Source organism: Flavobacterium rhizosphaerae, from assembly GCF_046000445.1.
Lineage (GTDB): Bacteria > Bacteroidota > Bacteroidia > Flavobacteriales > Flavobacteriaceae > Flavobacterium > Flavobacterium rhizosphaerae.
Genome location: NZ_JBELPZ010000017.1, coordinates 1 through 57,671 on the forward strand (window position 1 = coordinate 1; position 57,671 = coordinate 57,671).

General features: G+C 40.8%; 53 protein-coding genes, 2 tRNA genes and 1 pseudogene (1 of these 56 running past the window's edge). 35 read left to right on the forward strand and 21 right to left on the reverse strand.

Annotated elements, in window-relative coordinates; genetic code table 11:
* Positions 1-101: 101 nt before the first annotated feature.
* Positions 102-1,286, reverse strand: a complete 1,185-nt coding sequence (locus ABS766_RS13620; RefSeq protein ID WP_408085747.1) for a hypothetical protein — start codon at positions 1,284-1,286, stop codon at positions 102-104.
* Positions 1,287-1,332: 46 nt separating this feature from the next.
* Positions 1,333-4,110, reverse strand: a complete 2,778-nt coding sequence (locus ABS766_RS13625) for a TonB-dependent receptor (RefSeq protein WP_408085748.1) — start codon at positions 4,108-4,110, stop codon at positions 1,333-1,335.
* Positions 4,111-4,306: 196 nt separating this feature from the next.
* Between ABS766_RS13625 and ABS766_RS13630 the strand changes: the two genes are divergently transcribed.
* Both ABS766_RS13630 and ABS766_RS13635 read left to right on the forward strand, forming a co-directional pair.
* Entirely contained in the window at positions 4,307-4,990 is a 684-nt protein-coding gene (locus tag ABS766_RS13630; protein ID WP_408085749.1) for a response regulator transcription factor, read from the forward strand.
* The gene (locus ABS766_RS13635) at positions 4,990-6,033 is read left to right on the forward strand and encodes a sensor histidine kinase (protein WP_408085750.1); all 1,044 of its coding nucleotides are present in this window, start codon (positions 4,990-4,992) and stop codon (positions 6,031-6,033) included. The genes ABS766_RS13630 and ABS766_RS13635 overlap by 1 nt, the downstream gene beginning before the upstream one ends.
* On the opposite strand, the gene ABS766_RS13640 is transcribed toward ABS766_RS13635, so the two are convergent.
* Positions 6,007-7,068 carry a glycosyltransferase gene (locus ABS766_RS13640; protein WP_408085751.1) on the reverse strand — a complete coding sequence of 354 codons (1,062 nt, stop codon included), beginning with the start codon at positions 7,066-7,068 and terminating at the stop codon, positions 6,007-6,009. The genes ABS766_RS13635 and ABS766_RS13640 overlap by 27 nt on opposite strands.
* A gap of 93 nt (positions 7,069-7,161) precedes the next feature.
* Between ABS766_RS13640 and trmB the strand changes: the two genes are divergently transcribed.
* From trmB to ABS766_RS13680, 8 genes and pseudogenes are all read left to right on the forward strand, one after another.
* A complete protein-coding gene (gene trmB, locus ABS766_RS13645) occupies positions 7,162-7,836 on the forward strand; it encodes a tRNA (guanosine(46)-N7)-methyltransferase TrmB (RefSeq protein WP_408085809.1) in 675 nt (224 codons plus the stop codon).
* A 2-nt stretch (positions 7,837-7,838) separates the two neighbouring features.
* The gene (locus ABS766_RS13650) at positions 7,839-8,471 is read left to right on the forward strand and encodes a lysine transporter LysE (protein WP_408085752.1); all 633 of its coding nucleotides are present in this window, start codon (positions 7,839-7,841) and stop codon (positions 8,469-8,471) included.
* Positions 8,472-8,480: 9 nt separating this feature from the next.
* Positions 8,481-8,819 (forward strand): MGMT family protein, encoded by a 339-nt coding sequence (locus tag ABS766_RS13655; protein WP_408085753.1) that lies wholly within the window; start codon positions 8,481-8,483, stop codon positions 8,817-8,819.
* 199 nt (positions 8,820-9,018) lie between these two features.
* Positions 9,019-10,149 carry an Mrp/NBP35 family ATP-binding protein gene (locus ABS766_RS13660; protein WP_408085754.1) on the forward strand — a complete coding sequence of 377 codons (1,131 nt, stop codon included), beginning with the start codon at positions 9,019-9,021 and terminating at the stop codon, positions 10,147-10,149.
* A 1-nt stretch (position 10,150) separates the two neighbouring features.
* A complete protein-coding gene (locus ABS766_RS13665; protein ID WP_408085755.1) occupies positions 10,151-10,396 on the forward strand; it encodes a NifU family protein in 246 nt (81 codons plus the stop codon).
* 85 nt (positions 10,397-10,481) lie between these two features.
* The gene (locus ABS766_RS13670) at positions 10,482-11,534 is read left to right on the forward strand and encodes an NAD(P)/FAD-dependent oxidoreductase (RefSeq protein ID WP_408085756.1); all 1,053 of its coding nucleotides are present in this window, start codon (positions 10,482-10,484) and stop codon (positions 11,532-11,534) included.
* 126 nt (positions 11,535-11,660) lie between these two features.
* Positions 11,661-11,990, forward strand: a complete 330-nt coding sequence (locus ABS766_RS13675; protein WP_408085810.1) for a 2Fe-2S iron-sulfur cluster-binding family protein — start codon at positions 11,661-11,663, stop codon at positions 11,988-11,990.
* Between the two features lie 299 nt (positions 11,991-12,289).
* Positions 12,290-12,406, forward strand: a pseudogene (locus tag ABS766_RS13680) (ferredoxin); the annotation flags it as partial.
* 105 nt (positions 12,407-12,511) lie between these two features.
* On the opposite strand, the gene ABS766_RS13685 reads toward ABS766_RS13680, so the two are convergent.
* The 7 genes from ABS766_RS13685 to ABS766_RS13715 form a co-directional block, all read right to left on the reverse strand.
* Positions 12,512-13,891 (reverse strand): T9SS type A sorting domain-containing protein, encoded by a 1,380-nt coding sequence (locus ABS766_RS13685; RefSeq protein ID WP_408085757.1) that lies wholly within the window; start codon positions 13,889-13,891, stop codon positions 12,512-12,514.
* A 294-nt stretch (positions 13,892-14,185) separates the two neighbouring features.
* Positions 14,186-16,240 (reverse strand): M43 family zinc metalloprotease, encoded by a 2,055-nt coding sequence (locus tag ABS766_RS13690; protein ID WP_408085758.1) that lies wholly within the window; start codon positions 16,238-16,240, stop codon positions 14,186-14,188.
* 132 nt (positions 16,241-16,372) lie between these two features.
* A complete protein-coding gene (locus ABS766_RS13695; RefSeq protein WP_408085759.1) occupies positions 16,373-17,158 on the reverse strand; it encodes a DUF3050 domain-containing protein in 786 nt (261 codons plus the stop codon).
* Between the two features lie 193 nt (positions 17,159-17,351).
* Positions 17,352-18,530 (reverse strand): acyl-CoA dehydrogenase family protein, encoded by a 1,179-nt coding sequence (locus tag ABS766_RS13700; RefSeq protein WP_408085760.1) that lies wholly within the window; start codon positions 18,528-18,530, stop codon positions 17,352-17,354.
* A gap of 98 nt (positions 18,531-18,628) precedes the next feature.
* Positions 18,629-19,333, reverse strand: a complete 705-nt coding sequence (locus ABS766_RS13705) for a tRNA1(Val) (adenine(37)-N6)-methyltransferase (RefSeq protein ID WP_408085761.1) — start codon at positions 19,331-19,333, stop codon at positions 18,629-18,631.
* 127 nt (positions 19,334-19,460) lie between these two features.
* Positions 19,461-19,988: a ribosome maturation factor RimM gene (rimM, locus tag ABS766_RS13710; RefSeq protein ID WP_408085762.1), complete on the reverse strand. Its 528-nt coding sequence runs from the start codon at positions 19,986-19,988 to the stop codon at positions 19,461-19,463.
* Positions 19,989-20,002: 14 nt separating this feature from the next.
* Positions 20,003-20,551, reverse strand: a complete 549-nt coding sequence (locus tag ABS766_RS13715; RefSeq protein WP_408085763.1) for a 30S ribosomal protein S16 — start codon at positions 20,549-20,551, stop codon at positions 20,003-20,005.
* Between the two features lie 231 nt (positions 20,552-20,782).
* Between ABS766_RS13715 and ABS766_RS13720 the strand changes: the two genes are divergently transcribed.
* From ABS766_RS13720 to trxA, 4 genes are all read left to right on the forward strand, one after another.
* Positions 20,783-21,259 (forward strand): DUF6252 family protein, encoded by a 477-nt coding sequence (locus tag ABS766_RS13720; protein ID WP_408085764.1) that lies wholly within the window; start codon positions 20,783-20,785, stop codon positions 21,257-21,259.
* Positions 21,260-21,439: 180 nt separating this feature from the next.
* Positions 21,440-21,820 (forward strand): RNA recognition motif domain-containing protein, encoded by a 381-nt coding sequence (locus ABS766_RS13725; RefSeq protein WP_408085765.1) that lies wholly within the window; start codon positions 21,440-21,442, stop codon positions 21,818-21,820.
* 205 nt (positions 21,821-22,025) lie between these two features.
* On the forward strand, positions 22,026-26,531 hold the full coding sequence (dnaE, locus tag ABS766_RS13730) for a DNA polymerase III subunit alpha (protein WP_408085766.1): 4,506 nt from the start codon (positions 22,026-22,028) through the stop codon (positions 26,529-26,531).
* A 126-nt stretch (positions 26,532-26,657) separates the two neighbouring features.
* Positions 26,658-26,978: a thioredoxin gene (trxA, locus tag ABS766_RS13735; protein ID WP_408085767.1), complete on the forward strand. Its 321-nt coding sequence runs from the start codon at positions 26,658-26,660 to the stop codon at positions 26,976-26,978.
* 84 nt (positions 26,979-27,062) lie between these two features.
* Here trxA and ABS766_RS13740 read toward each other — a convergent pair whose 3' ends face one another.
* Positions 27,063-27,404, reverse strand: coding sequence for a winged helix-turn-helix transcriptional regulator (locus ABS766_RS13740; RefSeq protein ID WP_408085768.1), 342 nt, complete (start codon positions 27,402-27,404; stop codon positions 27,063-27,065).
* A 98-nt stretch (positions 27,405-27,502) separates the two neighbouring features.
* Here ABS766_RS13740 and ABS766_RS13745 point away from each other — a divergent pair, with 98 nt between their 5' ends.
* From ABS766_RS13745 to ABS766_RS13815, 15 genes are all read left to right on the forward strand, one after another.
* A complete protein-coding gene (locus ABS766_RS13745; protein ID WP_408085769.1) occupies positions 27,503-28,444 on the forward strand; it encodes an oxidoreductase in 942 nt (313 codons plus the stop codon).
* Positions 28,425-28,562 carry a hypothetical protein gene (locus ABS766_RS13750; RefSeq protein WP_408085770.1) on the forward strand — a complete coding sequence of 46 codons (138 nt, stop codon included), beginning with the start codon at positions 28,425-28,427 and terminating at the stop codon, positions 28,560-28,562. The genes ABS766_RS13745 and ABS766_RS13750 overlap by 20 nt, the downstream gene beginning before the upstream one ends.
* Before the next feature lie 126 nt (positions 28,563-28,688).
* Positions 28,689-29,240 (forward strand): RNA polymerase sigma factor, encoded by a 552-nt coding sequence (locus ABS766_RS13755; protein WP_408085771.1) that lies wholly within the window; start codon positions 28,689-28,691, stop codon positions 29,238-29,240.
* Positions 29,237-29,935, forward strand: a complete 699-nt coding sequence (locus ABS766_RS13760; protein WP_408085772.1) for a hypothetical protein — start codon at positions 29,237-29,239, stop codon at positions 29,933-29,935. Before ABS766_RS13755 ends, ABS766_RS13760 begins: the two co-directional genes overlap by 4 nt.
* Before the next feature lie 20 nt (positions 29,936-29,955).
* Positions 29,956-31,092 (forward strand): hypothetical protein, encoded by a 1,137-nt coding sequence (locus ABS766_RS13765; RefSeq protein WP_408085773.1) that lies wholly within the window; start codon positions 29,956-29,958, stop codon positions 31,090-31,092.
* Positions 31,093-31,121: 29 nt separating this feature from the next.
* Positions 31,122-32,048: a DUF58 domain-containing protein gene (locus tag ABS766_RS13770; RefSeq protein WP_408085774.1), complete on the forward strand. Its 927-nt coding sequence runs from the start codon at positions 31,122-31,124 to the stop codon at positions 32,046-32,048.
* Between the two features lie 86 nt (positions 32,049-32,134).
* A tRNA-Asp gene (locus ABS766_RS13775) sits at positions 32,135-32,208 on the forward strand.
* 220 nt (positions 32,209-32,428) lie between these two features.
* A complete protein-coding gene (locus tag ABS766_RS13780; RefSeq protein WP_408085775.1) occupies positions 32,429-32,905 on the forward strand; it encodes a hypothetical protein in 477 nt (158 codons plus the stop codon).
* 47 nt (positions 32,906-32,952) lie between these two features.
* Positions 32,953-33,504, forward strand: a complete 552-nt coding sequence (ruvC, locus tag ABS766_RS13785; RefSeq protein ID WP_408085811.1) for a crossover junction endodeoxyribonuclease RuvC — start codon at positions 32,953-32,955, stop codon at positions 33,502-33,504.
* A gap of 12 nt (positions 33,505-33,516) precedes the next feature.
* Positions 33,517-35,685, forward strand: a complete 2,169-nt coding sequence (locus tag ABS766_RS13790) for a heparinase II/III domain-containing protein (protein WP_408085776.1) — start codon at positions 33,517-33,519, stop codon at positions 35,683-35,685.
* A 7-nt stretch (positions 35,686-35,692) separates the two neighbouring features.
* Positions 35,693-36,025 (forward strand): cupin domain-containing protein, encoded by a 333-nt coding sequence (locus ABS766_RS13795; RefSeq protein ID WP_408085777.1) that lies wholly within the window; start codon positions 35,693-35,695, stop codon positions 36,023-36,025.
* A 31-nt stretch (positions 36,026-36,056) separates the two neighbouring features.
* Positions 36,057-37,190 carry a radical SAM family heme chaperone HemW gene (gene hemW, locus ABS766_RS13800; protein ID WP_408085778.1) on the forward strand — a complete coding sequence of 378 codons (1,134 nt, stop codon included), beginning with the start codon at positions 36,057-36,059 and terminating at the stop codon, positions 37,188-37,190.
* A gap of 15 nt (positions 37,191-37,205) precedes the next feature.
* Positions 37,206-37,970 carry a cyclase family protein gene (locus ABS766_RS13805; protein WP_408085779.1) on the forward strand — a complete coding sequence of 255 codons (765 nt, stop codon included), beginning with the start codon at positions 37,206-37,208 and terminating at the stop codon, positions 37,968-37,970.
* 105 nt (positions 37,971-38,075) lie between these two features.
* Positions 38,076-38,429, forward strand: coding sequence for a DUF4260 domain-containing protein (locus tag ABS766_RS13810; RefSeq protein WP_408085780.1), 354 nt, complete (start codon positions 38,076-38,078; stop codon positions 38,427-38,429).
* A 61-nt stretch (positions 38,430-38,490) separates the two neighbouring features.
* Positions 38,491-38,853 (forward strand): MmcQ/YjbR family DNA-binding protein, encoded by a 363-nt coding sequence (locus tag ABS766_RS13815; protein ID WP_408085781.1) that lies wholly within the window; start codon positions 38,491-38,493, stop codon positions 38,851-38,853.
* A gap of 8 nt (positions 38,854-38,861) precedes the next feature.
* Here the strand turns inward: ABS766_RS13815 and ABS766_RS13820 are convergent, their stop codons facing one another.
* The 6 genes from ABS766_RS13820 to ABS766_RS13845 all read right to left on the reverse strand — a co-directional run bounded on the left by ABS766_RS13820 (position 38,862) and on the right by ABS766_RS13845 (position 46,250).
* Positions 38,862-39,398: a hypothetical protein gene (locus tag ABS766_RS13820; protein ID WP_408085782.1), complete on the reverse strand. Its 537-nt coding sequence runs from the start codon at positions 39,396-39,398 to the stop codon at positions 38,862-38,864.
* A gap of 103 nt (positions 39,399-39,501) precedes the next feature.
* On the reverse strand, positions 39,502-40,602 hold the full coding sequence (locus ABS766_RS13825; protein ID WP_408085783.1) for a DUF4407 domain-containing protein: 1,101 nt from the start codon (positions 40,600-40,602) through the stop codon (positions 39,502-39,504).
* Positions 40,603-40,729: 127 nt separating this feature from the next.
* On the reverse strand, positions 40,730-42,451 hold the full coding sequence (locus tag ABS766_RS13830) for a M56 family metallopeptidase (RefSeq protein WP_408085784.1): 1,722 nt from the start codon (positions 42,449-42,451) through the stop codon (positions 40,730-40,732).
* A gap of 20 nt (positions 42,452-42,471) precedes the next feature.
* The gene (locus ABS766_RS13835; protein ID WP_408085785.1) at positions 42,472-44,301 is read right to left on the reverse strand and encodes a M56 family metallopeptidase; all 1,830 of its coding nucleotides are present in this window, start codon (positions 44,299-44,301) and stop codon (positions 42,472-42,474) included.
* 29 nt (positions 44,302-44,330) lie between these two features.
* Positions 44,331-44,702, reverse strand: a complete 372-nt coding sequence (locus ABS766_RS13840) for a BlaI/MecI/CopY family transcriptional regulator (RefSeq protein WP_408085786.1) — start codon at positions 44,700-44,702, stop codon at positions 44,331-44,333.
* 156 nt (positions 44,703-44,858) lie between these two features.
* Positions 44,859-46,250 (reverse strand): dipeptidase, encoded by a 1,392-nt coding sequence (locus ABS766_RS13845; RefSeq protein WP_408085787.1) that lies wholly within the window; start codon positions 46,248-46,250, stop codon positions 44,859-44,861.
* A gap of 145 nt (positions 46,251-46,395) precedes the next feature.
* Between ABS766_RS13845 and ABS766_RS13850 the strand changes: the two genes are divergently transcribed.
* Positions 46,396-46,477 (forward strand) — tRNA-Leu (locus ABS766_RS13850).
* A 163-nt stretch (positions 46,478-46,640) separates the two neighbouring features.
* Positions 46,641-48,350 carry a S41 family peptidase gene (locus ABS766_RS13855; protein ID WP_408085788.1) on the forward strand — a complete coding sequence of 570 codons (1,710 nt, stop codon included), beginning with the start codon at positions 46,641-46,643 and terminating at the stop codon, positions 48,348-48,350.
* Positions 48,351-48,374: 24 nt separating this feature from the next.
* Here the strand turns inward: ABS766_RS13855 and ABS766_RS13860 are convergent, their stop codons facing one another.
* Positions 48,375-49,388 (reverse strand): helix-turn-helix transcriptional regulator, encoded by a 1,014-nt coding sequence (locus ABS766_RS13860; RefSeq protein WP_408085789.1) that lies wholly within the window; start codon positions 49,386-49,388, stop codon positions 48,375-48,377.
* A 178-nt stretch (positions 49,389-49,566) separates the two neighbouring features.
* Here ABS766_RS13860 and ABS766_RS13865 point away from each other — a divergent pair, with 178 nt between their 5' ends.
* Together ABS766_RS13865 and ABS766_RS13870 are read left to right on the forward strand one after the other, a co-directional pair.
* Entirely contained in the window at positions 49,567-50,931 is a 1,365-nt protein-coding gene (locus ABS766_RS13865) for an RtcB family protein (RefSeq protein ID WP_408085790.1), read from the forward strand.
* A gap of 118 nt (positions 50,932-51,049) precedes the next feature.
* The gene (locus ABS766_RS13870) at positions 51,050-52,189 is read left to right on the forward strand and encodes a metallophosphoesterase family protein (protein ID WP_408085791.1); all 1,140 of its coding nucleotides are present in this window, start codon (positions 51,050-51,052) and stop codon (positions 52,187-52,189) included.
* Between the two features lie 60 nt (positions 52,190-52,249).
* On the opposite strand, the gene ABS766_RS13875 is transcribed toward ABS766_RS13870, so the two are convergent.
* Both ABS766_RS13875 and ABS766_RS13880 read right to left on the reverse strand, forming a co-directional pair.
* Entirely contained in the window at positions 52,250-53,056 is an 807-nt protein-coding gene (locus ABS766_RS13875) for a ferritin-like domain-containing protein (RefSeq protein ID WP_408085792.1), read from the reverse strand.
* Positions 53,057-53,081: 25 nt separating this feature from the next.
* Entirely contained in the window at positions 53,082-53,825 is a 744-nt protein-coding gene (locus ABS766_RS13880) for a ferritin-like domain-containing protein (protein WP_408085793.1), read from the reverse strand.
* A gap of 418 nt (positions 53,826-54,243) precedes the next feature.
* Here ABS766_RS13880 and ABS766_RS13885 point away from each other — a divergent pair, with 418 nt between their 5' ends.
* Positions 54,244-55,275: a LacI family DNA-binding transcriptional regulator gene (locus tag ABS766_RS13885; protein ID WP_408085794.1), complete on the forward strand. Its 1,032-nt coding sequence runs from the start codon at positions 54,244-54,246 to the stop codon at positions 55,273-55,275.
* 43 nt (positions 55,276-55,318) lie between these two features.
* Here ABS766_RS13885 and ABS766_RS13890 read toward each other — a convergent pair whose 3' ends face one another.
* Entirely contained in the window at positions 55,319-56,629 is a 1,311-nt protein-coding gene (locus ABS766_RS13890; protein ID WP_408085795.1) for a serine hydrolase domain-containing protein, read from the reverse strand.
* A 210-nt stretch (positions 56,630-56,839) separates the two neighbouring features.
* Here ABS766_RS13890 and ABS766_RS13895 point away from each other — a divergent pair, with 210 nt between their 5' ends.
* Positions 56,840-57,671: the 5' portion of an AraC family transcriptional regulator gene (locus ABS766_RS13895; protein WP_408085796.1), read on the forward strand. Its footprint extends 59 nt past the window's final position; the window shows 832 of its 891 coding nt (coding positions 1-832); the start codon lies at positions 56,840-56,842; its stop codon lies off the right edge, out of view.

Below are 57,671 nucleotides of genomic sequence, written 5' to 3' on the forward strand. Positions count from 1 at the left end.
TTGCAGAATAAAGGGAACCCGCGGGCTCCCTTATTTGTTTAAAAAAAATAGGGCTGACTCACTTTTGAGACAGCCCCCAAATTTATTTATGTTTCAGTAGACTAGAAGCTAAAGCCTGTCCAGCTGAATGCTGAAGTATCAGCACCACCTGTACTACCTTCTGTAACATTAATTGTAGCGTTGTTAGCACCTGCTTTGTTGTCATTAATGTCAAGGTTAGCACCTGAAGCTACAACTGTTAGAGTAGCACTTCCATTAGCATCACCAGCACTGTCAGTACAGTCTACAAAATCTTCAGGAGCAGGAGCATTGCTACCCCATTTTACTAATGCGTTTGTAAGTGTAACACTGCTACCCCTACGGATTTTGAATACATCAGAGAATACTGCGTCTGCATTGTTTACTATAGTCATACCGGTAATAGTAGGGCTAGACTGGCCAGTTTGGTCAGGGTACAGACCGTCAAGGTTACCATCAGCTTCAATACCCCTTGGGTCTGAAGAAGTATCAGTATAACCCGCTTTCCTGATAGCGTATACATTAGTTATGGTTCCTTTATAACCTTGTGTCCAGTCAACTAAATCATCTTTAGCGTTAACACAAAGGAGATTTGTAACATTTACGTTACCACCAAAAAACTCAATAGTATCATCATCACCATCATAAATAGCAATGTCGCTGATAGTAGTACCTTTACCTACGCCGTAAAGTGTAAGGCCGTTAAATTCTTTTTCACCGTTGATACGTGCACCAGAATACCTGATTTCTACGTGAGAAAGTTTACCTGAGCTATCGTTAGCATCATCACCACCGTAAAAATGGTCAACAACTTCAGTTACAGCAGAACCACCACCGCTGATAGGAGCGTAACCACAAAGGATAACACCACCCCAGTCTCCAGCTACAGGAGAAGAAGCATTTGAAGTAAACACGATAGGAGCACCAGCAGTACCCTGTGCATCAAGTTTAGCACCTTGCTCAACAATTACATATACATTTGTACCACCAGCAGCAGCTTTAATTTTAGTGCCAGGGTTAAGTGTTAGTGTGTAAGGAGGCCTTACAATTAAACCACCTGTTAGCGTATACTCTCCGGCAGGCAATTCAATATCTGCACCTATAGCACCTTTAAGATCGTTAGCATCATAATCCGGGTCATCAAGAGATGTGATAACACCATTTTTCTGGCCGTCGTTACCGCCATTGTCTTTTGAGTCATCATCATTACAGGCTGCAAATAAGCCGGCAATAACAGAAAGCATTAAAACTTTTTTGATTGTGTTCATGAATTTAAGTTTAAGAGTTAAATAATTAAGTTATATATAGTTTTTATTAAAGGGTCCAGTTTACGCCTACAGAGAAGAACATACCTTTTTTATAAGTACTTACTGTTGCTTCTTCGCGGTTGCCGCCAGGGTTAATATCCTGGGTTAACCTGAATTTAGGATCAAGTATATTGTTTACAGAAAGGCTTAACTGAAGGTTTTTGTTTAAGAATTCAAATTTGTTTATAAAGTCAAGGGTAGGTACGCTCTTTTCTACTATATTTTCGTTACCCCCTGTTCCTACAGAGTAAACTTTATCGTAGAAATAGTTAAATACTAATGTAGAGGTAAGCTCTGTTGTATCATTTTTGGCCGTGTAGCTTAAATCTGAGTTTACCAGCCATGGCGCGGCACCCTGCATTTTACCTTTATCGTGTGTAAACAGTACGGTAAGATTATCTTTATCGGTATCATTTTGTACCTGCTCTGTATAGAGGTATGAGGCATTAAGCCCAAAAGTAAACTCATTGGTCCTGTTATCGCTTTCTACGCTGTAAATGTTTTTGCGTAGTTCGGCTTCTATACCCGCAACAAAAGCGTGGTCTGTATTTACATAAGAATAATCGTTAGCAGCAGAGTTTACACGTATACGGCTTATTGGGTCCTGTATGTATTTATACAGAGCGCCTATAGATACAATTTCTTTGCTTGTAAAATACCAGTCGTACTTCAGGTCAATATTATAATCGGTTGAAGGCACAAGGTATGGGTTACCAAACTCAGAATAGTTTACTGATTCATATAAGAAAGGCGCTGTTTCTTTAAACTGAGGCATGGTATAGGTTTCGCTTGCTGCAAAACGAATGGTGTGGGCTTCGTTTAAAGAGTATTTTAATGTTGCACTTGGCAATACATACGTCTTCTTTATGTTTGAAGGGTCTATAGTAAGGTTGTTCACACTGCTCGATAGGTTGGTATCCCAATCAATAGTCTGTTCAAAATCTTCAAAGCGTACCCCAAGCTGGGCAGTAATTTTTTCGTTAAAAGGATATATTATAAGTCCGTATGCAGCATAGATATCACGCGATGCTTCATAATAGAACGGGTCAAAAGCATCGGCAAGCCTTCCTCTGTGTGTTACAAAATCAAATCCGTCATTTGCTTTACCAAGAGTTAGGTTTGCCTGGTTAAAGAAAGAGTCGGGGTTGTTAATATCAATAGGTATAGGTTTTCTTACATCATAGTTTATTTGCGAGAAGTTAAATGTCCTCTCGGTATGGCGCACATTTACACCTACTTTTACTATTTTTAAAAGGTTTTCTTCCGGATTCAGGGTATAATTACCTTCAAGCCTACCAGTGATATCATCTTCGTCAAGCGTAGAGAAAAAACGGTTGTTAAGCCCTGCGGAGTTACTGGCTACCAGGTGGCCTTCATTGCCGTTATAATCATAATCGTAAGAGTTTGTCCTCCTGTCCGGCTCAGAGCCACGCATCATGTTATACGAAACACCTCCGTTAGCGCTTATTTTATCGGTAAATTTATAATCAGCAACCAGCTGGTTTACAAAAAGGTTGTTGTTATTTAACTGCTGGCGGCGTATTATTGAGTTTGTTGCCTCGTTATTGTCGTTAACATTTGTAGAGTAACCATTATAATCTCCTACCGACTGGTTGTTGTCATGTATGTAAAGGGTGTTGTAACCAATACTACCTTTGTCAAACTTATACTTTACGTTACCTAACAATGCCTGTGACGCTTTGTACTCAGAGCTTTTAAAATCCAGGTCCTGGCGGAAACCACCTGAATTACTTATCTGGCGTACATGGCCTTCTTTATACTGAAAGTAGTTGTTGTTTAGCACCACCCCAAATAGTGATAGTGTATTGCCGTTGGCCAGCTCAAGCTTTTTACCGCCCAGTATATTAAAGTTAGAGTTTATAGGTGTACTTTTTTCAACCGGCTTAAAGCTGGTTTTAAAGCTATAGTCTGTAAGGTTATTTACAGGTACATCTTTACCGTTTTCAAGAAAACCGAAGTAATTATAAGCACCGTCTGCCACTAAAAAGGTAGCATCCATAACGTTTGTGTTTATACCCGCCCCGGCAGCTACCGAAAAATAGCTGTTTTTTTCAAGCTCTTTAGACGATATATCAATATTAGCCCCGGCAACATCACCATACAGGTCTGCTGAAAAGGTTTTATTGATGTTAATGTTTTTTATAATTTTAGTAGAAAAGAAGTCTAACGAAATGTTTTTATACACAGGATCTTCAGAGGGTAAAGGCAACCCGTTTAAGGTAGTAGAGTTGTAACGGTCTCCAAGTCCGCGCACAAATACGTTGTTAACGCCTTCCTGTTTTGTTACACCGCTAGTTTTAACTACTGCGGCAGCGGCATCACCTACACCTTTACGGCTAAGTTCTTGTGCACCAATGGCCTGTTTCATTTCAACAGCATTTTTCTGCTCCAGTAATAACGCCGATTCTTTCTCCCTGTTTACAACAGTTTCAATAATTACATCTTCTAACAGTACGCTGCTGGAAGACATAACCTTGTTTATTGTTTTTGTTTCGCCGGCTTTAACGCTTACCGGTACCTCTATGGTTTCATATCCTAAAAAGGCAAAAACAAGGGTGTGGTTACCTGCCGGTACTTTAAGGGAGTACTTTCCGTTGTCATCCGTATTAGTGCCAATGCTTGTGCCTTTTATGGCAACGCTGGCAAACGGTAAGGTTTCATTGTTCATGTCTTTATCTGTAACGGTACCGGTTATTACCCCCGTGTCCTGGGAATAACCTAACGCTATGAAAAAGAACGTGATAGCTAAAAATTTAAGTTTCATTCTCGTGTTGTTGTAATTTTCAGCAAAGAAACCCATGGTAGACAAATCTAATGTTACTTAAACGTTAGGTTTGTCTTTGCGGTTTATTATTAAATTGTTAACATATTAAATAACAGTTAACAGGCTAAAGTGTTTTTGTATTATCTTTACCTTTGGTGCCGAATTAACAACAACGTACTTGTAAATGTCCTCACAGATGAAAAAAAAAGACATCAAAATATTATTGGTTGATGATGAACAGGATATTTTAGAAATTGTAGGATACAATCTCTCTCAGGAAGGCTACCAGGTGATTACGGCCACCAATGGAAAAGAGGCGATAACCAAAGCCAAAAAAGAACTGCCACACCTTATTATAATGGATGTGATGATGCCCGAAATGGACGGCATGGAGGCAGTAGAAAACATTAGGAAATTACCGGAGCTTAGTAATGTAATTATTACCTTTTTAACCGCAAGAAGCGAAGATTACTCTCAGGTAGCAGGTTTTGATGCAGGCGCTGATGATTATATAGCCAAGCCTATAAAGCCTAAATTACTGGTAAGCAAAGTAAAAGCCCTGCTAAGAAGGCTTAAGGATGATGACAGTAAAGAGGATGTATTAAGAGTAGGTAATATAGAGATTAACCGCGAGGAGTATAAAATAATAATGGATGAGCGTGAAATTATTTTACCCCGCAAAGAGTTTGAATTGTTTTATCTACTGGCTTCTAAACCCGGAAAAGTATTTAAAAGGGAAGAAATTCTTGATAAAGTATGGGGTAATGAGGTAGTAGTAGGGGGCAGGACCATAGATGTACACATTAGGAAACTGCGCGAAAAAATAGGAGACGAATTATTTAAAACGATAAAAGGGGTAGGCTACAAGCTGGAGGTTTAGTGACGTTAAAATTAAAGAAATCTTACAAGTTTGCCGTAAAATCGGCAACTATAATTACAGTATTTTCTACGTTGCTCCTTGCGGGGCTACTGCTTGCTATATCTGATTTTTCGGTTGCTATTGTATTTTGTTTTGGCTTTATACATTTTGTGTTTGCCTTTTTTTTATTGCAATACCGTGTAGAGCGGTTTATATACCGGCGGGTAAAAAAAATATACGATGACATATCGTTGCTGGAATCCAGCAGCCTTCGCAATAAGGCCATTACTACAGATATGGCTACCCTTACCCGCGAGCTTGAAAAGTTTGCCCGAGACAAAAAAATTGAAATTGAAACCCTGAAGGTGCGTGAAGAATACCGCAGGGAATTTCTTGGCAATGTATCCCACGAATTAAAAACCCCGCTGTTTACCGTACAGGGCTACCTGCTTACCCTGCTTGATGGTGCCATGAACGATAAAACACTGCGCAAAAAATACCTGCAGCGTGCTGAAAAAGGCGTGGAGCGGCTTATATATATAGTGCAGGACCTTGACATGATAACCAAACTGGAATCAGGCGACCAAAACCTGAATTTTGTGCGGTTTAATATTGTAGAACTGGTGCAGAATGTTTTTGACATGGTAGAGATGAAGGCCGATAAAAAAGGTATTATACTTATGTTTGACATGAAGTATATAAAACCGATAATGGTATATGCCGACCAGGAAAAAATTCAGCAGGTGGTTACCAACCTTGTGGTAAATTCTATTAAATACGGTAAAGAAAACGGTACTACAGAGGTAGCTATTGAAGACCTTGTAAATAATAAAGTTATTGTGCGGGTAAAAGATAATGGTGAGGGTATAGACCAAAAACACATACCCCGCCTGTTTGAGCGCTTTTACCGGGTAAATAAAAGTGGTTCCCGCTCCGAAGGCGGCTCAGGGCTCGGCCTTTCTATAGTAAAACATATTATAGAAGCCCATGAAGAAAAAATTTATGTGGTGAGCGAAGTTGGGCAGGGTTCAGAGTTTTCATTTACCCTCGAAAAGACAAAATAAATCTTTCCAACGCAGGGGGGTGCCTATATGTTTTAGCCCCTTATACAGGTCTATTTTATTTAAATCTTCTATCTTAAAACTGTTTTGTTTAGAAAAGGGCACCATGCCCGATTTTTTGAGCTTTTGCGCTAAATATTCCTGCTCATACTGCCCCGGGGTAGGTATAAAAAAAGCTTTTTTGCCCAGTTGTGCCAAATCCATAATAGTAGTATAGCCAGAGCGGCAAAGCACCCGGTCGCTTTCGTTAAAAGCCTGCTCCAAGGTGGCGGTACTCATAAAGTTATAGATGGTAACATTATTATTTACGGTTATTTTTTCTTCCGGCTCAACTTTACCTTTTATAAACAACACATTGCCGTTATAATTTGGCAATTCGCGGTCCAGCTTTTCTTCCAGCATGGTACGTTGCGGTTCCGGCCCGCTAAGTATGGCCATAAGGTCATATTTCTTTTCGGCAGGTTTTTTATGCAGGCGGCTAAGTGGGCCTATGTATTTTACTTTAAGCTTTTCGTTTTCAATATGTCCCAGCTTACCCGAAAGGTTAAAACTGGAGGCTACATCAGGCACCCAGCATTCGCAGTATTTTTTTATAAACATCTGGTGCACCTTGCTGGTAAACCAGGTGGTATTTCCTGTTAATACATTAAGCTGGTGGGTAATAAAAACCGAGGGTACTTTTTTGCTGTAAGCACCCAGGCGGTTGTCAGATATAATTCCGGCTATATTATGTTCTGCAACAATTTTTTCTACCAGTTCCCTTTCCTTCATTACCGCCTTAAACATATTGGGCATTTGCGATAGCAGCTTCATTTTAAAAAATGAGCCGTTTTTGGCATACTCAATGTTATAGGAGGGTAACTCTATTGCAGTAAGGTTAGGAAATTCTTTCCTGAGTAATGCCAGGGCTGTTCCATCTGAAGCCAGCACGGGTTCAAAGCCGTGATTTTCTAATGCCTCAATAATAGGTATGCAGCGTGTAGCATGTCCTAATCCCCAGTTTAACGGGGCAATCAGAATTTTTTTAGTTGATTGCAAAACAATAGTTTGTTTAAAAGATTAATTATGCAATCTAAAGTTATTTCCCATAAAGTATATTTCCCTAATTTTACCAAAAATTTAAATTTAAGCGTGGGAAGCAAGAATAAACTTAAAAGATTTAAAGAAAACGAGACATTTAATAATGTTATACAACCTGAAAGGGAAGAAGCCCTGGCAGGCAATTTTGAACTGAAAGGTAAATGGAACAGCGATTTTTTTAAAAACAGCAAACCGATTGTGCTGGAGCTGGGCTGCGGAAAAGGCGAGTATACAGTTGGGCTTGCTACCCACTACCCAGAAGTAAATTTTATAGGTATAGATATAAAAGGCGCACGGCTGTGGCGTGGCGCAAAAACTGCTACCGAACAGGGGCTGCCCAATGTGGCTTTTTTGCGCACACAGATAGAGCTGCTTGAACAGTATTTTGCCGAAGGCGAGGTGAGCGAAATATGGATTACTTTTCCAGACCCCCAGATAAAATACAAGCGCACAAAACACCGCTTAACCAATGCTGAATTTTTGCAGCGTTATAAAAAAATATTAACACAGGATGGTGTGGTGAACCTTAAAACGGACAGTGAGTTTATGCATGGCTATACCCTTGGGCTGTTGCACGGTGCAGGCCATGATGTACTGTATGCCAACCATGATGTATACCGCAATGAAGGCGCCCCGAAAGAGGTAACCGGCATACAAACATTTTATGAACAGCAGTATTTGGATAAGGGAAAGCCCATTACGTATATCAGGTTCAAAATAAAATAAATATGTATATAATCCTACCTGTTGTATTCGGCTTTTTGTCTTCTTTTCTTACTACTTTAATGCCTGGCCTGCTTAATATTACAGCTGCAAAAATATGTTTAAAAGAGGGTAGGAGCAATGCGGTCATATTTTCTGTAGGCGCTGCCTGTACTGTGTTTGTACAGGCTTTTATAGCAGTATCATTTGCAAAATTTATTTTTAGCAGGCCGGATATTATTTACATATTGCAGGAAGCCGGAATCGTTATTTTTGCCTTACTTTCAGTATTCTTTTTTTTTATTGCTAAAAAACCAAAGCAAAACCCTGATTCAGAAATTGTTAATACCAGGTCAGGTACTGGTAATTTCTTCCTTGGTGTTATGCTCTCAGCATTAAATTTGTTTCCCATACCATTTTATGTGGCCATAAGCATCTGGCTTTCGCAGGCAGATTATTTTAATTTTGATACCCTGTATATCTTTTTATATGTATCCGGGGCTATGATTGGGGCATTTGCAAGTTTTTATGTTTATGTATTGTTTTTCAGGAGGTTTGAAGATAAGGCAGCTTTCTTTTTGCGGAATTCTAATTACTTTATAGGTAGTATTACGGCATTAATAGTGGTGCTCACAATTCTTCGCATATGGGGGAACTAAACCTGTGTTATGAGTGATAGCCAAAGCTTTTTTGAAAAAGTATATGCGGTGGTACGGCAGGTGCCTTATGGCCGTGTAACCAGCTATGGAGCTGTAGCCCAATATCTTGGTGCGGCACGTTCGGCGCGTATGGTAGGCTGGGCCATGAATGCCAGCCACGGGCAGGAAGATGTACCCGCACACCGGGTAGTAAACCGCCAGGGGTTGCTTACCGGAAAACATCATTTTGAGGGTACCAACCTTATGCAACAGCTTTTAGAAAGCGAAGGTATTGAAGTAAAAAACAACAAAATCGTTCACTTTTCTGCACATTTCTGGGATCCGGCTGTGGAATTACTGAAAAGATAAGATATTGATTATCAATCGTATTTATTTTTTTCTTTCACACCTGCCGCCAGGGTCTTTCACACCTTTGTAATGCCCCATTAAAACATTAGGCATTTCCTAAGAAAACCTCTCGGTGTAAAACTTCGGTAAATAAACTTTTCACCCTATCTTTGCAATTTGAAACCAGTCTTAATAAGAGGCTGTTAGCATTTTTTATATTATGAAGTTAGACAGAAAAGAAATATTAAAAGCGCTTGAAACCATAACCCTTGCCGGAGAAGGCCAGAATATGGTAGAAAGCGGCGCAGTACGCAATGTACTTACTTTTGGAGACGAAGCTGTGGTAGAACTTGTACTTGCCACCCCTGCCATGCACATACGCAAAAGGGCAGAGGCAGATATAGTAAAAACCATCCACGAGAAAGTATCGGCACAAGCCAAAGTAAAAGTAAATGTAAGGGTTGAAGCCCCCGAAAAACCGGAGATAAAAGGCAAGCAAATGCCCGGCGTAAGTAATATTATTGCAGTAGCCTCTGGCAAAGGTGGCGTGGGTAAATCTACCATTACGGCAAACCTCGCGGTAACACTGGCCAAAATGGGCTTTAAAGTAGGCGTACTGGATGCCGATATATACGGGCCATCTATGCCTATAATGTTTGATGTAGAGCGCGAAAGGCCAATATCGGTTATGGTTGATGGCAAAAGCAAAATGAAACCGATAACCAGTTATGGTGTTGAAATATTATCTATCGGGTTTTTTACCTCACCGGAGCAAGCCGTAATATGGCGTGGGCCAATGGCAGGTAAGGCATTAAACCAGATGATATGGGATGCCGACTGGGGTGAGCTTGACTTTTTATTGCTGGACCTACCTCCGGGAACCGGAGATATCCACCTGAGCATTATGCAGTCATTACCTATAACCGGGGCGGTAGTAGTAAGTACACCGCAGGCTGTAGCATTGGCCGATGCCAAAAAGGGTGTGGCCATGTTCCGCCAGGAGTCTATAAACGTACCCGTACTGGGAATTATAGAAAATATGGCGTATTTTACACCGGAAGAATTACCGGATAATAAATATTACATCTTTGGCAAAGAGGGCGCTAAAAACCTGGCCGAAGACCTTGATGTACCTTTTCTTGGCGAGGTGCCTATAGTGCAAAGCATACGCGAAGCCGGAGACTACGGCCGCCCGGCAGCATTGCAGACAGCTACGCCATTAGAGGCTTCGTTTGAAGAGTTGGCGCGCAACGTAGTGCAGGAAACGGTAAACCGTAATGATAACCTGCCACCTACTGAAGCTATAAAAATAACTACCATGGCTGGATGTTCAGCTGTTAAAAAGAAATAACATGGTTACAACAGACGAACTTAAATTAAATGTGGAGAAGGCCCTTGATGAAATACGCCCGTTTCTGGAGTCAGACGGTGGTAACATCACGCTTATTGATATAGAAGATGATAAACATGTAAAGGTACGCCTGGAGGGTGCCTGCGTGGGTTGCAGCGTAAACCAGATGACACTGCGCGCCGGGGTAGAAACCACCATTAAAAAATATGCACCGCAAATAGAAACGGTAACTAACGTTGCCGTGTAATTGCTAGCATGATATAAATCATAATTTAATAAAGCATTACGTTGCAACTTGCGGTACCGTATTGCTTTAACTTTATCCTTTTTGCATGATTACTACAGATATTTTAATTATAGGAGCAGGGCCCACAGGGCTCTTTGCCGTATTTGAAGCCGGCCTTTTAAAACTTAAATGCCATATTATTGATGCACTGCCGCAACCGGGCGGACAGCTTACAGAGCTATACCCTAAAAAACCCATTTTTGATATTCCCGGGTTTCCATCGGTGCTGGCGGGCGACCTGGTAACAAACCTTATGGATCAGATCAAGCAGTTTCAGCCGGGCTTTACGCTTAATGAAAAGGCAGAAACTATTGATAAGCTGGATGATGGCACCTTTATAGTTACTACCAATAAAGGTACAAAACACCATGCCAAAGCCGTAGCCATAGCCGGAGGGTTAGGTAGTTTTGAACCCCGTAAACCACAGTTGCCCAATATTGAAGCCTACGAAGAAAATGGTGTGGAATATTTTGTAAAAAATCCGGAGCAGTTTAGAGACAAGCGTATTGTAATTGCCGGTGGTGGCGACTCTGCGCTGGACTGGAGCATTTTCCTTGCTGATGTGGCCAAAGAGGTAACACTGGTACACAGGCGTAATGAGTTCCGTGGGGCGCTGGATAGTGTAGAGAAAGTGCAGGAGCTAAAACACCAGGGCAAAATAAACCTTATTACCCCTGCCGAGGTAACCAATGTATTGGGTAATGGTAAGGTAGAAGCGCTTGAAATTGACAGGGAAGGTGAAAAATCAGTTTTTGAAACCGATTATTTCATCCCGCTTTTCGGGCTTACACCAAAACTTGGGCCAATTGCCAATTGGGGCCTTGAAATTGAAAAGAATGCTATTAAAGTAAACAATGCGCTGGATTACCAGACTAATATAGAGGGTATTTATGCCATTGGCGATATCAATACCTATCCCGGTAAATTAAAGCTGATATTGTGTGGTTTCCATGAGGCTACGCTTATGTGCCAGAGCGTATACAGCAGGCTAAACCCCGGAAAAAAATATGTGCTGAAATACACTACCGTGAGTGGTGTAGACGGTTTTGACGGTACCCGTAAAGAAGCCGAAAAACAAGTGGTAAAGGCGATTGAATAGAATCTTAAATAGTCTCATAAAGCTGAAGGTCATAAAGTCGAAAGGGAATAATAACTAAATGGTTAGATGTTTTGACATGAGTGAAGCTGCTTTATGACTTTTGACGTTATGACTTTTGACAAGAAAATGAGTGAGATAACATTACATATAACGGATAGGGAGGGAGTAGCCCATACCGTGCAGGCGCCAACCGATATGGCGATGAACATAATGGAGGTGGTACGCGCTTATGAGTTGGTGCCCGAAGGTACCATTGGTATCTGCGGGGGTATGGCCATGTGTGCCTCGTGCCAGTGCTACATTTTAAATGAGGTACCACTGCCTGAAATGGGCCCGGATGAAGATGCCATGCTGGCTGAGGCATTTAACGTAAAGCCCAACAGCCGCCTGGGCTGCCAGATACCCATTACCGAAGAACTGAACGAGCTGAAATTAGAATTAGCCCCGGAAGAATAAAATAAATCCCGCAGTCAGCGGGATTTATTTTTAGTAGGGTTAAGAAATACTGCTTTATCACCGCTGGCGCGAGCGTCACGCTCGTGCTAAAAGATTAATATTCTGCTGGGGAGACTCTCGCAAATTCTAAAAAAAGTAATACATTTTATATATTAAGATTTAAACTCGGCACGAGCGTCACGCTCGTGCTAAAAGATTAATATTCTGCTGGGGAGACTCTCGCAAATTCTAAAAAAGTAATACATTTTATATATTAAGATTTAAACTAGGCACGAGCGTGACGCTCGCGCTAGCTTGGGGAAGATGCTATGATGGCTGAAGCGTTTAACGTAAAACCCAACAGCCGTCTGTTTTGCCAGATACCTGTTACAGATGAACTAAATGGGCTTGAAATAGAATTAGCTCCTGAAGAATAAAAATAATGTAGTAGCCGGCAACGGTAAAGCAGGAGCTATATATCTATATAAAACAAAAGCGCGGGAAATAGTTCCCGCGCTTTTGTTTATGAGTAAAAACTATACTTAGTTTTTGATAAACTTAATAGTTTTTGTCTGGCTGCCTTTGCTTATTTTGATAAAGTAAAGCCCATTGCTGTATGAGGCAGTATTTACACCAAGGTTAGAGGTAGTTTCTACCTTAACATTAGCCATTACCTGCCCAAGGCTGTTATAAATAACATAACTATCAGGTAGTTCGCCGTTACTTACAGAAATATTTAATAAATCCTGTGCAGGGTTAGGGTATACATTTATACCGTTAAGTAGTTCAAAATCTTCCCTTCCGGCTACTGGCTGGCATACATTTGAATTTAGTAACGAAGCCCTTCTCTGAGCATACTGTAATACCGTTAGTATCCTTTCTTTCTGATCCTGTGTAAAAATATTCATACAGGCATCATTCGTGTAATCCATATAGTTCTGAATCATATCACTACCCAGGGATAACGGGCAGGAGTCATTAGGGCTACACCCGTAATTTGCCTCAGCCGATACCGGTGTGTCTGGGCAGTAATCTTTAAAAGAATCTGCAGCATTTACATTACAGTTACTAGTATTACTGTTACCCCAAGTGTGGTAAAGCCCAAAACAGTGGCCAATTTCGTGAGTAGCAGTTCTTCCTTTGTCAAAAGGGGCTGCATAATTACCTCCTGCTAAGCTTGAAGAACCAAAATATTTATAGCCTATAACAACACCATCGGTACTGGCAGGGCCCATATAATTAGGTAAATCATTCAGGTTAGAAGAGTTAGGAAATTGCGCATAACCCAGTAATTGAGAATTGTTTCCAAAGTTAACTACCCATATATTAAAATACTGGTTAGGGTTCCACTGTGTATCGGGCTTAACCTGAGAGTCAATAATTTCCTCGTTTGGCCATATGGCTTCTTCAAGGTTTACCCTGTCAATTCCATTGGTAGGGTCGCCATAAGGGTCTACCTGTGCCAGGCAAAATTCAATACCAATATCAGCGCCTACAACATTATTATTGTATCCGGGAGTACCAAAGGCACGCCTGTAGTCCTGGTTAAGCACTTCAATTTGCGCCATTACCTGTGCATCAGAAATGTTTTCATTTACCCCAACAGGGTCACCGTCATGTATTACGTGCACCACTACCGGTATTACATATACACCATCGTCAGACTGCCCGTTAAGCTTTTGCCCTCTGCGCTTTTGTATTTTATCCTGTAGCCAAACTTCAAACTCCTCCCTTGTTTCACGTTTAGGATATTTTTCCTGAAGGTATTCTTCGTATTGGTTAGTGGCACAACGAATTATTCCGTTTTCAGGGTTCACATCGGCAACGCGGCCAAAAACCCGTGCCTGCTGCGCATACGTATTAGCTGCGCCTAATAACAGTAAAACTGCCAGGGTAATAGATTTAAATATAATTCTTTTCATTTGTAGTGTTAAAAAATCTTTAAAAAGTTACGCAAGATATTCAAATACAACATAAGACAAAAACTTATTACGTTAAATATTTCGCATTAAAATTAATTAGCAGCTATATATTACAAATAAAAAACAGGCAGAATGCTTAAAAATATAGATAAACAGCCAGTAATTTACCTATGGCATTTTTCATTTACACTGATTTTTTACGCATGTCAGTTAATGCTTCAGTAAAAAAATATAGTTACAGGGTAAAAATAAAGCCCGGTTTAGCCGGGCTTTATTTATAAAACTATTTGAATTTTAATATTTTATAAACTGTAAAGTTTTAGTTCCTGTAGCGGTTGCAAAGTTTATAAAGTAAACGCCATTGCTGTATGAAGATATGTCTATCTGCTGGTTGTATGCTGTTACACCACCTTTATCCATTACCTGGCCAAGGTTGTTATATATAGTATAACCTTGTGGAAGCGCCACGTTTTTAGATATATCAACCGTAATAAGGTTGCTGGCAGGGTTAGGGTATAGTTTTATACCGGTAGCAGTAACGGCAGGGGTATTGGTACCCATAGTAATATCAACCCCAAAAGTTGCGGTTTCATACTGGCCAAATTCACCACCGCTTATAAATACATTGCCATTTGCATCAGAAACAGTATAATATCCTTCGCCATATTCGCAGCACATACCGTCAGAAAGTATGTCATATATAAAGAAGGTATAACACTGGCCGCTTTCAAGAGGCACTATCTGAGTAACCAGCTCACCTGTTTCGCCTTCAATCTCGCTATCATTATATGGGCCGCCGGTAGTAATAATTTGCTGGTCACTGTCCATAATGCCCCATATAGTTTCAGAACCATAAGAGTCGGTTTGTATGGTTACGGTTACCTCTTCGGTTTGTGAATTAGCTATTATTTTAAAGCCGGCTGTTTTAAGGTCGTTTTCGGCATAGGCATCTTCTCCACCATTAACGGTAATAATATCAGCTGTAAAAGTATAGGCACCGCTTGGTAGTGCCATTAGCGGTAATGTAATAACATCGCTATCATCCTGGCCCAGGTTGCCGGTCCAGTTAATTTCGGTTGGTTCGCCGTTATTTAAAGTATAGGTTATTGTTGCTGATGTAAGTATATTATTACCGCTGTTGGTAATTTTTAGTTCCGGGGTAAAAGTGTTAGAACAATTTACCATGTTTAACCCGTTAATATAAAGAGAACCGTCATTATCAAAAACCTGGGCCGGGCTGCACGCGTTAGAAGTAGCCAGGCTTACCCTGCGGGGCGAGTTGGCAAGTACTGCCGCCATACGCGCTTTTTGGTCCTGTGTAAAAATGTTCATACAGGCATCCGGGGTATAATCCATATAATTTTCAATCATGTCGGCACCTTCACTGTCCGGGCAGGAATCTACCGGGGTACAATTTTGGTTTGCCCCGGCTGCAACAGGTGTATCTTCGCAATAATCATCTACATCACAGCCACCATCGCCCCATATATGGCGTAAGCCTAAATAATGGCCAATTTCATGCGAGGCAGACCTTCCCTTGTCCCTGCCGCCTATTTCGTCATAAGTACCTTCGGGAAAAATTGCCCGCGACCCAAAGTAGCGGTGCCCTAACACCACGCCATCCTGGTTAGGCACGGTTTGGGTATCAGGTAAGTTAGGGTCATCAAGCCCGCCAAGGCCAGATTCCATCGGGAATGTTGAAAAACCGGCCAGTTCAGTCTTAAAGCCAAATACCTCAACATAAACCCAGTCTACTACCCATATATTAAGGTACTGTTCAGGATCCCATTGTGTTTGGGGTTTAAGTATTTCATTCGCATCCGTCATGCTCCAACCGTCTGCAACATCCATCTGGTGGCGTATAATACCTGTGGTATTTTGCCCGTCTGGTGCTCTTTTGGCAAGGCAAAACTGTATTTCCATATCAGCGCCAACGGGGTTATCATTAAAACCCGGTGTGTTGGCCATGCGCCTGTAATCCTGGTTAAGCACTTCAATTTGTGATAGTATCTGCGCTTCAGAAATATTTTCATTCATCCCAACAGCGTCGCCATTATGTACCACGTGTACCACAATGGGTATGGTAATAATAGGGTTGGGGTCATCCATATTAGATTTTTGTAAATTTTTTGCGGCTATTTTACCAGCAATCCAGTTTTCAAAGCTGGGGGTGCTGCTAATGCCAGGATATTTTTGTTCCAGCATTTGCTGGTTAATAGTAGTGCCGCATGGTATTAATTCTGTACCCCTGCCAAATTTTTTAGCGGGTTTTTCCTGAGCATGCATACCCAGGGCAAAAAGGCCTGTAAAAAACAGCGCAGACGATTTTGAGAGTTTGTTGTGTTTCATGTGTTAAAATTTAAAAGAATGTGTTAGTCCAAACCATATGTCGAACATTTTCAGATTTTGTAACATGTAACAGCAAAAAAAATTGCCTCAGGAAAGGCAATTTTTACTAATTGTTTCAAAACTATATTGTTATTAAATCGAAGCCATATCGTGGTGCATAATTTTTTCTTCAATGGCATCCCAAAGCCCAATCCGTTTTTCAAGGGCCAGTTTAGATACAGCTTCAGCCTCCTGCCATTTCACAGTATCATCACCGCACAGTTCCTGTATCATTTTCATGGCCATTGGCCCGTGCTCATCAGCATCAAGCTCTATATGCCTTTCAAAATAATACACCAGCTTATCTAAATCCGTATCAGGAAAGTTTTCCTGAAAATTTCTCAATATCTCGGTAAACATGCCCGGTATAAGATCTTCGCGCCCAAAGGTAAAGGCAGCGGCAATTTCATGCGGTGCACCCTGCTCTATTACCCTAAAGGTAAAGTCCAGAAACGCTTTTATGTTTTCGTGCAGGGTGCTGTTTTTTATTGAAACAAAAATGTTTTGCGTGGTTATCACATCCTGCATAAACGTCTTCACATCTGTAGTATCTGCACCGCAGGCCTCCATGGCCTCAAGGTACATTTCATAATGGCTCTGCCTTTTGCCATTTATATTAATATCGGTTTCCTCGCCCAGTACAATTTCGTTAATAAGGTAACGCATTTCCGGGTTGCCAACAGGCATCCACGGTGTGGCAGTGCATGTAAGTTTGGTTTGCAGCGCTTTTAGCAGCGACATAAAATCCCAAACAGCATACACGTGGCACTCTAAAAAACACTTTAGGTCATCTACTGATTTAACTTTATTGTACACAGGGTGATCCAGCAATTGCGCTTTTAAAGGCGCTATGTTCTGGTTAATTATAACAGTGTCCATAACAATTGTTCTATTTTATGCAAAGTTAGTAAAGGGTAATAGCAATATAAAAACTATAGCATTGTTTTTATCAATACTACAATTATGCCATATTATTATAACAGCATTACATTTTTAACAATAAAAATTTTAAGTTATTAGCGGCTCCCCTTTTTATGCATATACGTATTTAAGGTTATGAGGGTTTTGAATTTTACTTAAAAGCACTTAAACCTGTTACATCCATACCGGTAATAAGCAGGTGTATATCATGCGTACCCTCATAGGTAATAACGCTTTCCAGGTTCATCATGTGGCGCATAATAGGGTACTCTCCGGTTATGCCCATACCGCCAAGCATTTGCCGTGCCTCGCGCGCAATGTTAATAGCCATATCCACATTATTGCGTTTTGCCATAGATATTTGTGCCGATGTGGCTTTGCCCTCATTACGCAGGGTGCCCAGCCTCCAGGCGAGTAGTTGTGCCTTAGTGATTTCGGTAATCATTTCCGCCAGCTTTTTCTGCTGAAGTTGTGTTGCGCCGATAGGCTTATCAAACTGCATACGCTCTTTACTGTAGCGCAGTGCCGTATCATAACAATCCATAGCGGCACCTATAGCGCCCCAGGCAATGCCATAGCGTGCAGAATCTAAACAGCCAAGCGGTGCGCCAAGGCCGGATTTATTAGGGAGTAAATTTTCTTTAGGTACTTTTACATTATCAAAAATAAGCTCGCCTGTAGCCGATGCCCGTAACGACCATTTGTTGTGCGTTTCCGGCGTAGTAAAGCCTTTCATGCCACGCTCTACTATCAGCCCATGTATACGGCCCTCTTCATTTTTAGCCCACACCACCGCAACATCGGCAAAAGGTGCATTGCTTATCCACATTTTGGCGCCGTTAAGCAGGTAATGGTCGCCTTTATCTTTAAAGTTGGTAACCATGCCACCGGGGTTGCTGCCGTGGTCTGGCTCGGTAAGGCCAAAACAGCCCATATATTCGCCACTGGCCAGTTTGGGGAGGTATTTTTTACGTTGCTCCTCGGTACCATATTTATATATAGGATACATAACGAGCGAAGATTGTACCGATGCCGTACTGCGTACCCCGCTGTCGCCACGCTCAATTTCCTGCATAATAAGCCCGTAGCTAATTTGGTCTAAGCCTGCGCCGCCATACTCTTCGGGTATATAGGGGCCAAAAGCGCCAATATCGGCAAGGCCTTTTATTAATTGTTTTGGGAACTCCGCTTTTTGAGCGGCATCTTCTATAATAGGCGATACCTCACGCTTTACCCACTCACGGGCAGCGTCGCGTACCATTTTATGCTCATCGGTAAGTAAGTCATCAACCTGATAGTAGTCAGGTGCCTGAAAAAGGTCGGGTCTCATAAAAAATTTGTTTGTGTTACTTACAAAGATATGCAGATTTGTAACAAAACAAGAGTTGAGTGTTATAATATTTAAATATGGTCTGTGGGGGCGTGCAATTACATCTTTAAATAAAAATCCCGGGTAAGTTGTATGTATTCTGGGGTGTGCTGGTGGCGTGCAGTTTCTATAACCAGTTCATCTGTAGCAATATCATTGGTTTCATGGCGGCTAAAGGCCATAAGGCTGCGCTTTATTTCGGTTTCGGGGGTGCCTTTTACATGGGTGATTTTAAAAGGGAACAGCCCTTCTTCGCGGCACAGCATCCTGAAGCGGGTTTCCTCCTTATAGGGCAGTATAACGGCAAGCACACCATTTTCGCTAAGCAGTATGCCGCAGGCTTCGGCCAGGTCTTCAAAAGGTAATGATGTGGCAAACCTTGCCAGGTCGCGCTCTGTTTTGCCACTGGTATAATCTTCAGTATAAAAGGGTGGGTTGCTCACTATAAGGTCAAACTCTTCTTCCCACTCTTCCATATAATCGTCTAACGAGGCGTGGTAGCAAAACAGGCGGTCGCCCCATGGGGAGGCTTCAAAATTTTCCACACATTGCTCATAGGCATTGCCATCAATTTCAATAGCTTCTATTTCTGCATTGCTCCGCTGCGCCACCATAAGGGCTACCAGCCCGGTGCCCGCGCCAATATCCAGCACATTATAAGGGTTGTGTGCCACAGGTGCCCATGCGCCAAGCAAAACGCCATCAGTACCCACCTTCATAGCGGTTTTATCCTGCTGTACGGTAAATTGCTTAAAACGGAACACCTTAATTATTTTAGATTTTGAATTTTATATTTAAATTGAAGAAGTAAGATGATAAGTAATAGATGAAAAATGTTTTAGCTGTCAGCAATAAGCTATCAGGCAAGGGGCTTCTAACTTTAAACCTGAACTAACTAAGGTAAAGGTCCACCAACCCTTCGGGAGTATTTAAAAGTACCTGTTTGTTTGGGCGGTCAATCTTTACAATAAAATCATCTATCATGGGTACTAATATCTCTGTTTCCCCTTTTTTAATTTCAAAAAGCGGCTGTGCAGAGTTATCGTTTATGCCGGTAATAATACCAATGTCGCCAAGGCGCTCATCTACGGCAGTAAACCCTATAATTTCATGAAAGTAAAATTTATCGCCCTCCAGCTTTGGCAGCATGGTAAGGGGTAGGTATAATTCGCAGCCCAAAATGCGGTCGGCAGCTTCTTCGCTGTCTACATCTTCAAACTGTATGCGCAGGAAGTCATTTTTGTGCAGGCGGCTTTTTTCAATAAAAAATGGAACCAGGTGTTTGTTTATTTCAACAAACACCGATTCCATGTCTTCATAATACCCGGGGTCATCGGTATCCAGCCAGGCCAGTACCTCGCCCTTGTAGCTAAATTTTTTGGCGATTTTACCTAAGTAGAAACAATCTTCTTTATGCATGCGCCAATATAAAATTAAGCCTGGGTTTCTTCTGTGTTTTCTTCAGAAGCAGTTTCTTCAGTACCTTCAGCTGTAGCTTCTTCGGCGGCTGATTCAGCAGCAGCATCGGCTTCAGCCTGTTTTGCAGCAGCAATACGGTCTTCGTTAACTTTTTTCTCAGCCTCAAGCGCTTTTGCTTTCGCTTCGGCTTGTGCAGAAGAAAGGTTTTCTTTCTTTCCGTTAATTTTTGCGTCTTTCTCCTCGTTCCATTTAGCAAACTTTTCGTCAGCTTGTTCCTGGGTTAAAGCCCCTTTGCGCACACCGCCGTCAAGGTGGTGTTTAAGCAATACGCCTTTGTAAGAAAGTATAGCCCTTGCAGTATCAGTAGGCTGTGCACCATTGTGTAACCACTGTACAGCGCTGTCTACATTAAGGTCTATAGTTGCAGGATTGGTGTTTGGATTGTACGTTCCTATTTTTTCAAGGAATTTACCATCTCTTTTAGAACGGCTGTCTGCCGCTACTACCCAGTAAAAAGGTTTGCCTTTTTTACCGTGTCTTTGTAGTCTGATTTTTACAGGCATAATCTTATGATTAAATTGTGGGGTACCCGACCCCTGTTAATTAAGGGTGCAAATATATAAATCTTTATTGTATAATAATTTAAAATGTTTAATTTTAAGATTTTTAATGGGATAGTTTACTTCGTTTATTATTTTTTATTGTGATTTATTTTATTTTAATTAGGATATATTCTATAAAAAACTATTTTTGTCGTTGTAAAAAATTGAATTACCCCTTCTAACTATAGAATAATGAGAAAATTTTTGTTACTTTTTGTGTTGTTGGCTGCTTTTACCTCGTGTGAAGAAGATGTGAAATTTAATACCCCTGCCGTGCAGGGTCTTAAAGATGATGTGTTATGGAAAGCTACTGATTTTACAGCTACAAAAGGGGGAGACAATTCACTCACCATTCAGGCATCTAACGGCTTTGAAACCCTGGTGCTAAAAACCGCCAGTATAACCGCAGGAACATATCAGTTAGGGGTTGATAACAGCAGCAAAGCATCATACACCTTATTTATAGACTCATTTAATTCAGAATACGAAACAGGGGCAGGTATAGGCAGCGGACAGATTACTATTAGCGATAACCCCTTGGAAACTAACCTAGCCGAAGGCTATGTAACCGGTACTTTTCGTTTTAGCGCAGTTGATACTGAAGGAAATTATGTGTATTTTCAGCAGGGTGTATTTTATAAAGTGCCGATTTTAGGTATTACAGAATAAAAAATTATAAATGGTTTATAGCCTGAAACCTGCTGAAAAGCAGGTTTTTTGTTATAGTGAAATTTTTTTTGTATTAAAATTTTATTAAATATTTTTAAATCACCATTTTATAACTAAATAAGTTTACATTTGTATTGAGTATAAAACACCTATTTAACAGGAACAATTAACTTTTATTTTATGAATATTTTTGTGGGAAGCCTACCATTCAGTATGGATGAGGCAGATTTAAGAGCTTCTTTTGAGGCTTACGGGCCGGTTGATTCTGTAAAAATCATTACAGATCGTGAAACTGGACGTAGTAAAGGTTTTGGCTTTATTGAAATGCCAAACGATGATGAAGCCGAAAAGGCTATTGAAGAACTGAATGGATCTACATTAGGCGGAAGGGCAATAGTGGTTAACAAATCTGAGCCAAGGCCACAGACTGACAAAAGGAGCTTTAGCGGTAACCGCGGCGGCTTTAACAGAGACAGCCGTGGAGGTAGTAGTAATGGTGGCGGACGCGGCGGTTTTAACCGTGGTGGAGGCAGTGGCTACAACCGTGGTGGTTCATACTAATTGATAACTATCAGGTATTTACATAAACCGGCCAACAGGCCGGTTTTTTTATGCCCTTTCCTGTAGGTGCGCAGTAATTGCCGCATTGGTAAATTAACACCCTGTTTATAACTTTTAAACACCATGCCGCTAAAAAATGTATTTTTGTATAAAGCACTTTTTTAGCCTCATTGGCGTTTAACTTCTTAAAGATCCATTAGTTGCTATGTACCTGATTTTTGACACGGAGACAACCGGATTACCCAAACGCTGGGATGCACCCATAACCGATACCGATAACTGGCCACGCTGCATACAAATAGCCTGGCAGTTGCATGATGATATGGGGCGCCTTATAGAACACCAGGATTACCTGGTAAAGCCCGATGGCTTTAATATACCGTATGATTCTGAACGTATACACGGTATTTGTACCGAGCTGGCCGATGAGCAGGGCGTTGCCCTGGCAGAGGCGCTGGAAAAATTTAACATTGCGCTTTCTAAGGCAAAATTTATAGTAGGGCAAAATGTAGGCTTTGATGTCAACATTATGGGTAGCGAGTTTTACCGTATGGGGGTAGCGTCTACACTCGCAAACATGAAAGTACTGGATACCTGTACCGAAATTACAGCCGAACTTTTAAAACTCCCCGGCGGGCGTGGCGGTAAATTTAAGTTGCCTACCCTTACAGAACTGCACCAGTACCTGTTTAATGAGCCTTTTGCCGAAGCGCACAATGCTACAGCCGACGTTGAAGCCACTACACGCTGTTTTCTGGAACTGCTTAAGCGCGATATTTTTACGCCGGAAGAACTGGATGTGCCTGCATCGTATTTTAGAGATTTCAGGGAGCACAACCTGCAGCCCATACAGCTTATAGGTTTAAAGCACATCAATCTTAAAAAAGCAAGTGATGAAGTGCGCAGCCGCCTGGCAAAACTAAAAGGCGCCGGTGCTGCAGAAACTATTGCGCCTGCGGTTAAGGTAGATATTACCGATGTAGATTTTGTGCACCTGCACAACCATACACAGTTTTCGGTATTGCAGTCAACCATTAGCGTGCCGGAACTGGTAAAGGCTGCGGCTAAGCTTAAAATGCCTGCTGTAGCCATGACCGATCATGGTAACATGATGGGGGCATTCCATTTTGTAAGCAATGTGCTTAACCACAATAAAGCCGCCGAGGCTAAAAATAAAGAGCTTGTTGAAAACGGCGAACAGCCCACCGAGGTTATTATGAAACCTATTGTAGGCTGCGAGTTTTTTGTATGCGAAGACCATACCGATAAGTCGCGCAAAGATAACGGCTACCAGGTGGTATTACTTGCCAAGAATAAGAATGGTTACCACAACCTGGCAAAAATGTCGTCTATAGCCTACACGGCAGGCTTTTATTATGTGCCACGTATAGATAAGGCTGTTATAGAAAAATATAAAGAAGATATTATAGTGCTTTCGGGTAACCTGTATGGTGAGGTGCCCGGTAAAATTTTAAATATAGGGGAAAACCAGGCCGAAGAAGCCCTGCTGTGGTGGAAAGGCGTTTTTGGCGATGATTTTTATATAGAACTGATGCGCCATGGGCAGGAAGATGAAGACCGCGTAAACACCACCCTTATAAAACTGGCACGCAGGCATAATGTAAAAATGGTAGCCACCAATAATACCTATTATGTAAGCAAAGGCGATAGCCACGCCCACGATATTTTACTTTGTGTAAAAGACGGCGAAAAACTGGCTACCCCAAAAGGCCGTGGGCGTGGTTTCCGGTACGGGTTGCCTAATACCGAATATTATTTTAAGGATGGCAGCGAAATGAAGGCCTTGTTTAAAGACCTCCCCGAAGCCATTGCCAACATACAGGAGGTAGTAGATAAAATAGAAACCTACTCGCTGTACCGCAACGTGCTCCTGCCAAAATTCCACATCCCGGCAGAATACCAGGTTGCCGAAGATGAAGCAGACGGTGGTAAGCGCGGAGAAAACAACTACTTACGCTATCTTACCTATAATGGGGCTAAAAAGCGTTATAAAGAAATAACCGATGAAATAAGGGAAAGGCTTGATTTTGAGCTTAAAACCATAGAAAACAGCGGTTACCCGGGGTATTTCCTTATTGTACAGGATTTTATTGCCGAGGCAAGAAATATGGGCGTATCGGTAGGGCCGGGCAGGGGTTCGGCGGCAGGTAGCGCTGTAGCCTATTGTTTAGGTATTACCAATATAGACCCCATTGCATATGATTTGCTTTTTGAGCGTTTCCTGAATCCGGACAGGATATCCATGCCCGATATTGATATTGATTTTGATGATGAAGGCCGCAGCCGTGTTATGGATTATGTTATCAATAAATACGGCGCCAGCCAGGTAGCACAAATTATTACCTACGGTACCATGGCGGCAAAATCATCCATTCGGGATACAGCGCGTGTGCTTGACCTGCCACTTTTTGAAGCCGATAAAATTGCCAAGCTCATACCGAATATGAAACTGGCAAAAATATTTAATTTAGATGCCCCGGCGCTGCGCAGCGCCCTGCGGTCTGAAGAATATGAACGTGTGCAGGAGCTCATAAGCCTTGCGCAGGGGGGGGATTTAAGCGGCGAAACTATACAGCAGGCCAAAGTGCTGGAAGGTTCTTTAAGAAATACCGGTATACATGCCTGTGGTGTAATTATTACCCCTGATGATATTACCAACTTTGTTCCGGTTGCAGTAGCTAAGGACTCAGACCTGTATGTTACCCAGTTTGATAACTCGGTGGTAGAAAGTGCCGGGTTGCTTAAAATGGACTTCCTTGGGTTAAAAACCCTTACACTTATAAAAGATACGGTTAAGCTTGTAAAATACAAGCACAATATAGACCTGGACCCCGAAGAATTTCCTATAGATGATGTAAAAACCTATGAACTCTTTCAGAGGGGGGAAACCGTTGGGGTATTCCAGTATGAGTCGCCCGGTATGCAAAAATACATGAAGGAGCTGAAGCCTACCGTATTTGCCGACCTTATTGCCATGAATGCCTTGTACCGCCCGGGGCCTTTGGAATATATACCGAGTTTCATCCGCCGTAAAAATGGCGAAGAAGAAATTAAGTATGACCTTGATGCCTGTGAGGAATACCTGAAAGAAACCTATGGTATTACCGTATACCAGGAGCAGGTAATGCTCCTCTCCCAAAAACTGGCAGGCTTTACCAAGGGCGAGGCCGACGTGCTGCGTAAGGCTATGGGTAAAAAGCAAAAGGATGTACTGGATAAAATGAAGCCCAAGTTTGTGGCCCAGGCTGCCGAAAAAGGGCATGACCCAACGGTGCTTGAAAAAATATGGAAAGACTGGGAGGCTTTTGCAAGTTATGCCTTTAACAAAAGCCACTCTACCTGCTATGCATGGGTAGCCTACCAAACGGCCTACCTAAAAGCGCATTACCCGGCAGAATATATGGCGGCGGTACTCAGTAACAACATGAACGATATTAAACAGGTTACCTTTTTTATGGAAGAATGCAAGCGTATGGGCTTGCAGGTGTTAGGGCCCGATGTAAATGAGTCATTCTATAAATTTACGGTAAATGATACAGGTGCGGTACGTTTTGGTATGGGTGCTGTAAAAGGCGTTGGGGCAGGGGCAGTGCAAACCATTGTAGATACCCGTAAAGAAGGTCGCTACCGCTCTATTTTTGACCTTGCCAAGCGGGTAGACCTGCGCGCCGCTAATAAAAAAGCGTTTGAAAACCTTGCCCTGGCCGGTGGTTTTGATTGTTTTATGGATACCCACAGGGCACAGTATTTTCACATGGACCAAAGCGATAATATCTCCTTCCTTGAAAAAGCCATACGCTACGGGGCAAAAACACAGGAAAGCGCCAACTCCAGCCAGGTAAGCCTGTTTGGCGAGGCAAGCGAAGTACAGATTCCCGAACCGGTAGTGCCCCCCTGCGAAGAATGGGGTACTATGGAAAAACTCGCCCGAGAAAAAGAAGTGGTAGGTATTTATATATCGGGCCACCCACTGGACGATTACCGTTTTGAGATGCGCTACTTTTGCAACTCCCGCCTGGAAACGCTTAAAAACCTGGAAGCCCATGTAAACAAAAACCTGAGCTTTGGCGGCATAATATCAAATGTGCAGCACCGTACCACTAAAAACAATAAAGGCTGGGCAACCTTCGTGTTGGAAGGGTATGACGAGAGCCATGAATTCCGCATATTTGGCGAAGAGTACTTAAAATTCCGCCATTTCCTCATCGCCAATAACTACACTTTTATTAAAATAATGGTGCGTGAAGGCTGGGTTAATGCCGAAGGTAAAAAAGGAGAGCCAAGGCTGCAGTTTTTGGCCGTGCAGTACCTGCAGGATGTGCTTACCACCTTTGCTAAAAAACTGGTAATACAATTTAATGTAGCAGAACTGAAAGAACAGATATTGCTCAGCCTGCACGAGTTGTTAAAAGGCAGCAGGGGAGACCACCCGGTTACTTTTGAGGTTATGGAACTGGAAAAAGTTACCCGTCAGGTGGCTATTGCCACTGCTGTGCCGGATAAAGAAAGCCCGGAAGATTTTGCGGGAGACGGGTTTGAAGAAGAGTCTGTTGAAAGCATTGTTACCGATGTGGAAGATGTACATGTGGTTACCAGGTTAACTATGCCCAGCCGCAAAATGAAAGTAAATATATCTAATGAGTTACTGCAGGAGCTGGACAGGCTTCAGGTTAATTTTAAACTGAATTGATAATAAGGTAAATAAGCAAAATCTATACGCGTATAACTAAAACAAATGCGTTTAACTTAAGTTTTAGATTATATTGTTTATTTTTGCAGTAGCATTTTACTATTAACATTAAATATATTTATATATATGGCACAAGCAATAACAGATGCTACTTTTGAAGAAGTAGTATTAAAATCAGATAAACCCGTATTAGTAGATTTTTGGGCAGCATGGTGCGGACCCTGCCGTATGGTAGGTCCTATCATCGAAGAAATAGGCAAGGAGTATGACGGCAAAGCCGTAGTAGGTAAAGTAGATGTAGATGCCAATCAGGAATTTGCCGCTAAATACGGTATCCGTAACATACCTACAGTTTTGGTATTTCAAAATGGAGAGGTAGTGGGCCGTCAGGTAGGTGTTGCGCCTAAACAAACGTATACAGATGCTATAGACGCTTTATTATCATAAGCAGCCTATAAGCTTTATATAAAAAATCCCGTTTATAACAAACGGGATTTTTTATTTCACTACACCGGAAAACCTTTTACCATGTTAAGAAACAGTAGTGGTAAGGCTTTCATAGTGCATATTATCCCACCTGGCAAGCTGCACAATAATAGGTACCAGCGTGCTGCCTTTTTCTGTTAAGCTATACTCTACCCGGGGTGGCAGTTCTTTAAACTCCTCACGCAATAAAACGCCATCAGTTTCCAGCTCTTTCAACATATCGGTAAGTACTTTCTTGCTTATGGTGCCTATAGCAGCGTGCAGCTGCCCAAAGCGGGCCTTCCTTTCACGCAGCATATAAATTATTATAGGTTTCCATTTGCTGCCAAGTATAGCCATAGACCGGTATGCCGGGCAGCTGTTATATCTAAAAACATCTTTCTTCATTTGGTTACTTTTTGGTTACCACTTTAAACTGATATTGGTTACAAATATAAACCAACGGTTGTATATTTGTATACATTTAAATATATAAATACATTAAAATGAGTTTAGCTTCGTTATTTAACCCGTTTCAATACAAAAACCTAACCCTTGATAACCGCTTTGTGATGGCGCCCATGACGCGCGCCTTTGCAACAGACGGTATACCTAATCAGGATATCGCCAATTATTACAGCCGCCGGGCGGCTGCCGGTGTAGGGCTTATACTTACAGAGGGTACCGTAATAGACCGCCCGTCATCAAAAAACCTTAAAGATATACCCAACTTTTATGGCGATGAAGCCCTTGCCAACTGGAAAAAAGTAGCCGATGCAGTACACGCAGGCGGTGGTAAAATAGCGCCACAGCTATGGCATGTGGGCAACACACCGCAGGGCTGGGAGCCGCCTGCACCTTTTGAAAGTCCCGACAGTATGAGCACAGATGATATAGAGGCCACCATAAAAGCATTTGCCAAAGCTGCCAAAGCGGCTAAAGACCTGGGTTTTGATGCGTTGGAGCTGCACGGTGCCCATGGGTATCTTATAGATCAGTTTTTTTGGGAAGGTACCAATACGCGTACCGATGATTTTGGAGGCAAAACCATAAAAGAACGCAGCCGTTTTGCGGTTGAGGTAGTAAAAGCAGTACGCGAAGCTGTAGGGCCTGATTTTGTTATTATATTACGTATTTCGCAGTGGAAACAGCAAGACTTTACCGTAAAGCTGGCCTATACCCCACAGGAACTTGAACAATGGTTAATGCCACTTGCAGAGGCAGGTGTAGATATCTTCCATGGGTCGCAGCGCCGCTACTGGGAGCCGGAATTTGAAGGCAGCGACCTTAACTTTGCCGGATGGATTAAAAAAGTTACCGGGCAGCCAACCATTACGGTGGGCTCAGTAGGGCTGTCAGGCGATTTTATGGGGGCGTTCCAGGGGCAGGGCGCCCAGGCTTCGGACATAGAAGAATTGTTACGCAGGTATGAGGCGTGGCGATTTTGACCTTGTTGCAGTGGGCCGCTCAATACTGCATGACCCTGAGTGGGTGCAAAAGGTTAAAGCAGGGCATTTTGATCAATTAAAGCCTTTTGATGCTGAAAGCCTTAAAACATTGTACTAATCTTATTTCATAATACTGTATATTACCCGGAAACTCGTGTTTCCGGGTATTTTTTTATAAAAATATTACATGCCGGGCAACTTGGTCAAACCATATTCCGTCTATAGGGTATAGTCAACAACTAATTTGAAGATAATAAAGCTACATACTACAGATGAAGCACTTGTAAAAAAAGCGCTGCGTAAGGATGCTAAGGCAGAAAAGATGCTTTATGATCGTTATGCTGCAAAAATGCTGGGGGTATGCAGGCTTTATATAAAAGATATGCATTATGCAGAAGATGTAATGGTTCAGGGCTTTACTAAAGCGTTAGACAGCTTGGGTAAATTTAGGTTTGAAGGTAGTTTTGAGGGCTGGCTCAGGCGTATAATGGTGCGTGAGGCTATAGATTTTTTAAGAGGCAGGCGGCAAATACAGTTTTCTGAAGCTGAGTTTACAGAAACTGCCCCGGTAATGGTAAACGAACCTGATTTAGATGTTGATTTACTACAGCTTTTAATAGATAAACTGCCCGAAGGTTACCGCACAGTATTGGTTATGTATGCTATTGAAGGGTATAACCATAAAGAAATTGCCAACACATTAAATATAACTGAAAACACATCAAAATCACAGCTTTTTAAAGCCAGGAAACGATTACAGGAACAGTTAGCAGTACTACAGAATAAAAGGGTATGAAAAAATATAATTTAGATGAACAGCTACGCCAAAAGCTCGGCAAAAATACAATTACTCCCTCAGCACATGCGTGGGAAAGGGTAATGCATAACCGGGAAGGTAATAAAAGCAAAAAAGATAAAAAATATATATGGTTTAGCGTGGCAGCCTGTATGCTGTTGCTTTCGGCAATTGCCTATACTATGTTTGTAAATAATACTCAGCAAATAGCTATTCCGGCGAATATTAAAGTGGTAGAAGCGGAAAAGCCCATTCAAAATAATCAGTCAGATAGTAAAAACAATATGCCTCTGCCAGTAAAAAACACACCTGCTGATACAATTAATCTGCCCGTTGTACAAACAGAACCTCGTACTATTAAAAAGGCAGTGCAGCCTGAGGAGCTAACCATAAAGCAGCGTGCTTTTATCTCTGCAATTCAGGCAGAATCACAAAATGTATCGTCACATTTAAAATTAAATTTAAACCCTGTGAATTATTTAGGTACTGTTTCTTCTGAAACCGAAGCAAACCGTTTACTCACACAGGCCACAGGCAGGCTGGCAGCAAATAAGCAGGAAAAAGAGGCTACTAATGATTCTTTATTATTAAGTGAAGTAGAAAATGAAATGAATCAATATTACCGCAATAAGGCTATGAATATTTTTTCACTCAAATACAAAAAAATCCGTATTGCAGTTAGAGACGGGCAATAAAAAATCCTAAATACTTAATTATGAAAACTAAATTATTTTTGGTCGCCATTATGGCGATAGGGCTTGCTGTGCCAAAAAGTAACGCACAGGTTAGTAAAGATACTACCAAAACAAAATGGGAGCAAAGGCAGGAGCAACGCAACAGGGAGTATTATGAGCGTAATAAAAAATATAAGCTGGAAAGCCTGCAGGATGAAAAACAGGAGATTACAGAAAGTGAAAAGTTTAATCTGAAAAAGCAGATTGAAACTATTGATGACCAGTTTGAAAACGGCGAAATTACAGCTGAAAAATCAAAAGCGCTTAAAGAAGAAGCGGCTAAAAATGCAGCGCTTAATATTGATAACAAAACAGCTATTATAGATAACCAGATAGCACTTATACAACGCGATGTAAATTATCAGTTTGACCTTAATACAGGCTCTTATATTGCTTTGGGGGTTGGTAATGCGTATGACAGGAACGGGAGTGCTTTGTTTGGTATAGAATATAAAGCAGGCAAAAAAAAACAGAAATATGATAAACGCACCTATTCAGATGTAGTGATATCCTCAGGGTTTGGTAATGCGGTAGGCAACGGGCAAAATCTGGGCAAACCTTTTAAAGTATGGGGCAGCAGATTTATAGAGTTAGGCTACACATTTAAAACAAGGCTTAAAAAAGATAGTAATTTTTTAAGGCTCTCCTATGGTATTTCATATCAGTTTGGTATGTACAAACTTACAGATAACCGTTATTTTGTGAATGATGGCGGCACTACCATTTTTGAAAAATATCCTAATACCTTAACAAGCAAAACCAACCTGAGGACAGAAAACCTTATTATCCCGTTTTACCTTGAGTTTGGCCCTTCTGAAAAAAAAGAATATAAAGATCATTTCCGTTATGATACCAGTTCGAGTTTTAAAGTAGGCATTGGAGGTTTTGCAGGTATTAATACCGGTACGGTGCAAAAGCTGCAATACAAACAAAATGGTGACAAGATTACCGATAAGTACCGCGCCGACTATAATGTGAATCCGTTTATTTATGGGCTAAATGCTTATGTAGGGATAGGCTCATTAAGCCTGTTTGTCAAATATCAGCTCAACCCGTTGTTTGAGCATTCCGAAATCAAAGGGCGCCCAATATCGTTTGGGGTTAGGTTTGATTTGTAATGGCATACTTTTTTCGCTACATTTGAGATATGAACTTAGAATTGCAAAGAGAAAAAATATCAGCATTCTCAAACCTGGAGTTACTGGCAAACCAGGTAGTGGAAGGGTTTATATCCGGCATGCATAAAAGTCCGTTTCATGGCTTCTCAGCCGAGTTTGCCGAGCATAAGGTATACAGTGCCGGAGATAACACCAAAGCCATAGACTGGAAGCTGTATGCGCGTACCGACAGGTTATATACCAAACGCTATGAAGAAGAAACCAATTTGCGGTGCCACCTTATTATTGATAATTCTTCCAGCATGCATTATCCTGAGCTTGCATCGGGGCAGCCGTTTTATAAAAACAAAATAGGCTTTTCGGTACTGGCCTCTGCTGTGTTGATGGATTTGCTTAAACGCCAGCGCGATGCCGTAGGGTTGAGCATTTATAGTGATACATACGAATATTATGCGCCCGAAAAAGGCAGCGGCAGGCACCACCGCATGCTCTTAGATAAGCTTGAAGGCGTGTTGGCAACACCCAAAACACCCCATAAAACAGATACTACTACATTTTTGCACCAGATAGCGCAAAAAATGCATCGGCGTAGCATGATTATTTTATTTACCGATATGTTTCAGCCCGGTGATGATGATGCCCTTTTTAATGCCCTGCAGCATTTAAAACACAATAAGCATAAGGTAGTGTTGTTTCATGTTATTGATAAAAAAACCGAGTTAAGTTTTGATTTTGATAACGCCCCTCGCAAATTTATTGATGTGGAAAGTGGCGAAGAAGTAAACCTTTTTGCCGAAAATGTAAAGGAGGTATATGAAAAGGCTGTAGATAGCTATTTTAAAAAAGTGGCCGAAACCTGCCTTCAGTATAAAATTAAGTATGTGCCTGTATCTGTAGATGAAAATTTTGAAAAAATTTTAATGACATACCTTGCTGAAAAACAAAAGTTTGGATAAAAGGGTCAAAAAAAACAGCGCAATAGGCGAAAAAAGATTTGGAGAAATGAAAATGTGTTGTATATTTGCAACCGCAATAAAGCACTGGTTTGGTAGTTCAGTTGGTTAGAATACATGCCTGTCACGCATGGGGTCGCGGGTTCGAGTCCCGTCCAGACCGCTTAAAGCAAGGAAGCCTCTCGGTAACGAGGGGCTTTTTTCGCCAAAAATATTTTAAAAATATTTACAATAGTTGTGTTGTTTATACCGCGCAAGCGGTAGGTTTAGTAGTTAGACCAATGAAAAGCTTTCCATTTAGTTGGAGGGCTTTTTTGATTTATGCTGCTCCCTGATAATAATTTCATTATTTTTGAATTATAAAAACAAGCAACGTTTTATTAATGAGGATAATCCCTTTTTTACTGCTGATACTTTTTAGTTCCTGTAAATTTTCAGATAAACAGGTGCCCGATAAAGATGAATTGCTAAAGCAGCGCCTAGAGCAGTTAGACCTTAGTAAAGTCAGCGATTACCCTTCGTTGCCAGAGTGTGACTCTATTTCTGATAAAAAACGAAAAAAAGAGTGCTTTTTTACCACAATGGCACAACTTATACAGCAAAAGCTGGATACCGATACCTTAGCCATACTCTATCCTGAAATTGACACTATTGCCGTAGAGGTTACTATTTATCCGGATGCCACACTCAGCTTTTCGCCAAAGTTCAGTAATGACAGCCTCAAATACAACACCTCAAAAATTGATAGTTTACTCAAGTCACGCCTTGTAAATTTTCCACCCATAGAGCCGGCCCAAAAAGAGGGCGTACCCGTTAAAACACAGTTTATACTTCCGGTTATCCTTGATGTAGAACAATAATTGTGTAGCTTTGTGAGGCAGGTATGCTGCATTTCAATTTCTATACTTTGGCACAGGAACGTATTATATTAGGCATAGACCCCGGTACTACCATTATGGGCTTCGGGCTTATTAGGGTAGTGAATAAAAACATGCAGTTTATCCAGTTAAACGAATTGCAGTTAAGCAAGTATGATGATCACTACCTGAAGCTGAAACTTATTTTTGAGCGTACCATAGAGCTTATAGATACCCACCATCCGGGTGAAATAGCTATTGAGGCTCCTTTTTTTGGAAAGAATGTGCAGAGCATGCTCAAACTGGGGCGGGCACAGGGTGTTGCTATGGCGGCAGGCCTCTCACGCCAGATACCTGTTACAGAGTATGAACCCAAAAAAATCAAAATGGCCATAACCGGTAATGGTAATGCCAGTAAAGAGCAGGTAGCCAAAATGCTGCAACAGCTATTAGGCCTTAAAGAGCTGCCAAAAAACCTGGATAGTACCGATGGGCTTGCGGCTGCCGTATGCCACTTTTTTAATTCCGGTAAAACCCTGGCGGGCAAAAGCTATTCCGGCTGGGATGCTTTTGTAAAGCAAAACCAAAACCGCATAAAATAGTAGCTCCCCGTAATGAAAATTAAAAGCTTATTTTTTTTCCTTATCCTTACCACCGTTTTCTATGCACAGCAACAACCTGTACTGCTGCTTTCTGATAGTGATATTGAAAACATAAAACGTCACCTTGATGATGTTACCTTACTTGATAACTCTTTTCAAGAGCTGAAACAAACTGCAGATTACGCCCTTACCAACCCTATAGACGTGCCGCTCCCGGTAGATAATGGCGGTGGATATACCCATGCAAAGCACAAGCAAAACTACCGCGATATGTATGCTGCAGCAGTACTATGGCGGCTTACAGACAATGTAGCTTATAGCAAATTTGTAGAAGAAATGCTGCTAAAGTATGCTGCCATGTACCCAAAGCTGCCCATACACCCGTATGCGCCAAAAAACCAGTTTGCCGGTAAACTGTTCTGGCAAAGCCTTAACGATTATGTTTGGGTAGTGCACAGCATTCAGGCATATGATTTGGTTAAAGAAAACATAGCCCCAAAAAACAGGAAGGCTATAGAGCGTGATGTGTTCCGCAGCATGGCAAAATTTATCAGCGAGAGTGAAGGTGGGCTAAAAATGTTTAATATGATACACAATCACGGCACCTGGGCGCTTGCTGCTGTAGGTATGACGGGTTATGTGCTGCACGATAACGATATGGTAGAGCGTGCCCTGTACGGCTCTGCAAAAGATAAAAAGACCGGGTTTTTAAAACAGCTTGATGCGCTTTTCTCCCCCGATGGTTATTATAGCGAGGGTGCCTATTATGAGCGTTATGCCCTGCAGCCTTTTATGCTTTTTGCACAGGCCATAGAAAACAACCAGCCGGAACTGCGTATTTTTCAGTACCGCAACGGGCTTTTGGGCAAAGCCGTAACTACCATGTTCCAGATGACGGATGATGTAGGGCGCATTATTCCGTTTAATGATGCCCTCAAAGAAAAAGACATTACCAGTGAAGAGCTTATAGCTGCGGCTGATATTGCCTATAAAAATTATAAAGACAATACCCTCCTCCCCATTATAAAAAAACAGGGCGTAGTAACCCTTACCAGTGCAGGGTTTGCCGCTGCTATGGCAGCCGAAAATTACAATAAGCCCTATGACCGGGTGTCAAAAATTATTAGTGATGGCCCAAACGGTACAAGTGGCGGGCTTGCCCTGATGCGTGATTCGGTTAACAAGGTATCGCTTATTTTTAAATATTCCTCACAGGGTATGAACCACGGGCATTTCGACCGGCTTGGAATTCAGCTCTACCACAAAGGGCATGAAATCCTGCCTGATTACGGTGCAGTGCGCTTCATCAACATAGAGGCCAAAGGGGGTGGCAAATACATTAAGGAAAATGAAACCTATGCCCACCAAAGCATTGCCCATAGTACGCTGATAATAGATGAAACATCACACTACAATGGCGACTGGCATAAAGGGGAGGAGCACAGCCCGGAACAAATTTTTGCGGATATTGACAAGGATAATATTGAAATTATAAGTGCTCGGGACACTGCTGCTTATACTGGCGTTAGAATGCAGCGTACTGTAGCGCTTATTAAAGGTGAAAATCCCTTTATAATAGATATTTTTGATGTAAAAGCCGATACCCCACACCAGTATGACCTGAATTATAGGTACAATGGTCAGGTAATGGAAACCAATTTTAAATATAATTACCAAACAGATCTAAAACCGCTTGGCAGCACATTTGGGTATGAATACCTCTGGAAGGTAGCCGAAGGTAAAGTCGCTGATAGTTTCTCGCAGCTTACCTGGCTAAACAACGAAACATTTTATACCATCAACACGCTTACCGATAGCAATTCTGAACTTATTTTTACAAAAGTGGGCGCTAACGATACAGAGTTTAACCTTCGGAATGAAGACGGCTTTTTACTTCGGGAGAAAAATGCAACTGATAAAACATTTGTGAGTATTATAGAACCGCACGGCAGTTTTGATGCAGTACCGGAACTGGTAGAAAATTCGCATTCGGCTGTTAAAACACTCAAATTGTTGTATCACGATAAAGATTATACTATAGTTTCTGTTTCTTTTAGTTATGGTAAAACATATACACTTGCCTTTGCCAATAGCAAACAGGCAGGTAGTAGTCAGCACAGAGTAAATATAGCAGGAGATACCATTACATGGAAGGGCAATTACACATTCATAGAAAAGTAATCAATCAATGGAAAACAATGCTTTTTTTATAGAAAAAAATAACGGCTGGCAAATGGTAGGTGAGGGTGTTAAACGCCAGATTACAGGTTATAATAATGGATTGATGATGGTAAAAGTAGCTTTTGAAACCGGTGCAGTGGGTGCGCTGCACAGCCATCCGCACACACAGGCAAGCTATGTGGCATCGGGATCATTTGAAGCGGAGATTGACGGCAAAAAGCAGGTGCTTAACGCAGGCGATTGCTTTTTTGTTCAACCTAACCTTATTCATGGTGTGGTATGCCTTACAGCAGGTGTACTTATAGATGTTTTTAATCCGCACCGCGAAGACTTTATCTAGGCAAACACAAAAGATTGTACCTTTGCCCCCTATGGCGGGCATTTACATACACATACCATTTTGCAGGCAGGCGTGCCATTACTGCGATTTCCACTTTTCTACTTCGATGAAAAAGAAAGATGAAATGATGGAAATGCTTGCGCGGGAAATAGCCCTGCGTAAAAATGAGCTAAACGGTGAGGTTGTAGAAACCATTTACTTTGGCGGGGGTACACCATCGGTACTGAGTAACGAACAGGTAAACCTGCTGGTAGATGCCGTGTATCAAAACCATACGGTTATTGAAAACCCGGAAATAACGCTTGAAGCCAACCCAGACGACCTTTCCGCCAATCGGATAGCCCAGTTATCCCATAGTCCGGTAAACAGGTTAAGCATTGGCGTACAGTCTTTTTTTGAGGAAGATTTAAAACTCATGAACCGTGCCCACAATGCCCAACAGGCAGAAGCCTGCCTTACCGAAGCGGTAAAATATTTTGATAACATCACGCTCGACCTTATTTACGGCATACCCGGTATGAGTAACAATAGATGGCTGCAAAATGTAGAAAAAGCACTGGCTTTCGGCATCCCGCACATATCCAGTTACGCCCTTACGGTTGAACCGAAAACAGCGCTTAATACTATGGTGCAAAAGGGCATTATTGCAGCGCCAAGTGATGCCGTAGCCCATGAACAGTTTTTGCTCTTGGCCGACAGGCTGGGGCAGGAGGGTTTTGTACATTATGAACTTTCCAACTTTGGCAAGCTGGGGTATTTCAGTAAAAATAATACGGCCTATTGGCTCGGTAAAAAATACATTGGCATTGGCCCCTCGGCACACAGTTATAACGGTACCCACCGCAGCTGGAATGTGGCAAATAATGCATTGTACCTAAAAGCCCTTGCAGAAGATAAGTTACCCAGGGAAACAGAAGAGCTCAGCATAGCCAACCGTTACAACGAGTATGTAATGACAGGCCTGCGCACCATTTGGGGTGTAGATGCCAAACGGGTAAAAGATGATTTTGGAGTTAAATATTCAGACTATTTGTTGAAAGAAGCTACCCCGTTTGTTGCACAGGGGCTGCTCAACTTTGAGAATAATATCCTCACCACCACACGGGCAGGAAAGTTCCTGGCAGATGGTATCGCCAGCGATTTGTTTTTTGTAACTTTGGATTGAATCCACGTAGTAAACATGATTGCAGTTATAGAAGCCAACAACGCATCGTATAAAATAAATTTAGCCGAACCGTTTGATGTTTCGTTGCCCCTTACAGGCGATGGGCATAACCCCATAGCATGGTACCTGGGGCAGCCGAAAATAAGTCCGGTAACGGCAGGCGATTGGGTAGGGCAGGTTTCCGAAGGCAGTTCGACCAACTTTAATAATATAGCGTTTAACCCCCATGCGCACGGTACCCATACCGAATGCCTGGGGCACATCACTAAAGATTTCTATAGCGTTAACCGCCTGCTGAAAAAGTTCTTTTTTACGGCTGAGGTAGTTTCTATTATTCCCGAAGCGCAAAACGGCGATTTTATTATTACACAGCAACAGGTTAAAGCTGCGCTTAACGGCAAGAAGCCGGAAGCATTACTTATTCGTACCCTGCCCAATACGGGTGATAAAAAACATAAAAATTACAGCAATACCAACCCTCCTTACATTGAAGAAGCTGCGGCAACTTTTATAAGGGAATGTGGTATAGAACACCTGTTGGTAGATCTGCCCAGTGTAGACAGGGAGGAAGACGGCGGGAAGCTATTAGCCCATAAAGCCTTCTGGAATGTAACTGATGTGCAGAATGTAAACGCTGATGCCCGTTTTACTGCTACAATAACCGAAATGGTATTTGTACCGGATACTATTGCAGATGGCAGTTATATACTTAATTTACAAATTGCCCCGTTTGATAATGATGCTGCACCAAGTAAGCCGGTGCTCTATAATTTATTTTAAATGATGAATTATAAATTTTAAATTATTGTTGAGACAGAGAGATGATAGATAATTGATAATAGACTTTGTTGCTTTGTTACCCTGCTACTTTGAAATTTAAAAAAAATGAAAACACTCCTACAGCTTGAAGAAGCTGCTATGCTTATTTTAGGTATTTACCTGTTTAGCTTGTTGCCGTTTGCCTGGTGCTGGTTTTTGGTACTCATCCTGGCACCGGATTTGTCTATGGTGGGTTACCTGGCAGGTAACAAAACAGGTGCCTGGGCGTATAATTTTGCGCACCATAAAGGTGTAGCTGTTGCCGTGTACCTTGCCGGGATTTACCTTGCGTTACCGTGGGTACAACTTGCAGGCGTAATGCTGTTTTCGCACTCCTGTATGGACAGGCTGTTTGGCTACGGACTTAAATATGAAAAAGGCTTTAAATTTACCCACCTTGGCGAAATTGGTGTTAAGTAGTTTATTTTAAATTTCCTAACAACCAAAACTGTAAACTTTTAACCGTAAACTGTAAACTAAAATGACAATACAGGATTATTATGACTTCTGTCTCTCTTTAAAAGGCATTACAGAGCATTTTCCGTTTGATGAGGATACACTTGTGTTTAAAGTAGGCAACAAAATGTTTGCCCTTTCCTCATTGGCAGGGTGGGAGCAGGGTACACCTTCAGCAAACTTAAAGTGTGACCCGGACAGGGCGTTAGAATTACGTGGTGAGTATGAGGGCATCAAACCCGGTTACCACATGAACAAGCAACACTGGAACACCGTTAAAGTAAACGAAGATGTACCCGATAAAGTAATCAGGGAACTAATTAAACACTCGTATGATTTAATATTCGCCAGCCTTACCAAAAAACTTCAGGCTGAAATAACTGCATAAAATAATTTTTACCAGAATTTCCACCAGGGTTTTGTTTCCATTCTTCCAGCTACTTTGCCCGGAATAATGTCAATTATATGATGAAAACTGTTTATATCGATAGGTATTAGCTTGTATGATTCTTCAATAACATTCAGTTTTTTAATTTTTCCGCCGAAATCAAATAGATAAGTTTTATTCTCACAATTAACAATATTTACATTATCATACTCTTTATCATTTTTTGAAACATAAACCATAAGCCACTCTCCAACATTAAAATCATATTGCTTTCTAACATCAGAAACCTTAAAAAAGCCTCTTACAGAATGAGATAAGTTTTCATACCCTTCCGGATATTTAATGTAATTAGTGAAATAATTGAATCTTTCAAAGTCCGGTTGATTAGTGAATAGTATTAAAAATGAATCATATTTTTGCTTTTCTCTATAAAGTTGAATACCATCTACATATTCTGTATCTGAATATAAATTAGCTATATTCATTAAAATATTTTGTAAATCATCCTCGTTAATGTTTTTAACGACTATATGGTTTGAATTCATTTTTTATTATAGTGTTTTATAATTTTAACTACTTATAGATGTGGTAATTAAAGTTTTTCAACCGAACCTGAAACTATAATGAGAATAGCGTCATGCATTTAAACTACATCACGCTTTTTTGCTTTTCGGCAAATTTATCGGCCTGCATCTGTAGCATTTCAATGGCTTTTTGCTTCTTGTAATTATGCAATTCGCGGTCCGTACGTATTTCAGCATATACATCGTCATATATACCGGCATCGGTAGTACGCATTAATTCGCGCTGGTAGTTGTTTTGTGCCAGGTTTACCCGTACGGCTGCTTCGGCATCTTCAAGTTTAAAGTCGTATTCTCCCTTAGGCGAAAGCAGTTTGGCTATTATGGGCGAAGTTTCGATAGCTAAAAACAACAGCATGATAAACAGCGATGGCAAAAATGGCAGCTTATCCAGCGCATTGATGCGTGCCATCAAACCGTCAAAACCATCAATAACCGGCTGAGTGTCGGCCACTTTTTTATTTAAGCCCGCCTGCAATGTTTTGGCAACAGAATCATTTGCAGCTATTTTAGCCTCATTCTGTTTACGTAAAGCCTGTAACTCTTGCAACGCGGCATCGTGCTTTATGCGCTTTTCTGCATATACCGGGCCTTTTCCCATTTTTTTGGTTCCGGCAGTACCTTCGGCTTCGGTAATGTAGGTTTTATACAGTTCATTTACTTCTTTTTCTTTTTGGGCAATTTCAGATTTCAGGCTGTCGGTCTGCGTTTTATTCTTTTGCATATCGCCACTGTAAAAATCAGCTACCTGCTTCTTGTTGGCAATGGCCATTTCGTTTTTCTCTTTCAGCAATACTGCATTAATTTCCTTTTGAAAAATTTTAATTTCCAACGGTTTTGATATTACTATCGCAATAATAACAGCCAGTATTATACGCGGTGTAGCCTGCAAAAGCTCACGGCCAAACACATCGCGCTTGCGTATGGTAGAAACAATAAAACGGTCCAGGTTAAAAATAAGCAGCCCCCATATAAAGCCAAAAAAACCAGCTATATATACATTGTCAAAAACCGTGTACAGGGCATATCCGGCGGCAATCCACGCCAGTAGGGCGGTAAAAAATACAGTAGCGCCAATGCCGGCATATTTGTTTTGTTCTCCGTTAGAGCAGGAATAAATTATGGTTTTGTCTGCACCGGAGCAGGTAATAAAAAAACGCTTTAGCATAATGATTTGTTTTTTGATGATGATTTGATGTAAACAAATATAACGCGTTTTTTGTTTAGATTGTTATAAGCGGCTGATATGTTAGTTTTTAAAATAAAAAAAATCCGCCACAGTGGGCGGATTGTACTTATTGTTTATTTTCTTTTTCTGCCGGCTCTTTTTCTGCGGTTCCGGTTATATTAATAACTATTGGTAGTTTATAATCAGCCCGTACTTTTTCACCTTTTATTTCGCCGGGTATCCATTTTACATCTAAAGATTTTAAAACTCTTACGGCTTCGTCCCCCAAACCATATCCGGGGTCTTTTACAGCTCTGATATCCGACATACTTCCATCTTTTTCTATAATAAAAGAGATAAATATGCGTGCTTTTAAATCCTGCTCAATCTGCGGTATGTTGAAATTTTTATTTACATACTTATAAAATTCGGCCATGCCACCCGGAAATTCCGGTTGCTTGTCCATACCCGCCGGGCTGTATGTATTGGTTTCCTGCACACTTAAATCTTTTGCCGTGAATGAGGCAGGCTTAGGGGCAACCTTCGCTGTTCTTTTTACAAAATCTTTTGCTATATGTACTGTGCCGTCTTTATCAGTATAAGTAACCGTCATTTTAGCATAACTGCCGTTTGCGTCAAAGCCGGCCAGAGTTTTATGGTTGGCTTTTAGTGAATCCATTTCACGCGCTGTAGCTGGGTCTACGGTTATAGATTCTATGCTTTCGGGCGGTATATTTTGCAAAGCATTTGCAAATCCGGGTGAAAATTCGGCTTGTTCTTTCGCGCCATTATCTATAAAATAATATGCAGTTACTTCTTTTCCGTTATCGTTTTCATATTTTACTTTGGTGTGAGAATAATGGCTTACCGGTTCTGTATATTTGCCGGGGTATGCCCTGCGTAACGAATCTATTTGTGCTTGTGTTGCCGGTTCTGTAGCAATGGCAATTACTTTGTCTGCCGGTATAGCGTTAATATCAGGTTGCTGTGCAGCAACTTCTTCAGTGCATAAAAGGCCTGTAAGTACTGCAAAAACAGGTACAAGCATTGTTTTTAAAGCAATAGCTTTAGTACGCGAGGTGGTTTTATTCATCATAATGAATCTTTTTTTGGTTAAACTGAAATTAATACTACTGGCCAAAGCATATTGGTTAGTTGGCAGTGCTTTATCCAGCAGCAGTTTTTGGTACGTTAGTATGTTTTGAAATTGGTTAATGGTGTTTTCGTCAGCTAAAAATTCATGGTTAAGGCGTACAGCCTTTTTATAGATATACAACAGCGGGTTAAACCAGAAAATGGTCTTTAAAGTTTCTATAAATAGTATGTCAAGTGTATGGAGTTGCTTTACATGGACCATTTCATGTGTAAAAAGCTCTGGCTCTATCAGGCGGCTTTCATACTCTTGCTTATTTATGTAAATGCAGCCTAAAAAAGTATAGGGCATTACAGGCTTATCCATAAGTACAAGTGTTGCACCCTTATGTTTAGTAGTAGGGTTTTGTTTTTTAATCTTGCTAAATTGCACTATATTAAATACAAAGCGCACTGCCAGTAAAAAGGTAACTACTCCATACAGCCCCCATAAAAAGTAAGCAACATAATTTGTTTCTGCTTGTGGTGCCGGCTGTGGCTGGATTGTGATTTCCTGCTGTATAAACATTTCCGCAGGTTGAATAATTGCCTCGGTATATATGGGTATGCTGATAAAAGGCAGTATAAAAGAGAAAACCAGGGTACCCAACAGATAAAACCTGTTAAAGCGGTGCATTTTTTCCCGTTCAAGCATTAGGTAATAGATACCTATAAATATAGCCAATGCGGCAGTAGATTTTAATAGGAATGGAATCATGATGCTGGATTTAGGTTACTTTATTGAGCTTTGTTTAACCACATAGTTATAGTATCTCCCCCGTAATGCCTTTTTACTTCGCCCATTTTGTGGGCATCAAAATATTTATGGGTATAAAACCAGTACTGAAAGGGCTGAGGATGCTTTTTGGTACGGGCATGTTTTAGTATTACAGAGCCTGTAAAATAAGCTATATTGGTACGGCTGTAGTTTTTAAGTTCACTGTTTGGCACATTTTTTCCGTCAATCCATATCGCATACTTTTCAGCATTAAGAAAGTCTTTTATCTCTGTAGCGGTGGGCGATTGTTTTACCGGGGGTTTTGGTATAAACATCATGGGCATAAAACGCTTTTTATCTTCCGGTGTCAATTCTTCATAAAGCTTATCCAGGATAATTTTTCCGCCTTCTTTATCATATTCAATAAACCTTACGCCTTTAAAATACTCTCCTTCTGTAACCGGGGTTTTATCCGGGGCAGGCGCTATAACTTTACCGTCTTTATATATTTTGGTTATGTTTAATTCAAAAATACTGCCTGGGTAATGGCCCCATGTTTCTTTAGGATGCTTGTTTTTAAAATATGGAGCAGTTTCCAAATAATATTCAAACTTTTGCGGGCGTTCTTCGGTCAGCATTTCTTCGGCTTTTATATATACCGTATAGTTTACAAAGTCACTCCGGGTATATTTTGCTAAGGTAGCATTATCTGCAGGGTTGCCGTCTATAGTAATGTAATACAGTTGTTTATCGGTAAACTTTTCAAATTCTGTAGCAGGTACCATTTTGGGTTGATATTTTTTATCTGGCAAGCTGAATGAATAACGCCATTTTTCATTTTCGGTAAGTTTTTCAAAAGGCTTGTTTATATAAATGCCGTTTGCTTTGTCATTTATAAGTATCTGTACATTACTGTAATATAAATCTCTTTGGTATTTAAATTCGGTTGAGTCTTTTAAAGCCGTGCCGTTTTGCACTTGTTGCCACTCCGGTTGCTTGGCAACAGTTTCAGCACTTATGGTATATATAAGCAGTGCCAGCGCAGGCAATATGGCTACTTTTAATACAACACTTTTACTTTTAGAGGTGGTTTTGGTCATCATGGTAAATCTTTTTTTAGTTAAACTAAAGTTGATGCTGCTGGCCAGTGCAAATGAGTTTGCCGGTATGGCTTTGCTTAGCAATAACTGTTGATAGGCAGGTATGTTAAGGTCAAGCTTTTGTATGGTGTTTTCATCGGCTAAAAATTCATGGTTCAGCTGTATGGCCCTTTTATATAAGTAAAGCAACGGGTTAAACCAGAACAGGACTTTAAGCGTTTCTATAAATAAAATATCCAGTGTATGCCCCTGTTGCACATGTGCCAATTCATGGGTAAAAAGTTCAGGCTCTATAAGGCGGTTTTTATAGTCCTTTTTATTAATGTATATGTTTGCCAAAAAAGTATAAGGCCTTATGTCAGCATTTACAAGAACAAGCGTTGCATTGCTATAAGCTATGTTTTTATTATTACTTTTTAAAAGCAGCAGTTTCCTTATATTCGCTATAAAGCGCACAGCCAGCAACGCGGTAATGATAGCATATACAGTCCAAATTGCATACGCAATGTAGTTTGTTGGCTGTGCAACTACAGGCTGTGGGCTTTCCTGCAGTTGTACCTGATTTATTTCCTGTAAGGGCTCCTGTATAATTGCCTGTACCTGACCGGGTGCGGCGGCTACGTACACCGGGATAGCAATAAACGGTAAAACTAAAGAAGTTACCAGGGCTGCTAACAAATAAAACCTGTTAAAACGGTGCATTTTTTCCCGCTCTAAAACAGTATAATAAAGGCCCAGGAGCAGTGCCATACTTATAACGGACTTTAATAAAAAGGCTATCATTGCTGTTTCTTTTTAATTTCTGTCTCGATCACTTTTTTTAATTCTTCCAACTCTTTCTCACTCAGGTTGGTCTCCTGGGTAAAGAATGAGGCAAACTGGGCAGCCGAGTTATTAAAGAAACTTTTTATAATGCCGTTTACCTGTTTTGAAAAGTAGTCTGACTTTTTAACCAGTGGATAATATTCGCGGGAGTTACCATATTCGGTATAGCTTACAAAACCTTTGTCTGCCATGCGCTTTAAAAGCGTAGCCACGGTTGAAGGTGCCGGCTTTGGGTTGTCAAACATCTCCAGCAGGTCTTTCATAAATGCTTTTTCCTGTTTCCATAAAAATTGCATTAGCTGTTCTTCTGTTTTGGTCAATTGCATTGTTCTACAACTTTAGATTTATTTCTACAAATGTAGAATAAAAATTAATCACTTCTACGTTTGTAGAATGCTTTTTTTGAATTTTAACATTTGGGTAATTGCTGGCTATAAAAAAACCGCCAATTGGCGGTTAATGTACTATACTTATTTTATATTCTATTTATTAGATAACTCTGTAAAATATTTATAAAACAGAGGTATGGTTTCTATTCCTTTAAGATAGTTGAAAATACCATAATGCTCATTAGGGGAGTGTATGGCATCGCTGTCTAAGCCAAAGCCCATCATTATGGTTTTGCTTTTCAGCTCCTTTTCAAAAAGGGCTACAATAGGTATGCTGCCCCCGCTGCGTACGGGTATGGGCTTTATGCCAAAGCTTTCTTCATAGGCCGCTGCTGCTGCCTGGTAGCCTACGCTATCTATAGGGGTTACATAAGCCTGCCCGCCGTGGTGCGGTGTAACTTTTACGGTAACGCCTTTAGGTGCAATGCTGGTAAAATGTTTGCTAAACAATTCGGTAATTTCATGCCAGTCCTGTGCGGGCACTAAACGCATAGATATTTTTGCATATGCTTTGCTGGGTATTACCGTTTTGGCGCCCTGTCCGGTATAACCGCCCCAAATGCCGTTGACATCAAGCGTTGGGCGTATGGAGTTACGCTCATTGGTGGTGTAGCCGTTTTCGCCATATACATCTTCTATATTCAGTGCACGTTTATACTCTTCAAGAGAAAAAGGCGCTTTTGCCATTTCATCACGCTCTTCACGGCTCAGTTCTTCAACCTTATCATAAAAGCCCGGTATGGTAATGTGGTTGTTTTCGTCATGCAGGCTGGCTATCATTTTGGTTAAAACATTTATAGGGTTGGCTACAGCTCCACCATATAAGCCAGAATGCAGGTCGCGATTTGGCCCTGTTACTTCTACCTCTACATAACTAAGGCCGCGTAGCCCTGTAGTTATGCTGGGCTGCTCATTGCTTATCATCCCGGTATCAGAAATAAGTATTACATCATTAGCCAGTTTTTCCTGGTTACGCTCTACAAACCAGGCCAGGCTGGGTGAACCTACCTCTTCTTCGCCCTCTATCATAAATTTTACGTTGCAGGGCAGGTTATTGTTGCGCACCATATACTCCAGCGCTTTTACATGCATATACATTTGCCCTTTATCATCGCAGGCACCGCGTGCAAATATGGCGCCTTCGGGGTGTAGTTCGGTTTTTTTAATTACCGGCTCAAAGGGTGGGGAGTCCCACAAATCTACCGGGTCGGCAGGTTGTACATCATAGTGTCCATATACCAGTACGGTCGGCAGGTTTTTGTCAATTATTTTTTCTCCGTATACAATAGGGTAGCCGGGGGTATCACAAAGTTCCACATTGTCGCAACCAGCTGCTTTAAGGCTTTCCAAAACAGCATCAGCCGTATCCATCACGTCTTGCGAGTAAGCACTGTCAGCGCTAACCGACGGGGTTTTAAGTAGTTCTATAAGCTCATTTATAAACCGGTCTTTATGCTGCCCGACATAGCTTTTTATATTGTCCATTTATCTGTGTTAACTATAAGTTTGTAAACCAAAAATACATAAAAATAATTTAGAAAATTTTTTGATATAATTTCTTGCTAAGTTCAAAAACAGTTGTATATTTGCACCCACAATAATGAAACACACATCATTTTTGTTATACCCTGCGGGTGTGGTGAAATTGGTAGACACGCCAGACTTAGGATCTGGTGCCTCACGGTGTGTAGGTTCGAGTCCTATCACCCGCACAATAAAAAGCCTCTGATTTTCAGGGGCTTTTTTTATTAATCTATCTGTCTTAATTAAAAATATCTTCATATTACGTAATAATCTGCTGTATTTTAAGTTAAAGCTATGCTTTCTTCTTTGTAAAAAGGAGTATAATAGTATGTTTAATGCAACCAGCCACTCATGAAGCAAACGATTATTTTTTTACTTGTAATTTTTTTATCATGTTCTAAAAGTAAGCCTGTTGACCCTGAATCTGACCGGGTTTTTATTAATAAAAAGTACATAAATACCGTGTCTTTTAACGATTTTAATGATTTAGGCAAGGCGTATTATTTTATTAAATTATGGGGATTTTTAAAATATAATGCTGATTTTGATGGGGCAGATGTAGATTGGGATGATTACTTTTTAAACAATATTGACAGGCTGCCCAAAATGAATAAAGCAGATTATGTTTCTTTTATAGAAGCTACCCTTGCTGTTTTTCCGATACCGGAGGAAAAAGAAGAGAAAAATAAAACAGAACATTACTGCCTTTTAGATAATAATTGGTTTTCATCGGCCTATTTTAATAAAACCATTTCAGATAAACTTACCTATATATTTGAAAACAGGACGGAGGAAAACACCATGTTTATTAGTAATAACAGCATGGGTAATCTTACATTTTTAAATGAGGAAGAGTATGATGATAGTAATTATCCTGAAACGAATATAAGGTTGCTTGGGTTAGCACGGTACTGGAATATCATCAATTATTTTTATATCTATAAAAATGATGTGGATGAAAACTGGGATGAGGTACTGCTAAGTCATATTAACGATTTTAAAGAGGCAAAAGATGTAAAATCATATCAGATTTCGGTACAGAAGTTATCAAGCAAGTTGTATGATTGCCATTCTATGGTGTACTCTCAATATCTTGACAGTAAATTTTTTGGTCGTTTTGTGCCTAATTTCAGGATGAAACGTATTGAAGATACTTTTATAGTAACAGAAATCAGGACCACTATGTATGATGACTCTCAAATAAAGGTGGGCGATGTACTTTTAAAAATTGATGGCGAACCGGTACTCAAAAGGTATAATTATTTTCGTACCATGATGAGGGGCGCCAACCCGCCCTCAGAGCAAAGGATAATATGTCCCTATGTTTTAAGTAGTACTAATGACAATATGAAACTGTTACTTTTACGGGAGGGCAAAAAACTGCAAGTAAACGTATCGCTTAATGATTACTCAAAATTAAGTAAGGCAGAAAAAAAGCATAAGAATGCTGAAATGGAAAAAGTAGTTGAAAGAAAACTACCCCAAGGTACATCGTACTTAGACCTCACTTATATTTCACGCAGTAATTTTGATGAGAATATGGAAGCGGTTAAAAATGCAGACAACCTGATTCTTGATTTAAGAAACCAGTTTGATGCCCGGATACTTACAGACCTGGCGGCCTTTATATTGCCGGAAACGTCTGCTTTTTTTTCCAGTAGCTATGCTGATGCCAACCGCCCCGGGCTGCTGCATATAGTAGATGGCTATACGGTTGGGAATGATAATGCAGGTTATTTTAAAGGCAATGTATATCTATTGGTTGATGAGCATATCCAAAGCGCTTCAGAGTTTTTAGTAATGGCGTTACAGGCATCGCCTAAAACCAAAGTAATAGGGAGCCAGACAGCCGGATCTGACGGCAATGTGGTTGAGTTTCGGTTCCCCGGTAATATAAAAACGGTGTTTACGGGTATTGGTATTTATTATCCGGATCTTACGGCAACACAAAGGCACGGTATAAAAATTGATTATCAAGTTGACCAGACTATTAAGGGTATACGGAACGGAAAAGATGAAGCACTTGAAAAATGCCTTTCAATAATAAACACCAACAAGTAAACATCTGCCATGTATAGCTCATTTTTATTTAGCGTATAGCTTAACAGCATTTTCAAGTTTTTTCCTGATATTTCTTCGTAATGACCGGGGCTTAATAACTTCTATGCATTCGCCAAAACCTAAAATTAACCGTTCCAGTTCATAATTCAGGTGTACATATAGCCGCACCACAATTTTCCCGTCGCGTAGCTGCTCTATAATTTCCTGGGTATGGTGCAGGGGTTTGGTAATTACATAAGGCGCATTGCTTTTATCTATTTTTAAGTGAATTTCCTGCAAGTGTTCTTGCCCTAATACGGTTACGCCTACGGTATTTTTATAATATTCGTCACCGTTAAATTTAATGTCCAGGTAAGGTATCCGTAAATCATAATCAACTTTCTCTATCCTGTCTAACGCAAAGGTGGCTATCGGTTTTTTCTCAGAAATTTTCCCTACCAAAAACCAGCGGTTATTAAACTCTTTTAAGATATACGGGTGAAAAACTGCCTCCGAGGCATTTCTTGCTTTAAAAGATTTGTAAGTAACACGCAAAACTATCTTTTTGAGTATCGCCTGGTAAAGCGTATCAAGGTGTTCCAGACCTTTCAGGTTTTCATTTTTGTCAAGATGTATAATGGCAGACTGCTTGGTTTTTTCGGTATATATCTTATCCTCCAGCCTCTGAATAATACCTCCTAACTCAGAAAACAGCGAAAAATCTTTAAACTGCCTCAGCATTTCAACTGTTTCTGTAAGTATGTGCATGTCATTTTCATTCAGCGGTATATCGGTTATAGAATAGTCCGGGTCTTCATAACGGTAAAATTTTTTGTTATATACCTCAATAGGGGCATTGTACCCCAGTTTATCACTGCGCATCATCTGTATGTCAAGCTGTATTGTACGCCTGCTCACATTAATTTCCCGGCCCTCATATTCATACAAAGCTTCAGAACAGGCATCAATCAAATCATCCAGAGTCCATTCCCTATAGCTGTTTTGCAGGCATTTATCTATGGTTTTATATCGTATCAGCGCATTTTTATTAACAGCCATGATAATTTTTTTGAGAAAAGTAGCAAATAAATTTTACTGCGCAAAAACATTGCGCAGTCAGGTTAAAATATTTGTACCGGAATCAAACAATTATTAGATTAAACTGTAGTGCTCCGCCGGACGAGGGGCCGGCGGAGCTCCCACTAACGGATTAGAAAAAATGGAAAACAAAATTAACATGACAGGAAACGAACTCATAGAAATGGGATACAGGCCCGGAAAATGGATGAAGGATGCCTTAGAACATATCAACACAAACCAATTGGAAGGCGAAGCCTTAATGGCTTACCTTGAGCAGTATAAAGCGCCACCTGTAATAAACCTGCATAGTGAAGCCATACCTTTTTCGGTGAATATAAAAGCTGAAAACGAGTTGGAGGAAGTTAATGTTACTGGCGTGGTAGCATCGATGAACGAGTTGATGAGGACGCCTACTATAGTAAAAGGCGCTATAATGCCCGATGCCTGCCCTACGGGTAGTATTGGCACTATTCCGGTAGGTGGGGTGGCAGTAGCTAAAAATGCCATACACCCGGGTATGCATAGTGCGGATATCTGCTGCTCTGTAATGCTGACTGATTTTGGTAAAGCAGACCCTAAAGCTGTTTTAGATGCCGCACATAGCATCACACATTTTGGACCCGGCGGGCGTTCACGCGAAAGCCAGTTCAGGTTCCCTATGGATTTGCTTGCAGAGATTGAGGCCAATTACTTTTTAAGAGACCAGAAATGTATTTCGGCTGCAAGGTCGCATTTAGGTACGCAGGGCGATGGCAACCACTTTTTATTTGTGGGTATCTCCAAAAATACCGGCAATACCATGATGGTTACACACCATGGCAGCAGGGGCTTCGGGGCAAATTTATTTGATAAGGGTATGAAAGTGGCAGAGCGTTTCAGGAGGGAATTATCACCTGAAACCTTAAAACAGAATGCCTGGATTCCTTTTGATACCGAAGAGGGACAGCAATATTGGGAAGCTTTGCAGATTGTGCGTAAATGGACAAAAAAGAACCATGAGTGCCTTCATGACGCTACGCTTGAAAAATTAGGGATAGATAAACAAAACAGGTATTGGAACGAGCATAACTTTGTGTTTAAAGACGGCGATTTGTTTTACCATGCCAAAGGCGCCACGCCATTAGACAAAAAATTTATGCCGGATATTACGGGTCCGAGGCTCATCCCTTTAAACATGTCTGAACCGGTGTTGATTGTAGAAGGAGAAACCACAGAAGACAACCTTGGTTTTGCCCCGCACGGCGCGGGCAGGAACATGAGCCGTACTCAGCACAGGAAAAGTAAAACCGGAACGTTTGAGGAAATTTTTGAATTGGAAACGCAGGGGCTTGATGTGCGTTTTTTTTCTAACGAGATTGATATTACCGAGTTACCGAGCGCCTATAAAAGTGCTGAAACGGTAAGGAAGCAGATGGAAGAATATGGTTTGGGAAAAGTAATTGATGAGGTATTGCCTTATGGCTGTATTATGGCGGGCGACTGGCAAAAAAATGCCCCCTGGAAGAACAAAAGGAGGAAATAGTAAAATAATATTATAACTGGGCAGAGAGTGTCACACTTTGCAGGGTAATATTAATTATTAGTTATTTAGTAAAAGATATTGTAATAATTCACCCTACAGTTTTTATCTTGCAGCTTAGATGAAATTGCTTGTTATTACTACCCCTTTTATGAGTATACCTACAGATAAAAAATACAACCAGCCCATAGTAAAACTTAATCAGCCTGACGATAGTTATAAAATACAACCGCTTCCGTTACCCTCAGGAGAATATCCATATCATTTGGAGGCAGAAAAAATTGTGGATTTGCCCCGGCATAAATTCAGCTTCCACATGGTGGGCGATACCGGGGGTATGCGTTATCCTCACGGGCAGCAAAAAGTAGCGGAACAAATGTGCCGACAGGTTTCCGGAACGGATGCCGGTGAGCAACCCGCTTTTTTATATCATTTAGGCGATGTAGTGTATCACTTTGGTGAAGCCCAGCATTATAACAGGCAGTTTTTTAAGCCTTATGCGGGATATACTAACCCTGTTTTTGCCATTGCGGGTAACCATGATACTGATGTTAACCCTGCCGTGCCACCCTATAACAGCCTGGATGCCTTTACCACTGTGTTTTGCAATGCAGAACGCTGCACTATACCCTTTAACAACGCCAGCGAAAGAAAAAGCATGGTGCAGCCCAATATTTACTGGACATTAAAAACACCCCTCGCTAATATTATAGGGCTACACAGCAATGTGCCCAAATATGGTTATATAGGTGCGGAGCAGCGTAACTGGTTTATAGAAGAATTAAAAAGGGCCAATAAAGAGCGTCCCGGAAAATGTATTATTGTAACCATCCACCATGCGCCGTATTCGGCAGATGAAAACCATGGTTCGAGCCTGGAGATGATAACTTTTTTAGAAGAAGCTTTTACCGAAAGCGGTGTGCGCCCTGATATTATTTTTAGCGGGCATGTGCATAATTACCAGCGTTTTAATAAAGCCTATGATGATGGAAAAATTCTGCCTTTTGTGGTGAGCGGGGCCGGCGGGTTTGATGAGTTGCACGACCTGGTAACGGTAGGCGACCCACAATACAGCCCTGATAATGCATTGCTACATAATGTAAATTTGGAAAGCTATCTCGTAATGAAGCATGGCTTCCTTAAAATTACACTGGAGCGTACGGCAACGGGCGTTGCCCTTACAGGCGAGTATTATATTGTACCGGGTGATGGCGAAAGCAACGCCATTAAAATGGATAGCTTTAAATATGTATTCAAATAAAAAACAGTCCGCAGGATTAAATCCTGCGGACTGTAACTTAACTAATCCAACCTTAAATTTTTATACAATAAAAATGCTGGCAATACTGGTTGCCTGGTCTCCGGTTAAAATCTCATCAAAGGCTTGTGTACCTGCTGCCGATCCAAATTCAGTAGCGGCATTATATCCTGCCTGGATGGTGTTTTCTTCGCCGTTATAAACATCCTGTGTAGCCGCAGGCATACCTGTGCCACGGTTGTTTTCGGTAATCCAGCCTTTAAGGCCGCGCATCCTGCGTATTTCAGAAGCGTGCCTTGCCTCAACACTGTGTATCTGCAGGGCAGCTTTAAGCAACCCACTTTCAGACATCAGGTTTCCTGCCTGGCCTTTATAAGCACGTACACCGGTATCTTCAAAAGCCTGGGCAAGTGCTAAAAATGTTTCATAATTGTCAAATGTGTCAAAAGTACCACCAACCGTAAAATCAAAAGTTGGTTTTGCAGGGGTATTAGCTTCGCCAAGCGCCGATTTTAAAAACTCAACGTGGGCATTTTCATGCTGGCTTATCAGGGCAATTACCGTTTGGTCAGATGCCGGTATAAGTCCGTTAGTATCAAGAGCTTTCTGGTAAAACTCATCTTCCAGGTACTCCAGTGTTAATGCAAGTTGCAGTGCCTCTGTAGGAGTGTTGTCAACAGATGAAAAAGCTGCTGTGGTGCGTGCATTTGCTTTTTGTGTAAACAAGGTGCTAAACGGTACGGCAGCCAGGGCAGCGCCTGCACCTATTTTGCCAAACTGGCTAAAGCTTTCCCTTCTTGATGTTTTACCGTCCAGGTTTTTTATAATACCTTCATTGGTAAACTGTTCTATAAATTTTATGATATTCATAATTATTCGATTTAAGTGTTAAAGATTAAGGTAAGTACATTGCAGTAAAATCAGTCTGTATAAAGTCCAGGCTTTTTACTGCCGGTATTATTACTGATGGATCCTGTGCAGGGTCCAGTCCATTACCGTCTGCCGTATTGGCAAAATCAGCAGATCCGGGGTTAAGTAAATCCCTTATTGCAGAAGCATGCCTTGCCTCAACCGAAACAATTTTACCTGCAATTACCAGATAATCGGGAGTTTGTATATACTGCCCTGCACCGTTATAGGCACTAACACCTGTGTCTTCTAACGCCATAGCGGTTTCAAGCACATTTTGCCTGCTGCTAAAGTTTACATTGCTGTAGTTAAATTCAAGGTCTGGCAATATCATACCTTCGGTACCTGCAAGGGCACCTGTTAGCGCCGTACGGAAAAACTCCCTGTGTATCACTTCATGCTTGTACAGGTCTTCCAGTACGGTTTGTTCTTCGCTGTTAAATGTAGAACCAAATGTGGCAGAGTTTACAACGCGTGTGTAAAAGTCGGCCTCAAGCTGTTCAAGGGCATAAGCATAGGTCAATATGCCTAAGTCGCCACCACCTAAATCGTAAGTGCCGTTTTTTATGCCTGGCAATTGGTTTTCAACAGGCATAGGGTTGCTGTCATCATCATTGTTACAGCCTGCAAGCAACAGGCCTGTGCCGGCAAGTGTAAGCCCGCTGATTTTTAAAAAACGCCTCCTGTCGGTCAGGCCAACAGGGCTTACATTTACTTTAGTCTTTTTCATAATGTAAAATTTAAGGTTATTAATTTGTAGGTGTGGCATCCCTTTTTTGCGAGATGCTCAAAATTATCATTATATACGGCGCTTTTTTGTTAAAGGTTTTTAACCATTACATAAAAAAAATTACTATTAACATTTTTTTAGTAAATTCATTCAAAACATTTCAAAGTGCAATACGTTTATATTCAGGTGTTAAAAGATAGATTAAGGATTACAGGTATGCTTTGCTTGATAACGGGTTATTAATGTAAACTTTACAATAAGTTTAACTAATTACGGAAACGTTTTTTAGTGCATTACAGCCATTTTTTTAGTTTATAGCAGTTTAAATTGGTTTTGGTTGAAATAATTTTATTTTTATTAACAGTTTTTGATTTTTTCGAAGATTTTCGTGTATTTTTACCTTATAATTTTAAGAAATATGAGACAAAAAGCCACACTGAAGCAGATAGCAAAGGAACTTAATGTTTCCGTTTCTACGGTATCTAAAGCATTAAGCAACAGCCCGGAAATTAGTGAACCTACTAAGATAAAGGTGCAGGAGTTTGCGAGGCTTAAAAATTATAAGCCCAATAATATTGCAGTAAACCTTAAAAGCAAACGCAGTAAAACCATTGGGGTAATTATACCTAATATACTCAACCCTTTTTTTGCTAAAGTATTCAGCGGAATAGAAAAGGCAGCCAATGAGCGTGGGTATAATGTAATTACCTGCATAAGTAACGAGTCATTAAAAAAAGAAATTCATACTATGGAAATGCTTAGCAACGGCACCATAGATGGCTTTATACTTTCTATAAGTGATGAAACCCAGAAAGAAGGTGAGTTTAAACATTTTAAGGAAGCCATGGCAGATGACCTGCCCATAGTAATGTTTGACAGGATAAGCGAAGAGGTAAACTGTGATAAAGTTATTGTAGATGATTTTGACTCTGCCGTGCATGCCGTAAACCACCTGATAAAAACCGGCTGTAAAAATATTGCACTGCTTAGCAATATTGATAACCTGAGTGTAGGCCAGTTGCGTGCCGATGGCTATCTGCATGCCCTTAAGCAAAACGGTATAAAAGTTAAAGACGATCTTATACTACGCACTGAAAGCACAGAAGAATTTAATGAAAAATTTCCCGGGTTTTTTGATGTAAAGCGTAAAAAAATAGACGGCGTTTTTGCCCTGGAAGAAACAGCTTCTGTAATGGCACATAAGGCGGCAATGAAAGCGGGTATTAAAATACCCGGCGATTTACAAATTATAGGCTTTGCAGATGGTGTATGGTCTCGCAGGCTTACCCCAAGCCTGAGCACAGTAAGCCAGCACGGTCCTGAAATTGGCGAGGCTGCTGCCCAGATGCTTATAGACAGGCTGGAATCTAAAGACCATGAAAAACAGGAGTATGAAACCCGCATTATTAAAACCGAACTGCGCCAGCGGGATTCCACTAAAAAATTATAAGTATATATTTATATAAAACAATAAAGAGACTCAAAAAGCCTCTTTATTGTTTTATAAACAGGGTAGAGGTGCCGTTTTGAAGCAATGTAAACCCTGTTTTGGTAAATTTTATTTTTATGCCTGATGGGTTGTGTATAAATTCGGTTTCGCTTACCGGTTGTGCATAAAAAGTCCCCTGTTCATCGGCATGTATGCGCAATTTTCCGTCAACAGCTTTTACATTAATGGTAAAAGGCAGGCCATCATTTTTATAATCTCCCTCATACACTTTTAATGATTCATCGCCTATAGTAATCGTTGTAAAATCAGGAAAACGATAGGGTATTTTATAATAACAGCTCAATACCCCTATCATTATATTATTAAAATTATAATCAAGCCCATTGCTTATCAGTGATATAGCCATTTTGTCGGGAGGGTAAAAGGCCACTACAGACTCAAAGCCCTCTATACTGCCATTATGCCCAAAAAATCTGCGTTCGCCAAACGGAAAAGCCATTATGCCCTTACCCATACCCATAGTAAGGTTTGTCATTTCTTCTAACGATTCTTTTTTTATAATTTTTTCATTAAACAAAGCTGTAATAAATTGTGTAAGGTCTTCGGGTGTGCTTTGCAGTGCACCGGCAGCACCTGCCACACTTTCGTCCCACTCATTTACGGTTGCCCAGTCACCACTTTCTAACTCATAAGAATACGCCTCATTTTTACGAGGATTAATTTTAGTGAAATAATAAGTGTTTTTAAGCCCTACCTTATTTATAATACGTTTGGTAACATTCTCTTTATACGTTTTTCCTGTAATATCCTGAATGATGTATCCTAACAGCAGGTAGTTGCTGTTACTGTATGTAGTTTTGGTGCCAGGATCAAAAACAGGTTCATAGCTATAAAGGCGTTCTAGTAAATCTCGTCGGTTTTGTGGTTTTGTAAATAACAGTGTGCTATCATCTGTAAAATTATAAATGCCGCTGGTGTGGTTCAGCATATTGCCAATAGTTATAGAATCTGAATTCTTAATTTTAGGATAATAAACAGAAAGCCGGGTATCCAGCGTTAGTTTTTTTTCTTCAATAAGCTGAAAAATAATACTGGCGGTAAACATTTTAGTAATACTGCCAATTTTATATTTGGTATTTTCATTAGCAGAAATCCCCCCGGCCAGGTCGCTATAACCATAAGTTCCGCTAAAAACCACCTCACCTTTTTCGCGTATGGCCAGGCTGCCCATAAATTTTTTATTGGTATATAAATAATTCAGCAGGCTGTCTATTTTGGTGTATTTATTTGCTTCCTGTGCTGTTACACAAAAGGTAGCGGCAAAAAGCAATATAGCTAATATAACTTTCTTCATATCCGGTAAAAATATAATGTAAATATAAGTGTTTGCAGTAAAACAAAAACAGTTCCAATTCTTAACGGTACGTAAATAATAAATATAGTTAGCTATAATGGCCCTGTGGGCTTACTGCATTATTGTCTACAGCCAATTGTTACTGAATTGCTTTTAGCTGTAAATTATTAAACTGTAGGGGCATGCGCTAAAATTCCGTAGCTTTGTATTATGCAGCTTACAACAGAAACAAATATTCCCGTCTATACGCTTAAAGAGTCGAGCTATAATGGGGCAGAGCATTTTGAAATAGTAAAGGGTGAGGCGTTAACCACCCACCAGAAAGAATTGTTTTTTGTGCCCCACCGCAACAATTTTTACAAGTTTGTTTTTGTAAAAAGCGGGCAAAGCAAGCACTGGATAGATATGGTGCCATATGTAGTAAAGCCCAATGCGTTTTACTTTTCATCGCCACAGCAAATAATGCTCAAGGAAGAATCTACCTGTAGCAGGGTTATAGGCATTTGTTTTACAGATGAGTTTTTAAATATTGAAGATAATAGGGTATTACGGCAGCTCCCTATAATACAAAACCCAAATTATGGCCATGAGCTATTACTCTCTGAGGCCGATGTGGCATTTATTGATGATATCAGCGAAAAGATACTTGAAGAGTACAACCGGGGGGATAATTGGCGCAACAGTATGCTTACCGCATATATGCAGGTATTGCTTATTTATATGAGCCGTTTGTATACGGCGCAGGTACTGCCTGATAATGCCACAACCGACAGAGAACTGTTTAAAAAATTCAGCCAGCTTATAGAAGAGAATATAGTACGTGTGCATGATGTAGCCGGTTATGCTGCAATGGTTAACCTTTCTGCGGGACATTTTAGCGAATTAATTAAAGAGCAAAGTGGCAAGACAGCTATGCAGCATATACACGACAGGCTTTTGCTTGAGGCTAAGCGGCTGCTTTTTCATACCGATACCTCAGTAAAAGAAATTGCATACCAGCTTGGTTTTGAAGATGCCTCTTACTTTAACCGTTTTTTTAAAA

Excerpts from the sequence above, each read along its gene's own strand:
- ABS766_RS13620 (WP_408085747.1), bottom strand. The coding sequence starts at position 1,286 with ATGAACACAATCAAAAAAGTTTTAATGCTTTCTGTTATTGCCGGCTTA.
- ABS766_RS13625 (WP_408085748.1), bottom strand. The coding sequence starts at position 4,110 with ATGAAACTTAAATTTTTAGCTATCACGTTCTTTTTCATAGCGTTAGGT.
- ABS766_RS13630 (WP_408085749.1), top strand. The coding sequence starts at position 4,307 with ATGAAAAAAAAAGACATCAAAATATTATTGGTTGATGATGAACAGGAT.
- ABS766_RS13650 (WP_408085752.1), top strand. The coding sequence starts at position 7,839 with ATGTATATAATCCTACCTGTTGTATTCGGCTTTTTGTCTTCTTTTCTT.
- ABS766_RS13655 (WP_408085753.1), top strand. The coding sequence starts at position 8,481 with ATGAGTGATAGCCAAAGCTTTTTTGAAAAAGTATATGCGGTGGTACGG.
- ABS766_RS13660 (WP_408085754.1), top strand. The coding sequence starts at position 9,019 with ATGAAGTTAGACAGAAAAGAAATATTAAAAGCGCTTGAAACCATAACC.
- ABS766_RS13665 (WP_408085755.1), top strand. The coding sequence starts at position 10,151 with ATGGTTACAACAGACGAACTTAAATTAAATGTGGAGAAGGCCCTTGAT.
- ABS766_RS13670 (WP_408085756.1), top strand. The coding sequence starts at position 10,482 with ATGATTACTACAGATATTTTAATTATAGGAGCAGGGCCCACAGGGCTC.
- ABS766_RS13675 (WP_408085810.1), top strand. The coding sequence starts at position 11,661 with ATGAGTGAGATAACATTACATATAACGGATAGGGAGGGAGTAGCCCAT.
- ABS766_RS13685 (WP_408085757.1), bottom strand. The coding sequence starts at position 13,891 with ATGAAAAGAATTATATTTAAATCTATTACCCTGGCAGTTTTACTGTTA.
- ABS766_RS13690 (WP_408085758.1), bottom strand. The coding sequence starts at position 16,240 with ATGAAACACAACAAACTCTCAAAATCGTCTGCGCTGTTTTTTACAGGC.
- ABS766_RS13695 (WP_408085759.1), bottom strand. The coding sequence starts at position 17,158 with ATGGACACTGTTATAATTAACCAGAACATAGCGCCTTTAAAAGCGCAA.
- ABS766_RS13700 (WP_408085760.1), bottom strand. The coding sequence starts at position 18,530 with ATGAGACCCGACCTTTTTCAGGCACCTGACTACTATCAGGTTGATGAC.
- rimM (WP_408085762.1), bottom strand. The coding sequence starts at position 19,988 with ATGCATAAAGAAGATTGTTTCTACTTAGGTAAAATCGCCAAAAAATTT.
- ABS766_RS13715 (WP_408085763.1), bottom strand. The coding sequence starts at position 20,551 with ATGCCTGTAAAAATCAGACTACAAAGACACGGTAAAAAAGGCAAACCT.
- ABS766_RS13720 (WP_408085764.1), top strand. The coding sequence starts at position 20,783 with ATGAGAAAATTTTTGTTACTTTTTGTGTTGTTGGCTGCTTTTACCTCG.
- ABS766_RS13725 (WP_408085765.1), top strand. The coding sequence starts at position 21,440 with ATGAATATTTTTGTGGGAAGCCTACCATTCAGTATGGATGAGGCAGAT.
- dnaE (WP_408085766.1), top strand. The coding sequence starts at position 22,026 with ATGTACCTGATTTTTGACACGGAGACAACCGGATTACCCAAACGCTGG.
- trxA (WP_408085767.1), top strand. The coding sequence starts at position 26,658 with ATGGCACAAGCAATAACAGATGCTACTTTTGAAGAAGTAGTATTAAAA.
- ABS766_RS13740 (WP_408085768.1), bottom strand. The coding sequence starts at position 27,404 with ATGAAGAAAGATGTTTTTAGATATAACAGCTGCCCGGCATACCGGTCT.
- ABS766_RS13745 (WP_408085769.1), top strand. The coding sequence starts at position 27,503 with ATGAGTTTAGCTTCGTTATTTAACCCGTTTCAATACAAAAACCTAACC.
- ABS766_RS13750 (WP_408085770.1), top strand. The coding sequence starts at position 28,425 with ATGAGGCGTGGCGATTTTGACCTTGTTGCAGTGGGCCGCTCAATACTG.
- ABS766_RS13760 (WP_408085772.1), top strand. The coding sequence starts at position 29,237 with ATGAAAAAATATAATTTAGATGAACAGCTACGCCAAAAGCTCGGCAAA.
- ABS766_RS13765 (WP_408085773.1), top strand. The coding sequence starts at position 29,956 with ATGAAAACTAAATTATTTTTGGTCGCCATTATGGCGATAGGGCTTGCT.
- ABS766_RS13770 (WP_408085774.1), top strand. The coding sequence starts at position 31,122 with ATGAACTTAGAATTGCAAAGAGAAAAAATATCAGCATTCTCAAACCTG.
- ABS766_RS13780 (WP_408085775.1), top strand. The coding sequence starts at position 32,429 with ATGAGGATAATCCCTTTTTTACTGCTGATACTTTTTAGTTCCTGTAAA.
- ABS766_RS13790 (WP_408085776.1), top strand. The coding sequence starts at position 33,517 with ATGAAAATTAAAAGCTTATTTTTTTTCCTTATCCTTACCACCGTTTTC.
- ABS766_RS13795 (WP_408085777.1), top strand. The coding sequence starts at position 35,693 with ATGGAAAACAATGCTTTTTTTATAGAAAAAAATAACGGCTGGCAAATG.
- hemW (WP_408085778.1), top strand. The coding sequence starts at position 36,057 with ATGGCGGGCATTTACATACACATACCATTTTGCAGGCAGGCGTGCCAT.
- ABS766_RS13805 (WP_408085779.1), top strand. The coding sequence starts at position 37,206 with ATGATTGCAGTTATAGAAGCCAACAACGCATCGTATAAAATAAATTTA.
- ABS766_RS13810 (WP_408085780.1), top strand. The coding sequence starts at position 38,076 with ATGAAAACACTCCTACAGCTTGAAGAAGCTGCTATGCTTATTTTAGGT.
- ABS766_RS13815 (WP_408085781.1), top strand. The coding sequence starts at position 38,491 with ATGACAATACAGGATTATTATGACTTCTGTCTCTCTTTAAAAGGCATT.
- ABS766_RS13820 (WP_408085782.1), bottom strand. The coding sequence starts at position 39,398 with ATGAATTCAAACCATATAGTCGTTAAAAACATTAACGAGGATGATTTA.
- ABS766_RS13825 (WP_408085783.1), bottom strand. The coding sequence starts at position 40,602 with ATGCTAAAGCGTTTTTTTATTACCTGCTCCGGTGCAGACAAAACCATA.
- ABS766_RS13830 (WP_408085784.1), bottom strand. The coding sequence starts at position 42,451 with ATGATTCCATTCCTATTAAAATCTACTGCCGCATTGGCTATATTTATA.
- ABS766_RS13835 (WP_408085785.1), bottom strand. The coding sequence starts at position 44,301 with ATGGCACTGCTCCTGGGCCTTTATTATACTGTTTTAGAGCGGGAAAAA.
- ABS766_RS13840 (WP_408085786.1), bottom strand. The coding sequence starts at position 44,702 with ATGCAATTGACCAAAACAGAAGAACAGCTAATGCAATTTTTATGGAAA.
- ABS766_RS13845 (WP_408085787.1), bottom strand. The coding sequence starts at position 46,250 with ATGGACAATATAAAAAGCTATGTCGGGCAGCATAAAGACCGGTTTATA.
- ABS766_RS13855 (WP_408085788.1), top strand. The coding sequence starts at position 46,641 with ATGAAGCAAACGATTATTTTTTTACTTGTAATTTTTTTATCATGTTCT.
- ABS766_RS13860 (WP_408085789.1), bottom strand. The coding sequence starts at position 49,388 with ATGGCTGTTAATAAAAATGCGCTGATACGATATAAAACCATAGATAAA.
- ABS766_RS13865 (WP_408085790.1), top strand. The coding sequence starts at position 49,567 with ATGACAGGAAACGAACTCATAGAAATGGGATACAGGCCCGGAAAATGG.
- ABS766_RS13870 (WP_408085791.1), top strand. The coding sequence starts at position 51,050 with ATGAAATTGCTTGTTATTACTACCCCTTTTATGAGTATACCTACAGAT.
- ABS766_RS13875 (WP_408085792.1), bottom strand. The coding sequence starts at position 53,056 with ATGAATATCATAAAATTTATAGAACAGTTTACCAATGAAGGTATTATA.
- ABS766_RS13880 (WP_408085793.1), bottom strand. The coding sequence starts at position 53,825 with ATGAAAAAGACTAAAGTAAATGTAAGCCCTGTTGGCCTGACCGACAGG.
- ABS766_RS13885 (WP_408085794.1), top strand. The coding sequence starts at position 54,244 with ATGAGACAAAAAGCCACACTGAAGCAGATAGCAAAGGAACTTAATGTT.
- ABS766_RS13890 (WP_408085795.1), bottom strand. The coding sequence starts at position 56,629 with ATGAAGAAAGTTATATTAGCTATATTGCTTTTTGCCGCTACCTTTTGT.